Genomic DNA, 56937 nt, shown 5'->3' with positions numbered 1-56937 from the left:
AACCGACTACCGTTGAAAAGTTAGCGGATGACCTGTGGATCGGAGTGAAAGGCTAATCAAGCTCGGAGATAGCTGGTTCTCCTCGAAAGCTATTTAGGTAGCGCCTCATGTATCACTCCAGGGGGTAGAGCACTGTTTCGGCTAGGGGGTCATCCCGACTTACCAAACCGATGCAAACTCCGAATACCTGGAAGTGCCGAGCATGGGAGACACACGGCGGGTGCTAACGTCCGTCGTGAAAAGGGAAACAACCCAGACCGTCAGCTAAGGTCCCAAAGTCATGGTTAAGTGGGAAACGATGTGGGAAGGCTTAGACAGCTAGGAGGTTGGCTTAGAAGCAGCCACCCTTTAAAGAAAGCGTAATAGCTCACTAGTCGAGTCGGCCTGCGCGGAAGATGTAACGGGGCTCAAACCATGCACCGAAGCTACGGGTGTCATCTTTGATGACGCGGTAGAGGAGCGTTCTGTAAGCCTGTGAAGGTGAGTTGAGAAGCTTGCTGGAGGTATCAGAAGTGCGAATGCTGACATGAGTAACGACAATGCGAGTGAAAAACTCGCACGCCGAAAGACCAAGGTTTCCTGCGCAACGTTAATCGACGCAGGGTTAGTCGGTCCCTAAGGCGAGGCTGAAAAGCGTAGTCGATGGAAAACAGGTTAATATTCCTGTACTTCCAGTTATTGCGATGGAGGGACGGAGAAGGTTAGGCCAGCCTGGCGTTGGTTGTCCAGGTTTAAGGTGGTAGGCTGGAATCTTAGGCAAATCCGGGATTTCAAGGCCGAGAGCTGATGACGAGTTGCCTTTAGGCGACGAAGTGGTTGATACCATGCTTCCAAGAAAAGCTCCTAAGCTTCAGATAACTGGGAACCGTACCCCAAACCGACACAGGTGGTTAGGTAGAGAATACCAAGGCGCTTGAGAGAACTCGGGTGAAGGAACTAGGCAAAATGGCACCGTAACTTCGGGAGAAGGTGCGCCGGCGAGGGTGAAGGACTTGCTCCGTAAGCCCATGCCGGTCGAAGATACCAGGCCGCTGCGACTGTTTATTAAAAACACAGCACTCTGCAAACACGAAAGTGGACGTATAGGGTGTGACGCCTGCCCGGTGCCGGAAGGTTAATTGATGGGGTTAGCGCAAGCGAAGCTCTTGATCGAAGCCCCGGTAAACGGCGGCCGTAACTATAACGGTCCTAAGGTAGCGAAATTCCTTGTCGGGTAAGTTCCGACCTGCACGAATGGCGTAACGATGGCGGCGCTGTCTCCACCCGAGACTCAGTGAAATTGAAATCGCTGTGAAGATGCAGTGTATCCGCGGCTAGACGGAAAGACCCCGTGAACCTTTACTATAGCTTTGCACTGGACTTTGAATTTGCTTGTGTAGGATAGGTGGGAGGCTTTGAAGTGGGGACGCCAGTTCTCATGGAGCCATCCTTGAAATACCACCCTGGCAACTTTGAGGTTCTAACTCAGGTCCGTTATCCGGATCGAGGACAGTGTATGGTGGGTAGTTTGACTGGGGCGGTCTCCTCCCAAAGAGTAACGGAGGAGTACGAAGGTGCGCTCAGACCGGTCGGAAATCGGTCGTAGAGTATAAAGGCAAAAGCGCGCTTGACTGCGAGACAAACACGTCGAGCAGGTACGAAAGTAGGTCTTAGTGATCCGGTGGTTCTGTATGGAAGGGCCATCGCTCAACGGATAAAAGGTACTCCGGGGATAACAGGCTGATACCGCCCAAGAGTTCATATCGACGGCGGTGTTTGGCACCTCGATGTCGGCTCATCACATCCTGGGGCTGAAGCCGGTCCCAAGGGTATGGCTGTTCGCCATTTAAAGTGGTACGCGAGCTGGGTTTAGAACGTCGTGAGACAGTTCGGTCCCTATCTGCCGTGGACGTTTGAGATTTGAGAGGGGCTGCTCCTAGTACGAGAGGACCGGAGTGGACGAACCTCTGGTGTTCCGGTTGTCACGCCAGTGGCATTGCCGGGTAGCTATGTTCGGAAGAGATAACCGCTGAAAGCATCTAAGCGGGAAACTTGCCTCAAGATGAGATCTCACTGGAACCTTGAGTTCCCTGAAGGGCCGTCGAAGACTACGACGTTGATAGGTTGGGTGTGTAAGCGCTGTGAGGCGTTGAGCTAACCAATACTAATTGCCCGTGAGGCTTGACCATATAACACCCAAGCAATTTGCTGACGCAGATTGCGGTGGTGAAGATGATACGAACCGAAAGTTCGCAACGAACCACGAACATCACATATCCGAATTCGCTGGAGTGTCTACCAAGACCTTCTGGCAACAGAATTTCTTGACGACCATAGAGCATTGGAACCACCTGATCCCATCCCGAACTCAGCAGTGAAACGATGCATCGCCGATGGTAGTGTGGGGCTTCCCCATGTGAGAGTAGGTCATCGTCAAGATTCATTTCGCAAAACCCCTATCTGCGCATGCAGGTAGGGGTTTTGTCTTTGCGCTGGCAAAACAAGCGCGTCCCTGTAGGCGCGGCCTTGCGTCGCGATCGGCCGCGCAGCGGCCAACACCCTGCAACCCCGAACTACCCGGCAAACCGCGTCGCCTGTTTCGCGGCTGAAGCCGCTCCTACACTGTTCGCATGATATCGTTCCCCCTCAGCCACCAGCACCTTGCAGAGACCTGTCGATGCCCAGCACCACCCACCTTCACCCCGGCTTCATGATCGTCCATGGCAACCGCCTCGACGACCTGCGCAGTCTGGTGGTGAGTTGGATGCGCCGTTATCCCCTGGCACCGCTGGAAAACGAAATCGCCCTGGTACAAAGCAATGGCATCGCCCAATGGCTCAAACTGGCCCTGGCTGAAGATCCACTGGAAGATGACCTTGGCGGCTGCGGCATCGCTGCTGCCATCGACGTGCAACTACCAGGCAGCTTCATGTGGCAGCTGTACCGCAGCGTGCTGGGGCGCGACGAAATTCCCCAGGTTTCCCTGCTCGACAAGGCACCACTGACCTGGCGCCTGATGCGTCTGCTCCCGGCCTTGATCGAGCGCCCGCATTTCGAGCCTTTGCGGCGCTTCCTTACCGACGACAGTGACTTGCGCAAGCGCTATCAGCTCGCCGAGCGCCTGGCCGACCTGTTCGACCAGTACCAGGTGTACCGCGCTGACTGGCTCAAGGACTGGGCTGCCGGTGAACACATCCTCAACACCGCCCGTGGCGAGCGCAAACCACTGCCCCCGGGGAACCGCTGGCAAGCCGAACTATGGCGGGCATTGCTGGAAGATGTCGGCGAGCAGGGCATGGCGCAGAGCCGTGCCGGCGTCCATCAGCGTTTCATCGAACGCATCAGCAGCCTGGAACAGGCACCGCCGGGGCTACCGCCCCGGGTCATCGTGTTCGGCATTTCCTCGTTGCCAGCCCAGGCCCTGGAAGCACTCGCCGGCCTGGCACGCTTCAGCCAAGTGCTGCTGTGCGTGCACAACCCGTGTCGCCACCACTGGGCCGATATCGTTGCCGACAAGGACCTGCTGCGGCATCAGTACAAGCGCCAGCAGCGCAAGCAAGGCATGCCCCTGCAACTGGACGACCAGTCGCTGCATCAACATGCCCACCCGCTGCTGGCCGCCTGGGGCAAACAAGGCCGCGACTACATCAACCTGCTCGACAGTTACGATGACCCTGCCAGTTACCAAGGCGTGTTCAGCGATGGCCGCATCGACCTGTTCAGCGACGGCTCGCCTGCCACGTTGCTCAACCAGTTGCAGGACGACATCCTCGAACTGCGTCCGCTCGCCGAAACCCGCGAGCTGTGGCCGCCAGTTGACCCGACGCAGGATCGCTCGATCCGCTTCCACATTGCCCACAGCCCGCAGCGTGAAGTGGAGATACTGCATGACCAGTTGCTGGCCCGCTTCAGTGCCGACCCCAGCCTGCGCCCTCGTGACGTCATCGTCATGCTGCCGGCCATCGATACCTACGCACCGCATATCCGCGCCGTTTTCGGCCAGTTGCAGCGCAACGACCCGCGCTACATCCCGTTTACCCTGACCGACCAGGGCCAGCGCGGCCGCGAGCCGTTGCTGATTGCGCTCGAACACCTGCTCAAGCTGCCGGACAGCCGCTTCGCGGTCAGTGAAGTGCTGGACCTGCTGGACGTGCCGGCAGTGCGCGCCCGTTTCGGTATCCGCGAAAGCGACCTGCCCACGCTGCACCGCTGGATCGAGGGCGCCGGCATCCGCTGGGGCCTCGATGGCGAGCAGCGGGCCAGCCTCGGGTTACCCGCCGGGCTGGAACAGAACAGCTGGCGGTTCGGCCTGCGACGGATGTTGTTGGGATATGCAGTGGGTGTGGGCGAAGCCTGCGACGATATCGAACCCTACGATGAAATCGGCGGCCTGGATGCGGCTCTGATCGGCCCGCTGGCCGCCTTGCTGGAAGCTCTCGACGTGGCCTGCCAGGCCTTGTCCGAACCTGCCACGGTCAGTCAGTGGGGGGAGCGCCTGCATGCCTTGTTGCAGGTATTCTTCTTGGCTGAGGGCGAGCGTGACGAGTTTCTGCTGATGCAATTGCAGGATCTGCGCGACGGCTGGCTTGAGGTATGCGAGGCCGTTGGCCTGCAAGACCCGCTGCCGTTGACCGTCGTACGCGAAGCCTGGCTGTCGGGCCTTGACCAGGGCAAGTTGTCCCAGCGCTTCCTCGCCGGCTCGGTGAACTTCTGCACCCTGATGCCGATGCGCGCCATCCCGTTCCGGGTGGTCTGCCTGTTGGGCATGAACGATGGCGACTACCCGCGTGCCCAGCAACCGCTGGACTTTGACCTGATGGCCAGTGACTACCGCCCAGGTGACCGCTCGCGTCGCGAGGATGACCGTTACCTGCTGCTGGAGGCGCTGCTCTCGGCACGCGACCAGCTCTATGTCAGTTGGGTCGGGCGTAGTATCCGTGACAATAGCGAGCGCCCGGCCTCGGTACTGATCGGCCAGCTGCGTGACCACCTCGCGGCCGGCTGGCAGCTGGCCAATGCCCAGCAGGGGCAGCCAGCTGAGCCAGGCGAGCAACTGCTGCATGCCCTGACCCAGGAGCACCCGTTGCAACCGTTCAGCCCGCGCTACTTCGAAAAAGACAGCCCACTGTTCAGCTTTGCCCATGAATGGCAGGGGCTGCACCAGCAGGAGCAGGAAGACCAGCAGGACCACCCCGGGCTGCCGCCCTATCAGAACGATGAAGCGCTGAGCCTGCCCATGGTGGGTGACTTCCTGCGCCACCCGGTGCGGCATTTCTTCAGTCAGCGCTTGAAGGTGTACTTCGAAGCACTGGAGGCACCGACCCCGGACGAAGAACCCTTCGTTCTCGATGCCCTGCAACGCTACGGTGCCAGCGAAAGCCTGCTCGGTGCCGCGCTGGCCGAGCCGGACAATGCCGAACAGGCCCTGCAGGCGCAGGCCCGGCGCCTGCAAGCCTGTGGCCTGTTGCCACTGGCGGGCTTCGGCGAGTTGTTGCAGCGCGAGCTGATCGAGCCGCTGCCAGACCTGCTGCAACGCCACCGCCAGTTGTTGCAGCGTTGGCCGCACCTGGTCGAGGGCGCGTTACCGGTGCATTTCGAACATGGCCAGCATCGCCTCGAAGGCTGGCTGGGCCGGGTGTTCCAGGCGGATGACCAGAGCCTGCTGAGCATCTCGACCGTGCCCAATACCATCAGTGCGGGGCGCAATGCCCTCAAGTGGCACCGCCTGATCGTGCCCTGGGTCACCCACCTGGCAGCCTGCGCGGCGGGCTATCCCTATCACAGCGCACTGGTGGCCAGTGACTTGACCCTGCTGCTTGCGCCATTGCCGCAGGCGCAGGCGGCGCAACTGCTGGGTGACTTGCTGGTGGCCCGTCAGGCGGCGATGAACGCGCCGTTGCCGGTCGCGGCCAAGACCGCGTTCGCCTGGCTGGCCCAGGACGACAGCGACAAAGCCCTGGCCGCCGCAACCCGCGCCTACGAAGGCGACGGGCGCACCAGCTTCGGCGAACGCAGTGAAAGCGTCGCCCTGGCCCGCCAGTTCCGCGACTTTGCCGCGCTCACCGCCGATGAAACCTTCGAAGGCTGGTGCGAAACGTTGTACCGCCCGCTGTTCGATGCCCCTTGGCAGACCCTGGGCAACCCGGAGAAAGGCGCATGACCCAGGACCGTCCGCTGGCACTGAGTTTCCCCCTGCATGGCAGCCAGCTGATCGAGGCCAGCGCCGGCACGGGCAAGACCTTCACCATTTCGGCGCTGTACTTGCGCCTGATCCTCGGTCATGGCGGCGAGCAGGGCTTCGATCGCGAGCTGCTGCCACCGCAGATCCTGGTGGTGACCTTCACCGACGCCGCGACCAAAGAGCTGCGCGAGCGCATCCGCGCCCGCCTGGCGGAAGCCGCGCGGTTCTTCCGTGGTGAGCTGCAAGGCGCTGATCCGTTGTTGCATCAGCTGCGTGATGACTACCCGGAGGAGGCCTGGCCGCGCTGTGCCGGGCGCCTGGAAATCGCCGTGCAATGGATGGACGAGGCTGCCGTGTCGACCATCCACGGCTGGTGCCAGCGCATGCTCCGCGAGCACGCCTTCGACAGCGGCAGCCTGTTCACCCAGACCCTGGAAACCGACCACAGCGATTTGCTGGCGCAAGTGGTGCGCGATTACTGGCGACGCTTCTGCTATGGCATGCAGGGCGATGCGCTGGCCTGGGTGCGCAACCACTGGGGCAGCCCTGACGCCTTGCTGCCGCGCATCCGCCCGCTGTTCGGCCGGGTGCGCGCCCAGCAGGAAGGGCTGGAACCGGCGGCGCTGATCCAGGCGTCGCTGCAGCAGCGTGGCAAGCAGTTGGCCCGGCTCAAGGCGCCATGGGCGCAATGGGCGGAGGAGCTGCGGCAGATCTGCCATGCTGCGGTGGCTGCCAAGCAGGTCGATGGCCGCAAGATGCGTGCGCAGTATTTTGATTCCTGGTGCGACAAACTGGGCGCCTGGGCTGCTGACGAGCAGCTGGTCGAGCTGGAGCTGGGCAGCGGCTTCAGCCGCCTGACGCCGGCGGGCATGCTGGACGCGTGGAAGTCCGGTGAGCCACCCGTCCACCCGGCCCTCGATGCCATGCAGGCCCTGCAGCAACAGTTGCAAGCCCTGGACAGCCCGGAGGCGCCCTTGCTCGAGCACGCCGCCAGCTGGGTATCGGCACGCTTCGAAGTGGAAAAACGGCGGCGTGCCGAAATGGGCTTCGACGACATGCTCCTACGCCTGCAGCAGGCCCTGGCCAGCGACGCCGGCGAGCGCCTGGCCGGGCTGATCCGCGAACAGTTCCCGGTCGCCCTGATCGACGAATTCCAGGACACCGACCCGGTCCAGTACGGCATCTTCGAGCGTATCTACCGGATCAGCGAGAACCGTGCCCAGACCGGGCTATTCATGATCGGCGACCCCAAGCAGGCGATCTACGCCTTCCGTGGCGCCGACATCTACACCTACCTTGCTGCGCGCCGCGCCACCCGCGGCCGGCTGCACAGCCTGGACACCAACTACCGCTCCAGCAAGGCCATGGTTGCGGCGGTCAACCAGCTGTTCCTGCAGGCCGAGGCGCGTGAAACGGGGCGCGGGGCATTCCTGTTCCGCGAGGCTGATGACAACCCGCTGCCGTTCATCGAGGTTCGTGCCAAAGGCCGGGGCGAGCAACTCCTGATTGACGGTGGGCCCTGTGCAGCCCTGCAATGTTGGCAGTTGGAAAGCGATGAGCCGGTCTCCAGCGCCGCCTACCGCCAGCAACTCGCCGCCAGTTGCGCCAGCCACATCGTCGCCCTGCTCAATGGCGGCCAGCAGGGCAGCGCAGGTTTCCGCAATGCCGAGGGCGAATTGCGCCCGTGCCTGCCTTCCGACATTGCCATCCTGGTCCGTGATGGGCACGAGGCGCAAATGGTCCGTGCCGAGCTGGCCGCGCGCGAAGTGCGCAGCGTCTACCTGTCCGACAAGGACTCGGTATTCGCCGCCCAGGAAGCGCACGACCTGCTGGCCTGGCTGAAAGCCTGCGCCGAGCCCGATTCGGAACGCCTGCTCAAGGCCGCCCTGGCCAGCCTGACCCTCAACCTGTCGCTGGCGGCGCTGGACCGGCTGAACCAGGACGAGCGCGTCTGGGAAGACTGGGTCATGCGTTTTCGCCGTTACCGCGATATCTGGCAGCGCCAGGGCGTGCTGCCAATGCTGCGGCACCTGCTGCATGACTTCCAGCTACCGCGAATGCTGATCCGCCGCAGTGATGGCGAGCGGGTGCTGACCAACCTGCTGCACCTGGCCGAGCTGCTGCAGCAGGCCGCTGGCGAACTGGACGGCGAACAGGCGCTTATCCGCCATCTGGCCGAGCACCTGGCCAGTTCCGGCCAGGCCGGCGAGGAGCAGATCCTGCGCCTGGAGAGCGACGAGCAACTGGTCAAGGTGGTGACCATTCACAAGTCCAAGGGACTGGAATACCCGTTGGTCTACCTGCCGTTCATCTGCACCAGCAAACCGGTCGACGGCAGCCGTCTGCCGCTGGCCTGGCATGACAGCCTGGGTAACGCTCATCTCACCCTCACACCGGACCCGGACCAGATCGAGCGCGCCGATGACGAGCGCCTGGCCGAGGACCTGCGCCTGCTCTACGTGGCCCTGACCCGTGCCCAGCATGCCTGCTGGCTGGGTGTTGCCGACCTCAAGCGCGGTAACCAGAAGAGCTCGCAGTTGCACCGTTCGGCGTTCGGCTACCTGCTCGGTGGCGGCCTCGCCTTGCCGGGCTCGGAACAACTGGGGAACTGGTTGCAGGCCCTGGCGGCAAGCAGCCCGCACATCAGCTGCCCAGGCCTGCCGCAGGCGGACCAGCAGCTGTATCGCATGCCGCATGCCGCGCGGGAGCTGCTGCCGGCCCGCAAGCCGCGCCGCGCGGCGGCCGAGCACTGGTGGATCGCTTCGTACAGCGCCCTGCGCATCGGTGAGCAGGCGCTCGGCGCCGACAGTTCGCAGGCGCAGCAGTTGTTCGACGATGAAAGGGCTGATACGCAGATCTTGCGCGAGGTCCCGGCCGACAGTGGCGATATCCACCGCTTCCCGCGTGGGCCCAACCCCGGCACCTTCCTCCACGGCTTGCTGGAATGGGCAGGCCGTGAGGGCTTCGAACAGGTGAGTGGCAACCCGCAGCTGATCAAGGAAACCGTCGGCCAGCGCTGCAACCGGCGTGACTGGACCGGCTGGATCACCACCCTCAGCCAATGGCTGCAACGCCTGCTGGGCGAGGCGCTGCCGTTGGCAGGCAAGGACATGAGCGTGACCCTTGGGCAGTTGCGCCACTATCAGGTTGAAATGGAGTTCTGGTTCGCCAGCCGTCAGGTCGATGCCGAACAGCTCGACCGCCTGGTGGCTCGGCATACCCACCCCGGGCTGGCGCGCCCGGCGGCGCAACCAACCTTGCTCAACGGCATGTTCAAAGGCTTCATTGACTTGGCGTTCGAGCAGGATGGGCGCTACTACGTGGCCGATTACAAGTCCAACTGGCTGGGCCCGGACATCCAGGCCTACGATGGCCCGGCCATGGAAAAAGCCATTCTCGAACACCGTTACGACCTGCAGTACGTGTTGTACGTGCTGGCCCTGCATCGCCAGTTGCGCGCACGCCTGCCCGATTATGACTACGACCGCCATGTCGGCGGCGCCCTGTTCATCTTCCTGCGCGGTGCCAGCAGCAGCGGCCACGGCGTGTATCACAGCAAGCCGCCGCGTGAGCTGATCGAAAGCCTCGATGCGCTGTTCCGCGGCGAGCACCCACCCATGCAGCAGGACCTGTTTGCCGGAGCCATGATATGAGCCGCAGCCTCGTCGACCTGTTGCCAACCCCTCTGCAGGCTGAGCATTTGCTGGCCCTGAAGCCACGACACGACAGCGCTGACCTGCTACAACTGCTCGACCGTTGGGTGGAGCGCGGCTGGTTGCGGGCCCTGGACCGCGCATTCGTGTCGTTCCTGGAAGAACGCGCCCCCGGCAGCGATCCCTTGCTGTTGCTGGCTGCCGCCCTGGCCAGCCACCAGCTGGGCCATGGCCATGTCTGCCTCGACCTGCAGCAAACCTTGGCAGAGCCTGACTTTGCGCTGTCGTTGCCGCCCGAAGGCGATGCCTTGACCGGCCCCTTGCTGCTGCCCTCGCAATTGTTGGCCAACCTCGACCTGCACGCCTGGCGCCAACGGATTGCCGCCAGCGCGCTGGTGGCTGCCGGCGATACCCCAGGGCAGCAAGCGCGACCGCTGGTGCTCAGCGGCGAGCGCCTGTACCTGCGCCGCTACTGGCATTACGAGCGGCGCATCGACCATATCCTGCGCCAGCGCCTGACCCAGGCTGAAGCTGCACCGGCCGACCTGCCCGGCCGCCTGGCGCAACTGTTCGATGGGGGCGCGCCGGCAGGCCAGGTCGACTGGCAGAAACTCGCCTGCGCCCTGGCCACCCGCGCCGGCTTCAGCATCATCACCGGCGGCCCCGGTACCGGCAAGACGACCACCGTGGTACGCCTGTTGGCCTTGCTGCAGGCGCCGGCGGTGGAGCAGGGCAGGCCACTGCGCATTCGCCTGGCCGCGCCGACCGGCAAGGCGGCCGCGCGCCTGACCGAATCCATCGGCCAGCAAGTCGAGCGCCTGCAGGTCAGCGCCGAGGTGCGCGGGCAGATCCCTACCGAGGTCAGCACCGTGCACCGCCTGCTCGGCAGCCGACCCGGCTCGCGACACTTCCGTCACCATTCCGGCAACCCGTTGCCGTTGGACGTGCTGGTGGTCGACGAAGCCTCGATGATCGACCTGGAAATGATGGCCAACCTGCTCGATGCCCTGCCGCCACGGGCGCGCCTGGTGCTGCTGGGTGACAAGGACCAGCTGGCCTCGGTCGAAGCCGGCGCGGTACTCGGCGACCTGTGCCGTGACGCCGAAGACGGCTGTTACTCGCCGGCGACCCAGGCATGGTTGGAGCAGGTCGGTGGCGAGTCGCTGGCCGGCAGCGGCCTCAACACCGGTGACGAGCAGCGCCACCCGCTGGCCCAGCAAGTGGTGATGTTGCGCTTCTCGCGGCGTTTCGGCGAGGGCAGCGGCATTGGCCAGCTGGCGCGGCTGGTCAACCGCCAGGAGGCGTACGCGGCGCGTAACCTGCTGGCCACGCCGCCACCTGACGTGCACAGCCTGGCCCTGAAGCAAGAGCACGACCGCGCCTTCGACCGCCTGCTGCTCGATGGCCTCGACCGTGGCAGCGATGGCCCGCAAGGTTACCGCAGCTACCTGCGCACCCTCGGGCGTTACCGTCCGGCGCTGGATACCGCCTTTGATGACCCTGCATGGGAGCAATGGGCAGGCCGAGTGCTGCACAGCTTCGAGGACTTCCAGCTACTGTGCGCGGTGCGCCGCGGGGCCTGGGGTGTCGAAGGCCTCAACGAGCGGGTGGCGCGGGTGCTGCACAATGCCGGGTTGATCGACAGCCAGCAGCCCTGGTACGAAGGGCGCCCGGTGCTGGTGACGCGCAACGATTACGGCCTGGGCCTGATGAACGGTGACATCGGTATTGCGCTGCGCCTGCCCGACGAGCGCGGCGAGCCCCTGCTGCGCGTGGCCTTCCCGCGTAACGACGGCAGTGGCGGGGTACGCTTCGTCCTGCCCAGCCGGTTGAACGAGGTGGAGACGGTATTCGCCATGACCGTGCACAAGTCGCAGGGCTCGGAGTTCGGTCATACCGCCCTGGTGCTGCCGGATGCGCTGAACCCGGTGCTGACCAAGGAACTGGTATACACCGGTATCACCCGTGCCAAGCACTGCTTCAGCCTGGTCGAACCCCGCCAGGGCATTTTCGAAGAAGCGGTGGCGCGCAAGGTACGGCGTATTTCCGGGTTGATGCTGGAACAGGTCTGAAACCTTACGCGTTCCCCTGTAGGAGCGGCCTCGTGTCGCGAAAGGGCCGCAAAGCGGCCCCCGCTTTCGGCAGCGCCAGAGCTATCGCGGGGGCGGCTTTGCCGCCCTTTCGCGACACAAGGCCGCTCCTACACAGGATGCGGCCATATGCTATCGTTGCGCCGTAATCCGATAGGATCCTGAGAGATTTCCCGCATGAAGCTGGCCGCAAGGCGAGTGACAAGCTGTGTGCTTTCGCTATTGCTGGCCGCCCTGTTCCTTGCAGCAGGTCCTGCCCGGGCGGACACCGCAACAACCGTCGCCCAGGCGCAGCAACGCGCCAAAGCCGTCACCCAGGTCGTGCTCGGCATCTTCAGCTATGCCCGCTGGCCCGTGGAGCCGTCACCCTTGCGGCTGTGCCTGCTCGGCCCGACCGAGTACGCCGATGACCTGATCAAAGGCCACGCCCAGGAATCTGGCCAGCCGCTGCTGGTGCGGCGCCTGCTGGCGACGGACAGCCAGGTTGCCCAGGCCTGCGATGCCATCTATATCGGCAAGCTCGACCAGGGCCAGCGTGACCGCCTGTTCGAGCGCGTCAGCGGCCACCCGGTACTGAGCATCAGCGAAGCGGACGACCCGTGCACGGTCGGCAGCCTGTTCTGCCTGCGGGTCAGCGACCGGCAAGTGGCCTTCGAGGTCAACCTCGACTCGGTGGCACGTTCCGGCGTGCGCATTCATCCCAGCGTGCTGCAGTTATCGCAGCGCCGGGCGGTGCAGCCATGAAGCGGCTACACCAGCGCGGCGCACGCCCGACCCTGCGCTCGGTACTCGGCCGTGGCCACCTGAGCGTCGCCTTGCTTGCTGTAGGCCTGGCAGGTATTTCCCTGACCCTGCTGGGCGTGCTCGCCCTGCGCGTGTACGCCAACCACAACCTGCACCTGATCGCCCGCTCGATCAGCTACACCGTGGAAGCGGCAGTGGTGTTCGACGACGGCGCTGCGGCCAACGAAGCGCTGGCGCTGATTGCCAGCGCCGAGGAAGTGGCCGAAGCCAAGGTATTCGACAACGAAGGCCAGCAACTGGCGCATTGGCAGCGCAGCGATAGCGGCTTGCTCGCGCAGCTGGAAGGGCAGGTTGCCAGCGCCTTGCTGGATGAACCGGTCAACCTGCCGATCACCCACCAGCAGCGGCAGGTCGGGCGCATCGAGCTGGTCGGCCAGGGGCGTAGCCTGTTGCTGTTCCTGCTCAGTGGGTTGGCCGGCATCCTGTTCTGTACGCTGCTCAGCGCCTTGGCTGCGCAACACCTGTCGCGGCGTTTGCTCGGTGATATCGTCCGCCCGTTGCGCGGCCTGGCCAGTGTCGCCCATGCCGCCCGCCGCGAGCGCAGCTTCGATCGGCGTGTACCGGAAGCCGCGATTGCCGAGCTCAATGAACTGGGCAATGACTTCAACGCCCTGCTCGACGAACTGGAGGTGTGGCACAGCCACCTGCAGAACGAAAACCAGACGCTGGCCCACCAGGCCAGCCATGACAGCTTGACCGGCCTGCCCAACCGCGCCTTTTTCGAGGGGCGCCTGACCCGCAGCCTGCGCAATGCCGAGCGGCAGCAGGAGCACCTGGCGCTGCTGTTTCTCGACAGTGACCACTTCAAGCAGATCAACGATACCCTCGGCCATGCCGTGGGCGATGAAGTGCTGATCAGCGTGGCCGACCGTGTGCGCGCCCAGTTGCGTGAGCACGACCTGGTGGCGCGCCTGGGCGGCGACGAGTTCGCCGTGCTGCTGACGCCTTTGCATTCGCGCCAGGATGCCGAGCGCGTTGCCGAGAAGATCGTTGCCAGCATGAAGCTGCCGGTGCAACTGGACAGCGGCCGCAGTATCGCCACCTCGTTGAGTGTCGGTATCGCCTATTACCCGGATGACGGCAGCGATCCCGCCAGCCTTCTGAATGCCGCTGACGCGGCGATGTACCAGGCCAAGCGCAATCGCCGCGGGCACTGGCAGGTAGCACAGATGGAAATCAACAACAGGAGTTGAACCCGTGAAGCAGGCTTTGCGTTTCCCCCTATGGGCCTTGGTGCTGGCGCTGCTGGCCTTGGCTGGCTGCCAGAGCGCGCCGCCCAAAGGCCTGAGCGCCGAACAGATCGCTGTGCTCAAGCGCGAAGGCTTTACCCCTACCGATGAAGGGTGGGCCTATGACTTGTCGGGCAAGGTGCTGTTCGGCAGCGACCTGGACAGCCTCAACAGCCAGAGCCAGGCGATTGTCGAACGTATCGGCAAGGCATTGCTCGGCGTTGGCATCCAGGGCGTGCGGGTGGACGGGCATGCCGACGCGTCGGGCAAGGCAGCATACAACCAGCAGTTGTCCGAGCGGCGTGCGCAAAGCGTGGCCCAAGCGTTGGTCGCGGTAGGCATGCCGGCGCAGGATATCCACAGCCGCGGCTTGGGCAGCAGCCAGCCGGTGGCGGACAACCGCACCAGCGCCGGGCGTACCGAGAACCGGCGGGTGTCTATCGTCGTGGCTTCCTACTGATTCCCGCCCTGCGGTTACAGACCTGCTTGCGAGAGCGGGCTACAGGGTGCCTGGCACCGGCTTCGCCGTTGTTCGCGGGCAAGCCTGCTCCCACACTATCGATGATGCGCCCAAGCATGCTCACTCCTGAGCAAAGCGCATCTCGCGTGTCTCGCCCATCAACAACGGCGCATTCGCCTCGGTTACCCCGCGGATGTAATCCCACAGCAGGGTAATCCGCTTCAACTTGCGCAAATCCTCCCGGCAGTACATCCAGAATTGCCGTGTCACCTCGATTTCTTCCGGCAGTACCGTCACCAGCCGTGGATCCTGCGCGGCCAGGAAGCAGGGCAATATCGCCAGCCCTCGCCCTTGCAGCGCCGCCGTGTACTGGGCAATCACGCTGGTACTGCGCAAATGCGCGCTGGCGCTGGGTATCAGGTTGGCCAGGTACAGCAGCTCCGAACTGAACGCCAGGTCGTCCACGTAGCTGATGAACGGGTGCCTGGCCAGGTCTGCGATCTGGCGGATGGGGGCGTGGTTGTCGAGGTATTCCCGGGTGGCGTACAGCCGCAAGCGGTAGTCGCACAGCTTGCAGCACACGTACGGCCCATGCTCCGGGCGCTCCAGGGCAATGACGATGTCCGCCTCGCGCTTGGACAGGCTGATGAAGTGCGGCAGCGGCAGTATGTCCACCGAGATTGCCGGGTAGGCATCGACGAAGTGGCTCAGCTGCGGGGTGACGAAGAAACTGCCGAAACCTTCGGTGCAGCCCATGCGCACATGCCCGGACAACGCCACGCCCGACCCGGATACCTGTTCGCAGGCCATGTGCAGCGTGCTCTCGATCGACTCGGCATAGCCCAGCAGGCGCTGGCCTTCGGCGGTGAGGACAAAGCCGTTGGTCCGCGACTTCTCGAACAGCAGGGTGCCGAGCGCCCCCTCCAGCGAGCTGATGCGCCGCGACACCGTGGTGTAGTCGACGCTCAGGCGCTTGGCGGCGCTACTGGCCTTGCGGGTACGGGCCACTTCGAGGAAGAACTTCAGGTCGTCCCAGTTGAGCGCGCTCAGGGATGTGAGGTCTTTTTGCATGATGATCCGGTTTTTTTGTGCGTTCTTGTTGGATGTTTGCACATCTATACTCGAAACAAGCCTCAGGACGCCACCTCGCGTTTGCTCGGCGCTGGCGATCTCGTCCCGACAATAATTCCAAGGAGAACGCAGATGAACGCACCGCAATCCCCTAACCAGACCAGAATCGACCAGGTCAAGCTGCTGATCGACGGCCAGTGGGTCGAGTCCAAGACCTCTGAATGGCGCGATATCGTCAACCCGGCCACCCAGGAAGTGCTGGCGCGCGTACCGTTCGCCACCGCCGAGGAAGTGGACGCCGCCGTGGCCGCTGCCCAGCGTGCCTTCAAGACCTGGCGCGATACCCCGATTGGCGCACGCATGCGCATCATGCTCAAGCTGCAGGCGCTGATCCGCGAACACACCAAGCGTATCGCCCAGGTGCTCAGTGCCGAACAAGGCAAGACCCTGGCCGATGCCGAAGGCGATATCTTCCGCGGCCTGGAAGTGGTCGAGCATGCCGCCTCGATCGGTACCCTGCAGATGGGTGAATTCGCCGAAAACGTCGCTGGCGGCGTCGATACCTATACCTTGCGCCAGCCCATCGGTGTATGCGCCGGTATCACCCCGTTCAACTTCCCGGCCATGATCCCGCTGTGGATGTTCCCGATGGCCATCGTCTGCGGCAACACCTTCGTGCTCAAGCCGTCCGAGCAGGACCCGCTGTCGACCATGCTGTTGGTCGAGCTGGCGCTGGAAGCCGGCGTACCGGCTGGCGTGCTCAACGTGGTGCACGGTGGCAAGCAAGTGGTGGATGCCATCTGCACCCACCCGGACATCAAGGCGATTTCCTTCGTCGGCTCCACCGAAGTGGGCACCCACGTGTACAACCTGGGCAGCCAGCACGGCAAGCGCGTGCAGTCGATGATGGGCGCCAAGAACCACGCGGTGGTGCTGCCCGATGCCAACCGTACCCAAACCATCAACGCCCTGGTCGGTGCCGCCTTCGGCGCGGCGGGCCAGCGCTGCATGGCCACCTCGGTGGCGGTCCTGGTCGGCAAGGCGCGCGAATGGCTGCCGGACATCAAGGAAGCGGCCAGCAAGCTCAAGGTCAATGCCGGTTGCGAGCCAGGCACCGATGTCGGCCCGGTGGTTTCCAAGCGTGCCAAGGAGCGTGTGCTGGGCCTGATCGAAAGCGGCATCAAGGAAGGTGCCAAGCTGGAACTCGACGGCCGCGACGTCAAGGTGCCGGGTTATGAGCAAGGCAACTTCGTCGGCCCGACCCTGTTCTCGGGGGTGAAGACCGACATGCAGATCTACACCCAGGAAATCTTCGGCCCGGTGCTGGTGACCCTGGAGGTCGACACCCTCGACGAGGCCATCGCCCTGGTCAACGCCAACCCGTTCGGCAACGGCACCGGCCTGTTCACCCAGAGCGGCGCAGCCGCGCGCAAGTTCCAGAGCGAAATCGACATTGGCCAGGTGGGTATCAACATTCCGATCCCGGTACCGGTGCCGTTCTTCAGCTTCACCGGCTCCCGTGGCTCCAAGCTCGGCGACCTCGGCCCGTACGGCAAGCAAGTGGTGCAGTTCTACACTCAGACCAAGACCGTCACCGCCCGCTGGTTCGATGACGACAGCCTCAACGACGGTGTGAACACCACCATCAGCCTGCGTTAAGGAGAGCGTCATGCGTATCGCATTCATCGGCCTCGGCAACATGGGCGCACCGATGGCCCGCAACCTGATCAAGGCTGGCCACCAACTGAACCTGTTCGACCTGAACAAGGCCGTGCTGGCCGAGCTCGCCGAACTGGGCGGGCAGGTCAGCCCTTCGCCCAAGGACGCGGCGGCCAATAGCGAGCTGGTGATCACCATGCTACCGGCCGCTGCCCATGTACGCAGCGTGTACCTGAACGAAGACGGCGTGCTGGCCGGTATCCGTCCTGGCACGCCAACCGTGGACTGCAGCACCATCGACCCGCAAACCGCACGCGATGTATCCAAGGCGGCTGCAGCCAAGGGCGTGGACATGGGCGATGCGCCGGTATCCGGCGGCACCGGTGGCGCGGCGGCAGGCACCCTGACCTTCATGGTCGGTGCCAGCGCCGAGCTGTTCGCCACCCTCAAGCCGGTACTGGAGCAGATGGGCCGCAACATCGTGCATTGCGGTGAAGTCGGCACCGGGCAGATCGCCAAGATCTGCAACAACCTGCTGCTGGGCATCTCGATGGTCGGTGTGTCCGAAGCCATGGCGCTGGGCAATGCGCTGGGCATCGACACCAAGGTGCTGGCCGGCATCATCAACAGTTCGACCGGGCGTTGCTGGAGCTCGGACACTTACAACCCATGGCCCGGCATCATCGAAACCGCGCCGGCATCGCGGGGCTATACCGGTGGTTTTGGCGCCGAGCTGATGCTCAAGGACCTGGGGCTGGCCACCGAAGCGGCGCGCCAGGCGCACCAGCCGGTGATCCTCGGGGCCGTGGCCCAGCAGCTGTATCAGGCCATGAGCCTGCGCGGTGAAGGGGGCAAGGATTTCTCGGCCATCGTCGAGAGTTACCGCAAGAAAGATTGACCAGCGAGGTGGACTTCATCGCGGGCCAGGTGGCCTTCCCTCTGTAACTGCGCACCAGAGGGAAGGGCGCCTGATCCGCGATTTTTTTTTGCCCGTCCCGGCCCAATCGTCGGCTTGCGGCGATTGGGCCCGGACAGTTTACCAATCAGGCGAAGACGAAATACTTGCGCACAGTTTCGACCACTTCCCAGGTGCCTTTCATCCCCGGTTCGATCACGAACACGTCACCTGCCTTGAGGTGCTTCGGCTCTTCGCCTTCCGGGGTGATGATGCAGTAGCCGTCGAGGAAGTGGCAGAACTCCCACTTTTCGTAGTTGACCTCGAACTTGCCCGGGGTGCAGATCCAGGTGCCCATGATCTTGCTGCCGTCGGCCGACAGGTAGGCGTTGAGGTTGACGGTGTGCGGATCGCCGCCGATGCGCTTCCACTTGGTGGCGTCCACGACCGGTGTCGGGCAGGTTTCGCGCAGGACGGTGATGAAATCGGACATGGCACAACTCCTGGTGACTGGCTGAATGACTCGTCACCATAGGGCCATCGGCCGAGCCGCAGTTGCCTGGGCTCGACGTCCAGCTGTCTGGTCGCGCTATGCCAGGCGGTTGACCTCGACGGTGACATGCGCCAGTTCCTCGTGCACGCCCAACGCCTGGCGCACGCTGTCGGCGCTGAGTTCGCAAGTTGCGGCGAGGCCGAGGATGCAAGCGTACTGGTCCTTGCCGACCCGCCACACGTGCAGGTCGGTAATGCTGGCCGGCACCGGCAGTTGTGCCACCACTTCGCGTATTTCCGCCACCAACGGTGCGTCCATCTCCGCGTCCAGCAGTACCCGGCTGGTGTCGCGCAACAACCCCCGGGCCCACAGCGCCACCAGCAGCGCACCCAGCAGGCCCATGACCGGGTCGAGCCAGCCGGCGCCCCAGAACTTGCCAGCCAGCAGGGCGACGATGGCCAGCACCGAGGTGGCGGCATCGGCGATCACATGCAGGTAGGCCGAGCGCAGGTTCAGGTCGTGGTGATGATGACCGTGGTCGTGCTGATGATCGTGGCCATGGTGATGATCATGATGATGGTGATCGTCCCGCAGCAGCCAGGCGCAGATCAGGTTGACCGCCAGGCCCACGGCGGCGATGAAGATCGCCTGGTCATAATGGATCGGCCCCGGTGCCAGCAGGCGCTCGACCGACTGGAAGGCCATCAGCCCCGCCACCCCAAGCAGCAGCAGGGCGCTGGAGTAGCCGCCGAGAATCTCGATTTTCCAGGTGCCGAAGGCAAAGCGCCGATCGCCGGCATAGCGCCGGGCAGCGGCGTAGGCCAGCAACGACAGGCCCAGGGCCAGCGCATGGGAACTCATGTGCCAGCCGTCGGCCAGCAATGCCATGGAGTTGAAGAACCAGCCGCCGGCAATTTCCGCCACCATCATCACGGCGGTCAGCCACACGGCCAGGCGGGTCTTGCGCTCGGCACCCAGGTTACTGGTATGGAACTGGTGGCTGTGCTGCCAACGGTCTGAGGTTTGTGTCGCCATGGTTTATCATGCTTCCGGAATGTCGAGAAATATACTATACCCCAGTATACCTAGCATGGTGTAAAACCCTATGGCACATACCCTGAAGAGCAAGAAGCAACTGCTGACCCGGGTGCGCAAGATCAAAGGCCAGGCCGCCGCCCTGGAGACGGCGCTGGAGCAGGACAAGGACTGCCTGGCGATCCTGCAGCAGATCGCCGCCGTGCGCGGCGCGGTGAACGGGCTGATGGCCGAAGTGATGGAAGGGCATATCCGCGAACACCTGGTGGCGGATGGGCTGAGCACCGAGGAGCGGCAGGACGAGGCCGACAAGGTGGCGGCGTTGTTGCGTTCGTACCTGAAGTGACTACGCCGGCGTGGCACGACCCTTTGTAGGAGCGGCCTTGTGTCGCGATGGGGCGCGTAGCGGCCCCCGGTTTCAGCTTCGCCGCGAATATTACCGGGGCCGCTTTGCAGCCCTTTCGCGACACAAGGCCGCTCCACAAGATTGCGTATACCCCTGGGGGGTATGGTTACGCCCACCAATAGCGCACAAAGTGGAAGAACACCGGCGCGGCAAAGCACACCGAGTCCATGCGGTCGAGCATGCCACCGTGGCCTTCGATCATGTGCCCCCAGTCTTTCACCCCGCGGTCGCGCTTGATCGCCGACATCACCAGCCCGCCGAAGAAGCCCATGGCGTTCACTGCCAACGCCATCAGCGCGGCCTGCCAGAAAGTGAACGGCGTGATCCAGCACAGCAGGGCACCGGTCAGGGTAGCCAGCGCCACGCCACCGGCCAGGCCTTCGACAGTTTTCGACGGCGACAGGTTGGGCGCCACCTTGTGCTTGCCGAACAGCTTGCCGCACACGTACTGCAGCACGTCGCTGATCTGCACCACCAAGATCAGCCAGGCGATCAGCAGCAGGTTGCGGCCTTCGTAGCCGGGGATGTCGAGGGTCATCAGTGCCGGCACCGACGACACGCAGTAGACCGCGATCATCAACCCCCACTGCACCTTCGAGGCTCGTTCGAGAAAGCGTGTGGTGTCGCCACCGAAGCTGGCCAGGATCGGCAACAACAGGAACAGGTACACCGGGATGAAGATACTGAACAGCCCGTACCAGTCCATGGCGATCAGCACGTACTGCACCGGCAGCGCCACGTAGAATGCCGCCACCAGCGCCGGGTAGTCGCTGCGCCGGGTCGGGGTGAGGGTCATGAACTCACGCAGGGCATAGAACGACACCCCGTAGAACAGCACGATCACGCCGTACTTGCCGAACAGGAAGGCGATGCCGATCACCAGCACCATGACCCACCAGGCATTGATGCGGGCGTTGAGGTTGTCGATCACCGCGTGTGGTGCCGGGCCGGCGCGCCATTTCAGCAGGCGGCCGATCACACTGGCGAGCAGCAGCAGGGCGCCGATGCCGGCGAACAGCGAAAGGGTGTTGTGGTCCATGTCAGGCATCCTTGGGGGCCAGGTTCAGCAGGGCCTTGCTGGCCCGTTCGAGGAACGCCTGTTTGCTTTCATCAGCCTCCAGGTGCAGCGGTTCGCCAAAGCTCAGCGTGCACAGCAACGGCAGAGGCAAGGCGCGGCCCTTGGGCATCACCCGGTTGAGGTTGGCGATCCATACCGGTACCAGCTCGACGTCGGGATTCGCCGCAGCCAGATGGTACAGCCCGCTCCTGAACGGCATCAGCGGCTCATCACCAAGGTTGCGCGTGCCCTCCGGGAAGAAGATCAGCGAGTCGCCCTGGGCCACGGCTTCGAGAATCGGCTGCAGCGGGCTGCCCTGGCCTTCACTGCGTTGGCGGTTGATCAGCACGCCATTGAACACCTTGCGAATCAGGAAGTCGCGGATACCTGGCCTGGCCCAGTAGTCGGCGCCGGCCACCGGCCGGGTGTGCTTGCGTAGCGGCGCTGGCAATGAGGCCCACAGCAACACGAAATCGCCGTGGCTGCTGTGGTTGGCAAAATACAGGCGCTGCACCGGCAGCGGTGTGCAGCCCAGCCACAGGGCGCGGGCGCCTGTGATCAGGCGGGCGGCGGAGGTAATGAGGTAGGCGGTCAGGCTGGCGAGCATGGGGTTGTCGTTATCCCTTCAAAGGCAGTGTCAGCAGGGTAGTCAAGGCCAGTGCCAACTGCAGGCCCAGGCATACGGCCTGGCGGCGCAGCAGGGCCAGTGCAGCCTGGCTGCGGGCAGGCCAGGCGCGCGAATCGGCGGCGTGCGGTTTGAGTTTCAGTTCGAACAAGGCGCGGTCCAGGGCCTGGGTGTCTGCCGGCAGGTCGGAGCTCTTGGCCAGGCGGGCAAACAGGTCGGCATCTACCGCCACGCGGATGGCCCAGTACTTGTGAAGTACGCCCAGTACCAACAATACGCTGCACAGCAGGCTGGCCAGTGCTGGCAACGGCGCATTCAGCAATGGCGCCAAGCCGTAGGCGAGCGCCAGCAAGGTGAGGCCGTCGGACAGCCGCTCCAGCTGTTTGCCACGGCCCAGCAGGCTGGCCACCACCAGCAGGTTCATGGTTGTGCTCCCAGTTGTTGCAGGGCCTGGTGGTGTGCGTGACGCAAGACCACCCCTGGGCGAGCTTTGCCAATCAGCGCTTCGGCCTGCCGGGCGTCGCTGCAGCGGCCGCTGAGCACCAGCCAGGCGGCCACGGCACTGGCGCTGCGCGAGTAGCCCAGGGCACAGCAGACCAGCACCGGGCCTTGGGCGCGCAGGCGTTCGATGGCGTCGGCGGCCTGTTGCAGCAAGGGGCTATCCGGGGCGATCAGGTCCAAGGTAGGAAAACATACGTAGTCAACGGCGGACGCGACCTTTGTAGGAACGGCCTTGTGTCGCGAAAGGGCCGCGAAGCGGCCCCAGCAATATCTGCTGCGAAGCTGAAAATCTGGGGCCGCTTCGCAGCCCTTTCGCGACACAAGGCCGCTCCTACAAGGGGCCGCGCTGTCCTGAACATGACACGGTAGCTCCGCGCACAAATCGACCACCGCAGCGAACTGCGCGCGACGCCCTGGAATCCGCCCCAGATAGACGCCATCACACACTTCATCCGCCTGCGGGTGCCGCCAGGTCCACAACCGTGAATTAGCCCATGCCCCCAGCAGATAAGGCGCCAGTAGCCAGCGGGCAGCATTCGACAAGCGTCCATCGGCACCTTTCTGGAACCCGCCAGCGCCGAACAGGCCGTAATTCAACGCCACCAAAGCCAGCGACACGGCCGGCCAGGCCAGCCACAGCCAGGCGCCACCCAAACCCATGGCAAACACGGCGCACAACAGCGCGCCCGCGGCATAGCTCAAGGCCAAGCGCCAGCGCTTGGCATCCTGCGCAAGGTGCGCCTGCTGCCAGGGCAGCCGGCCCTGGTGTGGCCACAGCCAGACACACAAGAACCCCGCCAACGCGCCGGTCGGCACGTCGATGAAATGGTGCTGCCAAGTGGTCAGCACCGATACCCCGATCAGCGCCATCCAGCCATGCATCAGCCAACGCCAGGGCTGGCGCTGCACATGCCGGGCAAACATCGTCCAGATGATCACCAGCAAAGCGATATGCAGCGACGGCGCCTGGTTGAACGGCTTGTCGAACCCCATCAGCACATCGAACATCCAGCCGTACACGCCACCCAGTTCCGGCCGCGCAAAGGTGAAGCGCAGCGGCCAGAGCAGGAAGCAGCTGACGCTGATCACTTGTGCTGTCAGCAGGGCCAGGGCATGCCGGTCCATTTCCTGGCGCGTGCGCGGCAGCAGGAAGGACAGCCCGTAGAGCAGGTCGATCGACCAGTATGGGATGATCGTCCACGGCCACAACGGCATGCGGCTTTCCCAGCCGAACACCAGGCTGCCGACATCATTGCGCCCCATCGTGTGGCTGTTGGCCAACCCGTAGCTGAGGAAAAACAGTGGCCCCAGCAGCAATAGCCAGAATACGCCCCGGCGGACCAGCCCGGGCTCGCGCGATGGGTTCATTCAGCGCACCCGTTGGGCCAGGCTGACACTGAAAATACCCCACTCATCGATGCGCTGGGCCAGCTTGCGGAAGCCCGCGGCCTCGACCAACTGATCCATCTCGGCCTGGCTGCGCCGGCGCATCACCCAGGCCTCGCCACCGCGGTGGCTGGTGAGGGCGCGGGCGATCATCTCCAATTGTGGGTGCCACGGTTGGCCGGTGTAGACCAGGTAGCCGCCATCCTCCACCGCGTCGGCCAGGCCGGCCAGCGAATTGCCCACCAGCTGGTTGCTGGCGAACAGTTCGTACAGGCCGGAGACCACGGCCAAGGTTGGCGGCTGTTCCAGCGTCGCCAGGCTCTGGCGGTCGAAGGCATCGCCCTGGACGAAGCGGGCGATCTCAGCCAGGCCTTTTTCCGCGATCAGCGCGCTGCCTTGCTGCACGTTCAGCTCGCTGTAATCGCGTAGCAGGATCGAGTCCGGCAGTTGCTCCAGCTCCTGCAGGGCCTCGAGGATGTAGCGGCCATGGCCGGCCGCGATATCGACGATGTGCACCGGCCGTTGCTGTTCGCGCAGGCGGGCGATGGCCAGGCGCAGCAACTCTTCGACGTGCAGCTTGCGTTGGCGGATGCCACGCCAGCCGATGGCATCGAGATAGTTGCGATCGACCAGGCGGCCCAGTTTGCCCTTGCCGGTCGGCTGGTTGCGGTACACGTAGTCAAGGGTACTGCCCGAGTCGAAACCGGTGTCGAAGCCTAGCTTGACGCCTTCCGAAAGGCCCTTGCCCAGGCGCAGCCCGGCGCGGGTGGCGCGCCAGTAGAGGTCGCGGGGCGAGTTGTGCGGCAATGGCGCAGCCAGGCTTTCCGCCTCGGCGCAACTGGCGCCGACCTTGTCGGCATCGAGCAGCGATGGCAGCGGCGCAGGGCTGGCGAAGCAGTGCTCGACGAACCGCTCGATGCGCCGCAGGGCATGGGCCCGGTCACGCTCGCCCAGGGTATCGTGGAAGAACCCCGGCAGGATGTGCATTTCCTTGCGCGCACTGCCCAGGCGCTCGAAGAAGCGTTGCTGCGGCTGGCGCTCGACCACGAAGTCGGCACCGGATACCAGCAGCTGGGTCGGCACCTGGATGGCTTGGGCATCCGCCACCACGCGGTCGGCGGCTTCGTACAGGCCTAGCAGCATGGTCACCGAAATCGGCCGGCTGATCAGCGGGTCGGCCAGGTACGACATGACCCGTTCGGGGTCGTGGGTGAGCAGGCGTGGCTTGACGTAGCTGTTGACGAAGAAGTTGCCGCGCAAGGCCTTCAGCAGTTTCAGGCCGGGGCGGGCGAACGGTACATACAGCTTGACCTTGAACGCCGGCGACGCCAGCACCAGGCAGCGCACCTTGGGGGCATAGTCGTGAGCCCAGGTGGCGACCAGCACGGCACCGACACTCTGCGCCAGCACCACCAGGTCCTGCTCGGCGATACCGTGGCGGGCCTGGACATGCTCGATGAAGGTCTGCACATCGCGCACGCTGGTGGCGAACCCCGGGCTGTCGCCGCGTGCACCGGGCGACTGGCCGTGACCACGGGCGTCCCAGGCAAAGAAGTCATAGCCCGGCATGTCCAGCTCATCGGCCAGGTGGGCCATGCGCCCGCCATGTTCGTGGCCGCGGTGGAACATCACCACAGCCCGGCGGGGCTGGTGTTCGTTACGGGTGGCGGGCCAGTGACGGTAATGCAGCTCGACGCCGTCATGGGTGGTGAAATGCAGTGCTTGCGCTTGGCGCATGGTCAACATCCTTTTACGACGGCAGTAGGCTCAACGGGTTTCGGCCAGCCCCTGGCGAACCCGGTTGTAGAGGGTATAGAGCGAGAGTGCGAGGATCACCAGCAACAAGCCGTTGATCCAGGCGCCGGCCAACAGGCCGAAGGCCACGCCGGTGCCCAGTACGCCGAAGGCAAAGGCCCGGTCGCTCTTGCCCATGGGCCCGTCGTAGCGCCGCGAGGCACCGGCCAGCGGGCCCATGACCCCGGCGTACTCGCTGAAGGTGGCAGTGAGCACCACGAGCACGACCAGGGCTGGCGATACCCCCGGCAGCAGGGCGAAGGGCAGGTACAGGGCGGCATCGGCGATCACGTCGCAGAGTTCGTTGAGGTAGGCGCCGAGGGTGGATTGCTGGCCGAACTCCCGGGCGAGCATGCCATCGATGGCGTTCAGGGCCATGCGCAGCAGCATCCATAGCGGCAGCAGGATGAACAGCCAGGTGACATGCGCCAGGTTGGCCAGCAACAGGCCCAGCAGCACTGACACCAGGGCAGCGGCGAGCGTGACCTGGTTGGCGGTGACGCCGCGCTCGTGAAGGCGTCGCACCGTCGGCCGGAGCAGGGCCTGGAAGCGCGGTTTGAGCTGGTAGATCGAGGCCACCGTGAAGTCCTTTTCGTTGGGCATTGGGGCGCTATTTTGGGTGAGTCTGCGTTGCGGGTAAAGCCGGACGCCTGATAGTTCGGTATTGGTCTGATGAAAATGTCGGAAGCTTCTGATTTAGGGCTTGCGGCATCTAGAGCTTTTCCCTGGGTGTTAGGTTTTCAGTCCTGATTATCTGGGCAAGGAGCTTCAGGATGCGCGTCAATCTTGAAGGAAGAGGGCAGGCAGTCGATGGTGATGTCACCACTACGGGTGCTGTCTGTATTGCGACGAACGCCGGCTATCTCGCCGAGGGGCGAATGGTGCTTCGCGAAGGTGACCGCACCACGCCATGCCCGCTCTGCGGGCAGGTGGGCACTGTCGCCGAAGGCGTGGACCATTTTATTTCCGGCGGCCAGCGGGTGGCCGTGGACGGTGCGCTGGTGCTCTGTGGCTGCCCGCCGGGCAGTAATCGGGTTGTCGCACCGTTGCACGAGGCGCCACCATCTACGCAGCCTGTTATGGGCCGGGCCAATACCCACTTTGCCGAGCCGTCAAACGCCTTGTACCCCGAACACTTCTCCCAACCGGTAGTGGGGGCGTTGCCCGGTACGCTGGAGCCTGGGTTCTATGTAGTGCCACGGCGTATGTCATTCGCGCAGGTGCTGCTGCAATTGGCCGAGCACGATGCCACCTTGCCAATCTCGCGGCTGCAGCGGCTCAACCCGACGTTCGAACACGGCTTCAAGGCGGGGGAAATCTTCGTCATCGGTGACCCTGACAACGGTGATGCCTGCACCCGCGAGGAAGGCCAGCTGATGGCGGCGGCCGAGCATGCACGCCGTGCGCTGGCAGTGCTCGATTTCGCCGAAGCGGACTTCATGATGGAGCATCAGGCTGAAATTGCGGGCTTGCTCAGTAATGCCAGCCAGTCCATGGGCGTGGGCAAGGACATGCTGGAACAAGGGTTAAAGCAGGTCAGTAATACGCTGACCAATATCGAGCTATTGCACCAGCGCGAGTTCATGCAGCACGGCCATCTGAACAGCCCGAGCTTCTTTGCCGAGCGGCGAAATTTGCTACAGCAACTGGATGGTCAGTTGAAGGCGGCGCTGCTTAACAAACAGCTGAACCTGGGCAGCTATGAGCGGCTGAAGAAGAGCTTGAATATTTCGACCAGAAGCCTTGTACACCACTGGTCGAAGGCTGGCGGGCCAGGGCAGATTCCAGGATATGCAACACACCTGGACAAGGTGGCAAGGCTCAGCAAGTACCTTGAATATGGCGGGTATGCTGCAATTGGGTTAGGGGGAACTTCGTCTTACCTGAAGATACAAGAGGTTTGTCGGAGCGAAGATGTAGAAGCATGTGCAAGGATTCGATTTGTTGAAGCCGGATCGTTCAGTATGGGGGTTGGAGGTGCGACGGCGGCGGCTGCGTTATCCAGTGCTGCGGTAGGTACAATATGTGCCGTATTTACTGTAGGTACTGCGGGCCTAGGTCTTCCAGTCTGTGGTCTGGTGGTTGTGGGAGCAGGCAGCCTGGCAGGGGGGAAAGCAGGAGAAGTGTTGGGCGGGGCTACCGGGGAATTTATATATGAGGTTTCCAATGATAGGTTTTGAAACCTGGCCTGTGATTCTTAAGCTGTTATTTTTAATCTTCCCATTTGCTGTTGCTTTGCTAGGGGCCTCGATTACCCTTCACATCACGCTAACACGGGATTTTCACGTCGTTTGCTCCGCGATCACAAGTAATCCATACATTGAGCAGTTAAAAGTTTGTTGGGGGACATCGAGCCTGAAGTGGCGATGGATGCTGATCTGCAGTATTGGCGGTCTTGTCACATTGCCTTGCCTGGCTTTGCGTTTCGGCAAGCTCGATGTTGAAGAGTTGAAGGCATTTCCTTCACCGCTTAAGCGGAAGCTTAAAATTTCGGTGTGGCTGTCAATTATTGGATGTAGTGGAATTGCTGTAGCGGTTGCGATAGTCGAGTTTTCCAAATCCTAGTAGACTTATCGAGGCTTCAAGAGATGAGCTTTGAAAGCTGGTCCGTCGCTATGAAACTGCTATTTGCACTCACGCCTTTTGTCATTTCCTTGTCAGGTGCGGCCATTAGCCTTTACGTCACCCTGACCCGCGACTTTCACATCGCCTGCTCAGCAATTACCAGTAATCCCTATATCGAACAGATGAAGATAATCTGGGGAACCTCAAGCCTGAAGTGGCGCTGGATGCTAATTTGCAACATCAGTGGCCTCGTTACATTTCCATGTCTAGCGTTGCGTTTTGGCAAGCTGGATATCAATGAGTTGAGGGCTTTCCCGCCGAAGCTAAAGCGAAAGCTTGCGCTTTCAGTATGGCTATCAATTATTGGGTTTAGTGGGATTGCCCTGGTGGCTGCGATAATCGAGCTTTCCAAAGCCCAATAGACTCAAGCCGCAGCGAGGTTGCGGGTAATTAAAGGCGCTTGTCACCCTGCATCACAGCTACCAAACCCGCCGCATACCCCGGCAATGCCGCAAAATCCCGCGCGCACACCAGCAGCCGGCGGTTGGCCCATGGCTCCGCCAGCGCCACCCAGTGCAAGGGCAACATACCCTGCCAGCGCCGCACCGCTGCCAGCGGCACCACCCCCACGCCGGCACCGCCGGCGACCATGCGAATCACCCCATCAAACCCTTCGGCCCGCACGCGTACCTGCATCCGTCGCCCCTCGCGCAGGGCTTGCTCTTCAAGGTACAACGCCAACGCACTGCCGGCGCCGAGGCCGACATAGCCGTGCGCCAGGCTATCGCTGAAGCTGGGCGCGAGCGCACTGGCCAACGGATGGCCCGGCGGCGTCACCAGCACCAGCGGGTCGTCGCGAAAGGGGCGGGTCTGCAGGTGCTCGCAAGGGGCTGCGGTAGAAATGATGCCCAAGTCGGCCATGCCTTGGGTAATCGCCTGCACGATGCGCAGGCTCGGCAGCTCCTGCACATCGACGCTGATCCCGGGATTGTCAGCCAGGTAGCTCGCCAGCAGTTCCGGCAGGTATTCGGTGAGCGCCGCCGTGTTGCACAGCAGGCGCACCTGGCCTTGCTGCCCTTGCGCATACTGGCCGAGGTCGAACTGCAGGCGTTCGACCTGCTGCGCTATCAGCCGGGCATGCTGCAGCAGGGCCTGGCCGGCTGGCGTCGGCTGCACGCCCCGGCGATTGCGTACCAGCAGGGGGATGCCCAACGATGCTTCCATGGCGCGGATGCGCGCACTGGCTGCTGGCAGCGACAGGTGGCTGCGGCTGGCGCCGGCGGTGATGTTGCCGCACTCCAGGGTGTGCTGGAACAGCCTGAGGTCGATCAGGTCGAAATGCATCTGGCTCTGTCCTGGCAAGAGTCTGCCTGAGTATATGACAGATTTTCAGCCAGGCCGGCGCGCGCCATCATCGGCTGATGAATACCGTGTTCGCTTTCTATCAGGACCTGGGCCCGGCCCTCGCATCGCTGGTGGTCATGACCTTTCTGCTGGCCGGTACGGTGAAAGGGGTGATTGGCCTCGGCTTGCCGACCATCGCCATGGGCCTGTTGGGCCTGGCTATGCCTCCGGCGCAGGCTGCCGCGCTGCTGATCGTGCCTTCGACCTTCACCAACCTTTGGCAGCTGGCCAGTGGCGGGCATCTGCGGGCGTTGCTGGTACGTCTGGGGCCGATGCTGGCAATGCTCTTCATCGGTACCTTGCTGGGCAGCGCCTGGTTGGGGATCAACAGCGGCCCGTGGGCCAAACAGGCACTGGGCGCGGCCCTGCTGGCCTATGCACTGTACGGTTTGGTCGGGGCGGGCCTGTGCCTGGCGTCGAGGCGCGAGCGTTGGCTGGGGCCGGCCTGCGGCCTGGTGACCGGCGTGGTCACCGCAGCGACAGGGGTATTCGTGATACCGGCGGTACCCTACCTGCAGAGCCTGGCCCTGAACCGTGAGCAGATGGTCCAGGCCCTGGGCCTGTCGTTCACGGTGTCGACGCTGGCCCTGGCCGTTGGCCTGGCCGGGCAGGATGCCCTGGGTGGCCAGGCCCTGGGGGCCTCGCTGCTGATGCTGGCGCCGGCCCTGCTCGGCATGCTGGCCGGGCAATGGCTGCGCCAGCGCATCAGCGCACTGTTGTTCAAGCGTTGCTTCTTCATTGGCCTGGCCGCACTGGGCGGCCATTTGCTGATCAGCGGCTAGCGGACGAGGCGCTGAGCATGTCGATCATCTGGATGTCGAAATCGCGCTCCAGGTAGTCCATGCGCTTTTCGAAGAACGCGGTCATGTGCGGCAGGGCCGAGTGCACATCCAGCGCGGCCTTGTCGGCCCAGACCTCGAAGAACACGAACAGGCTTGGGTCCTGCTTGTCGCGCAGCATGTGGTACTCGATGCAGCCCGGTTCCTGGCGGCTTGGCTCGACGTAGGCGCGGAACAGGGTTTCGAATGCCTCGGCCATTTCCGGACGGGTCTTGGCTTTGAGGATGAAGGCGTACTGCTCAGTCATGGGTCGCTACTCGTTGACGGAAGGTAAGGCGATTCTACGGCAATAATGTGCCAGCCATTCGTGACTTGTGAGCAATTGTATTTTGCCCCCGCGCCACTGTATCCCCTGCCCGCGAGCCCCTAACCTGCCGACCTGAATTTTTCGCGAGGCTCACATGAAAAAGATCCTTCTGCTCAACGGCGGTAAACAGTTCGCTCACTCCGATGGCCGTCTCAACACCACCCTGCACGAAGCGGCCATGGCTCACCTGGACCGCGCCGGTTTCGATGTGCGCCAGACCTTCATCGATGGCGGTTATGACGTTCAGGAAGAGGTGCAGAAATTCCTCTGGGCCGATGTAGTGATCTACCAGATGCCAGGCTGGTGGATGGGCGCGCCATGGACCGTGAAGAAATACATCGACGAGGTGTTCACCGCAGGCCATGGCAGCCTGTATGCCAACGATGGTCGTACCCGTTCGGACCACTCGCAGAAATATGGCAGCGGTGGCCTGGTACACGGCAAGCAGTACATGCTGTCGTTGACCTGGAATGCACCGCAGCAGGCATTCGACGACCCCAGCGATTTCTTCGAGGGCAAGGGTGTGGATGCGGTGTACTTTCCGTTCCACAAGGCCAACCAGTTCCTTGGCATGACTGGCTTGCCGACCTTCCTGGCGGTGGATGTGATGAAGCGCCCGGATGTGCCGGCGGCGCTGGCGGTCTATGCGGAGCACCTGGACAAGGTATTCGGCAAGGCGCAGTAAGTGTTCGACTGTGCCTGCCTCTTCGCGGGCTTGCCCGCTCCCACAGGTACTCCACAAGCCTTCAGGCCTGTCTGATCCCTGTGGGAGCGGGCGCGCCCGCGAAAGGGCCGGTACAGGCAGCGCTGGACTTGGCCTCGACAAGCGGCTATCTAGTCCCTGCAGAGACCAACCACAGGCTCCGATGTGAAAACCCGATCCGAAGAACTCCAGGTATTCGTCACCGTCATCGACTGCGGCTCGATTTCCGCTGCTGCCGAGCAGATGGGCCAGACGCCGTCCGCCGTCAGCCGCACCCTGTCACGCCTGGAAGGCAAGCTGGGCACCACCCTGGTCAACCGCACCACCCGGCGCATGGACCTGACCGAAGAGGGCCGCTTTTTCCTTGAACGCTCGCGCCTGATCCTGGAACAGATGGACGAGATGGAAGAGCGCCTGTCGATGAACCGCCAGACCCCGACCGGGCGTCTGCGCATCAACGCCGCTGCGCCGTTCATGCTGCATGCCATCCTGCCCTGGATCGGCGAGTTCCGCCGCCAGTACCCTGGCATCGAACTGGAGCTCAACACCGACGACCTGATCATCGACCTGCTGGAGCAGAGTACCGATGTGGCCATTCGCATCGGCGAACTGGCCGACTCCAGCCTGCACGCGCGCAGCCTGGGGTGCAGCCCGGTGCAGGTGCTGGCCAGCCCGGCGTACCTCGAACAGCATGGCACGCCGCTGCGGGTCGAGGACCTGGCCAACCACTGCCTGCTCGGCTTCAGCCAGCCCGAGTCGCTCAATCACTGGCCGCTGCGCCATGCCCAGGGTGACCGCTGGAGCATCCGCCCGGCGCTGATCGCCTCCAGCGGCGAGACCTTGCGCCAGCTGGCGCTGGCGGGCGAGGGCATCGTCAGCCTGTCGCACTTCATGACCCACGAAGACATCCGCAGTGGGCGCCTGCAAGTGTTGCTCAGCGAAGCCAACAACGGCTATCGCCAGCCGATCCATGCGGTGTACTACCGCAATACCCAGCTGGCACTGCGCATCCAGTGCTTCCTCGATTTCATCCAGCGCAAGTTGGCGATGTACGCCTGCTGAGTTGCCTGAACGCGACATAGCCTGCCCACAGGCGGCGAAACTTCCTGCTATTGATTGCGCAGTGGACACGCTTCGGCCTTACTGACTGCTCAACAAAAACAACACCAAGGAAGTGTCATGCGTATGGTTCCGTTCCAGTACTTGGCTCTCGCAGCCGCGATCCTGAGCTGTTCCTCGGTTCATGCCGCCACCCTGGAGGGCGGCGCAGTGGCCGCGCCCGATCAATATGGTGCACAGGTGGCCGCCGATATCCTCAAGAAGGGCGGCAACGCGGTGGATGCGGCAGTGGCCACGGCGTTCACCCTGGCGGTGACTTACCCCGAGGCGGGCAACATTGGCGGCGGCGGGTTCATGACCCTGTTCGTCGACGGCAAGCCCTATTTCCTCGACTACCGTGAAGTGGCGCCCAAGGCCGCCACGCGCAACATGTACCTGGACGACAAGGGTGAGGTCATCGAGAACCTCAGCCTGGTCGGGGCCCGCGCTGCTGGCGTACCCGGCACGGTAATAGGCTTGTGGGAGGCGCACCAGAAGTTCGGCAAGCTGCCCTGGAGCGAGCTGCTGACCCCGGCCATCGGCTACGCGAAAAACGGTTTCAAGGTGGCAGAAAAGCAGTACCAGTACCGCAACGATGCCCAGGGCATGTTCAAGACCGCGACCAATTTCAACGATTACTTCGGCAACATGAAAGTCGGCCAGCTGTTCAAGCAGCCCGAGATGGCGCAGACCCTGGAGCGCATCGCCGACAAGGGCGTGAGCGAGTTCTACCAGGGCAAGACCGCCGACCTGCTGGTGGCGCAGATGCAGGCCGACAAGGGCCTGATCACCAAGCAGGACCTGCAGGACTACAAGGCGGTATGGCGTGAACCGATGGCTGTAAGCTGGCGTGGCAATGTGGTCTATACCGCGCCTCCGCCAAGCTCCGGCGGCGTCGCCCTGGCCCAGCTGCTGGGCATCAAGGAAGACCGCGCCGCAGACTTCAAGGGCGTGGCGCACAACTCGGCGCAGTACATCCACCTGCTGGCCGAGATCGAAAAGCGGGTGTTCGCCGACCGCGCCGACTACCTTGGCGACCCAGCCTTCACCCAGGTGCCGGTGGCGCAGCTGGTAGCCAAGGACTACTTGGCCAAGCGTGCCGCGCAGGTCAACCCAAAGGCCATTTCCGCGACCGACAAGGTCAAGCCGGGCCTGGAGCCGCACCAGACCACGCACTTCTCGATCGTCGACAAGCAGGGCAATGCGGTCAGCAATACCTACACCCTGAACCTTGATTACGGCAGTGGCGTGGTGGTGAAAGGTGCCGGCTTCCTGTTGAACGACGAAATGGATGACTTCAGTGCCAAGCCGGGGGCGGCCAACGCGTTCGGCGTGGTAGGCGGGGATGCCAATGCCATCGCACCGGGCAAGCGCATGCTGTCGTCGATGAGCCCCAGCCTGATGACCCGCGATGGCAAGGTCGAGCTGGTCATTGGTACGCCAGGCGGCTCGCGGATCTTCACCTCGATCTTCCAGGTCATGAACAACCTGTACGACTACGGCATGCCGCTGGACAAGGCGGTGGCGGCGCAGCGTGTGCACCATCAGTTGCTGCCCAAGGACACCATCTACTTTGACAGCTACGCGCCGTTGACCGGGCCGGTGGCTGACGAGCTGAAGAAGATGGGCTATGTGCTGGAGGACCAGGGCTGGGAGATGGGCGATATCCAGGCGATCCGGGTGAACGGTGCGAAGCTGGAGACTGCTTCGGACCCACGCGGGCGTGGGGTCGGGATGATCGTCAAGTAATACCTGTTCCATCGCCGGGAGGGCTTTGCCCTCCATCGCGACACGAGGCCGCTCCTACAGAGATTGCAGGAACGGCCTTGTGCCGCGACGGGCCGCGAATTGCAGGATCAGACGCGGAACTGGCTGACCAACGTCTGCAATTGCCCGCCCAGCCGCGCCAGCTCCACGCTGGATGCGGCCGTCTCGTCACTGGCCGCAGCCGTCTGCTCCGACACATCGCGCACATTGAGGATGCTGCGGCTGATCTCTTCCGCCACCGCACTCTGTTGTTCCGCCGCCGCGGCAATCTGCTGGTTCATCGACTGGATGCTCGACACCGTGCTGGTGATGCTCTCCAGCGAGGCCCCGGCCTTGCGCGCCAGCTCGACGCTGCTGTCGGTCAGGGTACGGCTACCGTGCATGGCTGCCGCCACTTGCTGGGTCCCGTGCTGCAGGCTGGCGATCAGTTCCTCGATTTCTTCGGTGGATTTCTGCGTGCGCTGGGCCAGCCCGCGCACTTCATCGGCGACCACGGCAAAGCCACGCCCGGCCTCGCCGGCACGCGCCGCTTCGATCGCAGCGTTCAGTGCCAGCAGGTTGGTCTGTTCGGCCACCGACTTGATCACGTCCATCACGCTGCCGATCTTCTGGCTTTCCTGCTGCAACAGGTTCATGGCCTCGGTGGAGCGGTGCATGTCTTCGGCCAGGCGCTCGATCTGGCCAATCGCCTCGCCCACCACGCGGTCACCGGCACGGGCTTCGTCATCGGCACCGGTGGCTGCATGGGATGCCTGTTCGGCATTGCGCGCCACTTCCTGAACGGTAGCGGCCATTTCGTGCATGGCGGTGGCCACCTGGTCGGTCTCGACCTTCTGGCTGTTGGCACCGGCGCTGGTCTGCTCGGTCACCGCTGACAGTTCCTCGGCGGCGCTGGCGATCTGGGTAACGCCGTCGCGGATACCGCTGATCAGCTCGCGCAGGGTGGTGCCCATGCGCGCGATGCCTTGCTGCAGCACGCCCAGTTCATCGCGGCGGGTAACCCGCAGTTGCTGGGTAAGGTCGCCGCTGGCGATCTTTTCCACCGCCACCAGCGTGTCGCGCAGAGGGCGGGTGATCTGCCGGGTGATGAGTACCGCCGCCAGCACGCCGACCAGCAGCGCCAGCAAGGTGGCGATAGCCTGCAGGGTGCGGGCCTGGGCGCTCTCGATGTCGCGGCGTTCCAGCTGGATCTGGTACAGCGCGTCGCTGCGCTTGACTATGTCGGCACCTTGCCCGGTCATTTCGGCACGCGCGGTGGTGATATTGGCGACCGCATCACGGAACTGGCGCACGGCGTCACGGTAGGCCAGCACCGAACCTTCGAACTGTTGCAGGCGCGTGTCTTCGCCGGGCAGCTGGCGCTTGAGGCTGTCGATGCCGGCCAGGGCGGCATCCAGCTGGCGCAGGGCAGCCTGTTCGTTGGCGGCGCTGTTGTCGGCGATGTAGCCGCGCACGTCGATGCGTACCTGCAGCAGTTGCTGGCGGGCCTTGCTGATCAACTGATACTGGGCCAGGCGCACGCTGTCGGCTTCGGTGCGGGCGGTGACTTCCTGGCTGAGCGCGTCCATGGCCTGGTCGGCCTTGCTGGCCGAGCTTTCCATGGCCGCACGCGCGGTGCGGGTGGCGTCGTAGCCTTGGCGCATCTTGTTCAGCGATACCTTGTAGGCGCTGATGGTCTCGCCCAGCTCACCCAGCAGCTTGACGTTATCCGGGCTCTTGAACGTGCTGGCCAGATACGCTTGCTGCTTGCTGAAGGCATCCAGCTTGGCCTGGGTGTTGGCGGCGGCGGCATCGTCACCGTTGGCGATCATGTACTGCAGGCGGGCAATGCGCAGGTCGGTCAGGTCCTTGTTCAGCTGGCCGATATCGCCCATCCAGTTGCTGCGATCGATCAGGCTGCCCAGGCTGGTCCAGCCGGTCAGGGCCAGCAGGCCGGTGAGGATCAGTACCAGACCGAAGCCCAGGCCCAGTTTGAGGTTGACGCTGATGTTGGCGAACCAGCTGTTCATGCACGCTCTCCAGAAGTTGTTTTCGCTCGATTTGTCTTCGATCGCCAGGCGTTGTTGTTCTGGATGCCTGCTGATTCGTGCAGGGGTTATCGGCCGTGATGGGCGAAGCTGAAACGCTTTTTCAGCAAAATATGCACAAGTGCTTTTGGGGTAGGAGCGGCCTTGTGTCGCGAAAGGGCCGCAAAGCGGCCCCTGCAATAGTCGCGTCAACGCTGAAATCCTGGGGCCGCTTTGCGGCCCTTTCGCGACACAAGGCCGCTCCTACAGCGTTTGCGCGGGCCTGGCGAGAGGTGTCAGAGGTTACGCGCGCTGAAGGTATCGCAACTGTTCACTTCACCTTCGGCGAACCCGGCCTTGAACCAGCGTACCCGCTGTGCCGAGGTACCGTGGGTGAACGAGTCCGGCACTACCCGTCCACGGCCCTGCTGCTGCAGGCGGTCATCGCCAATGGCATTGGCGGCGTTCAGGGCTTCCTCGACGTCACCCGGCTCCAGCCAGTTCAGGCGCTTTTGCGCCTGGTAGGCCCACACCCCGGCCAGGCAGTCGGCCTGCAGCTCCTGGCGCACCAGCAAGCCGTTGTCACCTTCCAGGCGTTGGCCGCTGCGGCGTGCGGCGTCGACCTTGGCCGACACACCCAGCAGGGTTTGCACGTGGTGGCCGATTTCATGAGCGATCACGTAGGCCTGGGCAAAGTCGCCGGCGGCCGCGAAACGGGTTTCCATCTCGCGGAAGAACGACATGTCCAGGTACACCCGCTGGTCGGCGGGGCAGTAGAACGGCCCCACTGCCGCCGAAGCAAAGCCACAGGCCGAATTGACCTGGCCGCTGAACAGCACCAGCTTGGGGTCGCGGTATTGCTTGCCAGCCTCGGCGAACAGGGCTTTCCAGGTGTCTTCGGTGTCGCCCAGGATCGAGGCGACGAACTCGGCCTGCTGGTCGTTGGCCGGCGGCGCCTTGCCGCCCACGCTGCTGGGCGCCTGCCGTTGCTGCTGCTCCATCTGGCCAGTGAGCTGGCCAAGAATCTGCAGCGGGTCCTGCCCGGTGAGCCAGCCGATACCGACAATCAGCAGTACCGCGCCAAGCCCCAGCCCCTTGCCGCCGCCGAACCGCATGCCGCCGCCACCGCCAGCTTCGCCGCGGGCATCCACCACATTGTCGCTGCGTCGGCCTTTTCGCCATTCCATGAAATGCTCCCCGGAGCGTGAAACAAGAAGACAAAGATTAGTTCACCACTGCGGCCGGTGTCAGGCCAAGGTGTTCACTCATAACCATTTGGTTATGTCTTAGGCGGCTGATTTCAATATTCACCGCGCGCAGCTTGCCCGAAACTGCAAGTCCGCCTGCCACGCCCAGGCGTTCACATAATTCCAAGAGAGGAAACCGGCATGCCCGCCCAGGACACCAGCCGCTTCGTGATCCGTGATCGCAACTGGCACCCGAAAGCCCTTACGCCTGACTACAAGACGTCCATTGCCCGCTCGCCGCGCCAGGCGCTGGTCAGTATTCCGCAGTCGATCAGCGAAACCACCGGCCCGGATTTTTCCCATTTGGGCTTCGGTGCCCACGACCATGACCTGCTGCTGAACTTCAACAACGGTGGCCTGCCGATCGGTGAGCGCATCATCGTCGCCGGGCGCATCGTCGACCAGTACGGCAAGCCTGTGCCGAATACCTTGGTGGAAATGTGGCAGGCCAACGCCGGTGGCCGCTACCGGCACAAGAATGACCGTTACCTGGCACCGCTGGACCCGAACTTCGGGGGTGTCGGCCGCTGCCTGACCGACCGTGACGGCTACTACAGCTTCCGCACCATCAAGCCGGGCCCGTACCCCTGGCGCAACGGGCCGAACGACTGGCGTCCGGCGCACATCCACTTCGCCATCAGCGGCCCTTCGATCGCCACCAAGCTGATCACCCAGTTGTACTTCGAGGGTGATCCGCTGATTCCGATGTGCCCGATCGTCAAGTCGATCGCCAACCCGCAAGCGGTGCAGCAACTGATCGCCAAGCTCGACATGAGCAACGCCAACCCGATGGATTGCCTGGCCTACCGCTTCGACATCGTGCTGCGCGGCCAGCGCAAGACCCACTTCGAAAACTGCTGAGGACCCCGCCATGCCAATCGAACTGCTGCCGGAAACCCCTTCGCAGACTGCCGGCCCCTACGTGCACATCGGCCTGGCCCTGGAAGCGGCCGGCAACCCGACCCGCGACCAGGAAATCTGGAACCGCCTGGCCAAGCCTGATGCGCCCGGCGAGCATATCCTGCTGATCGGCCATGTGTATGACGGCAATGGCCACCTGGTGCGGGACTCGTTCCTGGAGCTGTGGCAAGCCGATGCCAATGGTGAATACCAGGATGCCTACAACCTGGAAAATGCCTTCAATAGCTTTGGCCGCACGGCTACCACCTTCGACGCTGGCGAGTGGACGGCACATACGGTGAAGCCAGGCGTGGTGAAAAACGCTGCCGGCGTGCCAATGGCCCCGCACATCAACATCAGCCTGCTTGCCCGGGGGATCAACATCCACCTGCACACGCGCCTGTATTTCGATGATGAAGCGCAGGCCAATGCCAAGTGCCCGGTGCTCAACCTGATCGAGCAGCCGCAGCGGCGCGAGACCCTGGTGGCGAAGCGCTGCGAGGTGGACGGGAAGACGGCGTATCGCTTCGATATCCGCATTCAGGGGGAAGGGGAGACGGTGTTCTTCGACTTCTGAGTGAGGCCTGGGGCCGCTTTGCGGCCCATCGCGACGCAAGGCCACTCCTACAGGGGTGAGGTGCGTCCCATCTGTTGGACAAAAAATCCAACCTCAGGGGCGCAGGTCAGGGGAACGCTATCCCCTGTTGGAGCGGCCTTGCGTCGCGATGGGCTGCAAAGCAGCCCCGGCTATCTGCAGGTCAGCGCCGAACCAGCAGAACCCCACTTTCCATGTGGTGGGTATACGGGAACTGATCAAACAACGCACAACGCTCGATGCGGTGGGTGTCGTGCAACTGGGCAATGTTCGCCGCCAGCGTCTCCGGGTTGCAGGAGATGTACAGGATCCGCTCGAAACGCCGGGTCAGCTCGCAGGTGTCCGGGTCCATCCCCGCGCGCGGCGGGTCGACGAATACCGTGCCGAAGTCATAGCCCTTCAGGTCGATGCCTTCCAGCCGGCGGAACGGCCGCACCTCATTCAGTGCCTGGGTCAGTTCTTCCGCCGACAGGCGCACCAGCCGCACGTTATCCACAGCGTTCTCGTCGAGGTTGCTCAGGGCGGCATTGACCGAGGTCTTGCTGATTTCGGTGGCCAGCACCTGGCGCACGCGGGTAGCCAGCGGCAGGGTGAAGTTGCCGTTGCCGCAATACAGCTCCAGCAGGTCGTCTTCGCGCTCGCCGATGGCCTCGTAGGCCCAGCTCAGCATTTTCTGGTTCACCGCGCCGTTCGGTTGGGTGAATGCGCCTTCCGGCTGGCGGTAGCTGAACACGCGGCCTGCCACGTCGAGTTTTTCCACCGCGTAGTCGCGGCCGATCACCAGGCGTTTGCCCTTGGAACGGCCGATCACGCTTACCCCCAGTTCGCCAGCCAGCTGCCGTGCAGCCACTTCCCAGGCCTCGTCCAGCGGGCGGTGATAGCACAAGGTGACCATGGCGTCGCCCGCCAGGGTGGTGAGGAACTCTACCTGGAACAGCCGGTTGCCGAGTTCTTCACTGGCCTGCCAGGCCGCCTTGAGGCGCGGCATCAGCTCGTTGATCCGCTGGCTGGCAATCGGGAAGTCGTCTATCAGGATCGCCTTGTGCTTCTCGCCCGGGGCGAACATGGCGTAGTGACGCTGGCCGTCTTCGCGCCACAGGCGGAACTCGGCGCGCAGGCGGTAGTGCTCGCGCGGCGAGTCGAAGACAGCCGGCTCCGGCGCAGCGAACGGCGCCAGCAGCTCGCGCAGCCGGGCCACCTTGGCCTGCAGCTGGGTGGTGTAGGAGGAGGGGTCGAAAGCAGCACTCATGCGTTGAACCAGCCCAGCTTGATGACGAACAGGATGGAAAGGATCACCAGGGCCGGGTTCAGGTCGCGGTGGCGACCGGAGATCAGCTTGACGGCGGTCCAGGCGATGAAGCCGAAGGCGATGCCGTTGGCGATCGAGTAGGTCAGCGGCATGGCCAGGGCAGTCACCACCACCGGCGCGGCTTCGGTGACGTCGTCCCAGTTTATTTCCGCCAGGCCCGAAGCCATCAGCACCGCGACGAACAGCAGCGCCGGGGCGGTGGCGAAGGCCGGCACGCTACCGGCCAGCGGAGCGAAGAACAGCGCCAGCAAGAACAGCACGGCGACCACGATTGCGGTCAGGCCGGTGCGGCCACCGGCGCTCACCCCGGCGGCGGATTCGATGTAGCTGGTGGTGGTCGAGGTGCCCAGCAACGAACCGGCCATGGCTGCGGTACTGTCGGCGATCAGTGCACGGCCCATCTTCGGCATGTGCCCGTCCTTGCCCATCAGCCCGGCGCGCTTGGCCACGCCGATCAGGGTGCCGGAGTTGTCGAACAGGTCGACGAACAGGAAAGCGAAGATAACGCTGACCAGGCCCACGTCCAGCGCACCGGCGATGTCCAGCTGGAGGAAGGTCGGGGCCAGCGACGGTGGCATGGAAACGATGCCGCCGAACGGCGTCACGCCCATCACGATCGAGGCGATGGTCACCGCAAGAATGCCGATCAGCACCGCGCCGCGCACTTTCAGCGACTCCAGGCCGACAATCAGGAAGAAGCCCAGGGTGGCGAGGATCGGTGCCGGCTGCTTGAGGTCGCCCAGGCCCACCAGGGTGGCCGGGTTATCGACGACGATGCCGGCGTTATGCAGGGCGATCAGTGCCAGGAACAGGCCGATACCCGCGGCGATGGCCGAACGCAGTGGCAGCGGGATGCTGTTCACGATCCACTCGCGGATGCGGAAGATCGACAACAGGAAGAACATCACCGCCGACAGGAACACCGCGCCCAGTGCCACCTGCCAGGTGTGGCCCATGTGCAGCACCACGGTGTAGGTGAAGAATGCGTTCAGGCCCATGCCCGGTGCCAGGGCGATCGGGTAGTTGGCGATCAGGCCCATGGTCACCGAACCGATGGCCGCGGCCAGGCAGGTGGCGACGAAGACCGCGCCCTTGTCCATGCCGGTCTCGCCGAGGATGCTCGGGTTGACGAACAGGATGTAGGCCATGGCCAGGAAGGTGGTGACGCCCGCGAGAATCTCGGTGCGCACATTGGTGTTGTGTGCTCTTAGTTGAAACAGCCTTTCCAGCATGCCCGCTCCCCGAGGCGCCCCAGGCGCCATCAATCTATCGACCCCAACAGCAAAGCACAGACCGTACCGGTTGCCGTGGTTTTGTGCGGGGCGGAAAAAAGCCGCGCATCATACCAGCATGCTCGGCGGGGGCCTATGGCTGTTGGGGAATGGGTGCTGTATGGCCTGTACCGGCCCCTTCGCGGGCACAGGCGGTATCTCAACCGTTATGCAACCGATCCCGACTGGCCAGTGTCGGGAACAGTTTTATCCACACCCCGGTTACCAGCAGGGTGCCGACGCCGCCCATCACCACCGCTGGCACTGTGCCAAACCAGTGCGCCGTAACCCCCGATTCGAACTCGCCGAGCTGATTCGAGGCACCAATGAACAGGCCGTTCACCGCACTCACCCGGCCGCGCATTTCATCCGGTGTTTCCAGCTGCACGAAGGCGCCGCGGATGACCATGCTGATCATGTCCGCTGCACCCAGCACCACCAGTACTGCGAGCGAGAACCAGAACGAGGTCGACAGGCCAAAGGCAATGGTCGCCACGCCAAACACGCCGACCGCGGTGAACATGGTCCGCCCGACGTTGCGCTCGAACGGGAACCGCGCCAACCACAGCGACATCAGCAGCGCCCCCACTGCCGGCGCCGAGCGCAGCAGGCCCAGGCCCAGTGGCCCAGTCAGCAGGATATCCTTGGCGAACACTGGCAAGAGCGCGGTGGCGCCGCCCAGCAATACGGCAAACAGGTCCAGCGAGATGGCGCCGAGGATGTCCGGCCGGCTGCGGATGAAGCGGATGCCGGCCAGCAGCGATTCGAGGCTGGCACGCCCACGCTGGGCCACCTGGCCGCGTGCCTGCAGGCTCAAGGTCAATACACAGGCAATGGCGTACAGGGCCACGGTCGGGCCGTATACCCAGAGGCTGCCGAAGGCATACAGGAAGCCGCCCAGCGCCGGCGCCACGATGGTCGCCGATTGGGTGGCCGACGCCGATGCCGCCACGGCCCGTGGAAACAGCCCGGCCGGCACCACGTTGGGCAGCAGCGCCTGGGTCGCCGGCATCTCGAAGGAACGCGTGGCGCCGAGCAGGAAGGCCAGGGCGAAGATCAGTTCGCGGGTAACGTGGTCAGTGGCGCTGCCCACTGCCAGCGCCAACGCAATCAGCCCTTGCAGGGTCTGGCACAGGGCGGCGACCTTGCGCCGGTCGTAGCGGTCGGCGACATGCCCGGTATGCAACATGAACAGCACACGTGGGGCGAATTCGACCAGGCCGACCAAGCCCAGGTCCAGCACGTTGCCAGTCAGCTGGTAGAGGTGCCAGCCAATGGCCACGGTGAGCATCTGGAAACCGCTGGCGGTGAATACGCGGGCCAGCCAGAAGGCCAGGAAAGGGCGGTGGTGACGCAGCAACTGCGGAGCGGAATCGGGCATCGGAAACCTGGAGCGTCGGCGCGGTAGAGGGCCTCGCAGCGTATCATCTGTTTGTAACAAATGGTTGCTGTTTGCCCGGATCGGCACTTTTCCAGGCCTTTTGAAAGAGGGTGGGGCAACCGGTCACGCGGCAATCAACCGCACGGCCCGGCGCGCCATTCAGGACTATGCTTTCTAGCATTCGTTGATCTGGATCAATCGTTGCTTTTGCAACGGCTGGCCGACGACGTGGCCCTCTGGGCCGGAATCCCTGCGATCGAACAGAACAATTCCAACACGCCGCACTCGATAACCGTGGGGGCAGTGGGCGACGGGGCCAGCGGCCCGGACGCCGGATTATCTGAAGAGGAAGCACCATGTTCGGAATAGAGGCCCTAGAGCTCGCCCGAATGCAGTTTGCCTTTACCGTTTCGTTCCACATCCTGTTCCCGGCCATCACCATCGGCCTGGCCAGCTACCTGGCAGTCCTTGAAGGCCTCTGGTTGCGGACCGACAAGCAGGTCTACCGTGACCTCTACCATTTCTGGTCGAAGATCTTTGCCGTCAACTTCGGCATGGGCGTGGTTTCCGGGCTGGTCATGGCCTACCAGTTCGGCACCAACTGGAGCCGCTTCTCCGACTTTGCCGGTGCCATCACCGGCCCCTTGCTCACCTACGAGGTACTGACCGCATTCTTCCTCGAGGCAGGCTTCCTCGGCGTCATGTTGTTCGGCTGGAACCGCGTCGGCCGCGGCCTGCATTTCTTTTCCACGGTGATGGTAGCGCTCGGTACGCTGGTCTCGACCTTCTGGATTCTCGCCTCCAACAGCTGGATGCAAACCCCGCAGGGTCACGAGATCATCGATGGCCGGGTGGTGCCGGTGGACTGGCTGGCGGTGGTGTTCAACCCTTCGTTCCCCTACCGCCTGATGCATATGGCCACCGCCGCGTTCGTTGCCACGGCGTTCTTCGTCGGTGCCTCGGCGGCCTGGCACCTGCTGCGCGGGCGTGACAACCCGGCGGTGCGCAAGATGCTGTCGATGGCCATGTGGATGGCGCTGATCGTGGCGCCGATCCAGGCAGTGATCGGTGACTTCCACGGCCTCAACACGCTCAAGCACCAGCCGGTGAAGATCGCCGCGATCGAAGGCCACTGGGAGAACGTGCCCGGCGAGCCGACCCCGCTGATCCTGTTCGGCATTCCTGACATGCAGGCCGAGACCACCCGCTTCAAGCTCGAAATCCCGGCGCTCGGCAGCCTGATCCTGACCCACAGCCTGGACAAGCAAGTGCCGGCGATGAAGGAGTTCCCGGCGGAAGACCGGCCCAACTCGACCATCGTTTTCTGGTCGTTCCGGATCATGGTCGGGCTGGGGCTGTTGATGATTTTCGTTGGCCTGTGGAGCCTCTGGCTGCGCAAGCGCGGCACGCTCTATACCTCGCGCCCGTTCCTGCACCTGGCCTTGTGGATGGGCCCGTCCGGGCTGATCGCCTTGCTGGCCGGCTGGTTCACCACCGAAATCGGCCGCCAGCCGTGGGTGGTGTACGGCCTGATGCGTACGGCGGACGGTGTGTCCAACCACAGCTACGCCCAGCTCGGCTTCACCCTGGTGGCCTTCGTGGTGGTGTATTTCGCCCTGTTCGGTACCGGCCTTGGCTACATGATGCGCCTGGTGCGCAAAGGCCCGCAGACCGGCGAAGGTGATGAGCACAGCAGTGGTGGCCCCGGCACCAAACGCACGCCGGCGCGGCCGCTGTCCGCCGCCGATGATGGCCGTGAGGCCAACTCCGCCAGCCTGAGCAAGGAAATCTGAGCCATGGGTATCGACCTTTCGCTGATCTGGGCCGTGATCATCATCTTCGGCGTGATGATGTACGTGGTGATGGATGGTTTCGACCTGGGAATCGGCATGCTCTTCCCGTTCGTCAAGGGCGAGCGTGACCGCGATGTGATGATGAACACCGTCGCCCCCGTCTGGGACGGTAACGAAACCTGGCTGGTCCTCGGTGGTGCCGGGCTGTTCGGCGCGTTCCCGATGGCCTACTCGGTGGTGCTGGAGGCGCTGTACCTGCCGTTGATCCTGATGCTGATCGGCCTGATCTTCCGCGGCGTGGCCTTCGAGTTCCGCTTCAAGGCCAAGGACGACAAGCGCCATATCTGGGACAAGGCGTTCATCTGGGGCTCGCTGGTGGCCACTTTCTTCCAGGGCGTGGCCCTGGGCGCGTTCCTGGAGGGCTTCAAGGTGGTCGACCGGCATTTCGCCGGTGGTACGCTCGACTGGCTCACCCCGTTCAGCCTGTTCTGCGGCCTGGGGCTGATCGTTGCCTACACCCTGTTGGGCTGCACCTGGCTGATCATGAAGACCGAAGGGGCGCTGCAGCAGAAGATGCACGACATTGCCCGCCCTCTGGCGCTGGTGTTGTTGGCGGTGATCGGCATTGTCAGCCTGTGGACACCAATCGCCTACCCGCAAATCGCCGACCGCTGGTTCAGCATGCCTAACCTGGTCTGGTTCATGCCGGTGCCGATCCTGGTGCTGGTTACCTTCTACGGCTTGCTCAAGGCGGTGGCGCGCAATGCCCACTACACGCCGTTCCTGCTCACCCTGGTGCTGATATTCCTCGGCTACAGCGGCCTGGGCATCAGCCTGTGGCCGAACATCATCCCGCCGTCGATCTCGATCTGGGATGCTGCGGCGCCGCCGCAGAGCCAGGGCTTCATGCTGGTGGGCACCCTGTTCATCCTGCCGTTCATCCTCATGTACACCTTCTGGAGCTATTACGTGTTCCGCGGCAAGGTTACTCACGAAGACGGCTATCACTAGGAGGGCCGCATGATGGCCGGCAAGCATGGCTTGGAAGAGAAAAAGCCCCTGTGGCAGCGGCTGGGCTGGCTGTTGCTGATCTGGGCGATGAGCGTGGCAGCGCTGGGTGTGGCGGCCTGGGTCATGCGCCTGTTCATGGGGGCAGCGGGGTTGACCACCCATTGAACCAATGGGGGCGCTGTGCGCCCCTTTCGCGACACAAGGCCGTTCCTGCAGAGATGCGCGACTATCTGAATGATCGCGATTCCCTGGAGGAGCGGCCTTGTGTCGCGATGGGCTGCAAAGCAGCCCCAAACGCCTACTTACGGGCCTTCAGGATGACGAACTTGGGCGTAGCTGCCACCTGCTCCACGCCCCGGAACAACCGCGCCAGCTTGCTGTGATAACCCAGGTGCCGGTTGCCCACGATATACAGCGCCCCGCCCACCACCAATGCCTCACGCGCCTGCTGGAACATGCGCCAGGCAAGGAAATCGCCCACTACCTGCTGCTGGTGGAACGGCGGGTTGCAGAGCACCACGTCCAGCGATTGTTTTGCTACCCCGGCCAAGCCGTCGGCTGCTTCGAACCGCGCCGGGCGCTCGCCCAGCGCGGCCTGCCAGTTTTCCCGCGCCGACTGCACTGCCATGTACGACTCGTCAACCAGCGTGTACTCGGCCTCGGGGTTGGCCAGGGCGCTGGCAATCGCCAGCACACCGTTGCCGCAACCCAGGTCCGCCACGCGGGCACGGCCGAGGTCGCGTGGCAGGTGCGGCAGGAAGGCGCGGGTGCCTATGTCCAGGCCTTCACGGCAGAACACGTTGGCGTGGTTGACCAGTTCCAGTGCCGGCGCGTCGAGGTGGTAGCGGCTGGGGTAGGGCGAACGCGCGGCAGGCCGGGTGGCCACTGTCGCGGTCAGCAAGCGGGCCTTCTTCTGCGCCAGCGAGGCCTGCACCGGGCCGATGTATTTCTCCATCAGGTCACCGGCAGCCCTGGGCAGATGCTTGATCATCGCCCCGGCAATCACCTGTGCCCCGGGCGCCAGGTGGCCTTGCAGGCGGATCAGTTGCTCTTCGAGCAGGGCCAGGGTCTTGGGCACCCGCAGCAGCACTCGATCGAACGCGCCTTGCCAGTGTTCGCTGGCCGGTACGAAGGGCACGCTGTCGAACGGCAGGCCATTGCGTGCCAGGTTTTTCTCCAGGGCCAGGTGCGCCAGGTGCGAGTCGCCACTACTGACCACGTGCAGCTTGCCTGCCAGGCTGGCAGCCAGGGCACCGAAGCTGTCATTGAGCACCAGCACCCGGCAATCGGCCGCTGGGGCCTGTTCATGCAACTGCACAAGCAGGTATTCGTCCGCGGCATCGAAAGCCTGCAAGGGGTCGTTGGCCTGTTCCGGCTGGCGGATCAGGTCGAGTTCGGCGTATGGGGTGGTCAACAGGGGCATGGCGTCTGGCTCGGGAACGAATCTGCCCGTTGCGGTTCGCCCCGGGCTTTGCCGGGCGATTCTACAGGGCTTTGCCGGAGGTCGCAGGTTTGCCGGTCAGATCCAGCCGCGCAGGGCGGCAATGGCGATGGCGCCGGCCTTGTTGGCGGCGTTGGTCTTGGTGATCACGCTGCGGATATGGAAATTCACCGTGCTTTGCGACAGTGACAGGATGCAGGCGACGTCGGCAGCAGTCTTGCCGGCGGCTGACCATTTCAGTACTTCCAGCTCCCGCTCGCTCATCTTCGGCTGCTGCGGGCACAGTGCATTCAGGTGGTGTTCGCCAAGCACCGCATGCAGGGTGTGGCACAGCCACTGGACACTACCGGCCTTGCCATACAGTTCGGCCGTGTCGATGCTACCGGTGGGCCTGGCCACGCTGATCTGGCTCTCATTGTGCTGCAAGTCGTGCAGTGACTGTGTCCAGCCATGGCGCAGGCCATACTGGCAGGCCGTTTCACGAAACTGCGGGGCCTCGCAGTACAGTTCCTCGGTCCAGAGCACGGGCATGGTCGAGTTGTGGCTCGCGTTGGCAGCGGGGTCCTGCCTATACAACTCGTCGTGCTGGTACCGCTCGATCCACTTGTTCGGGTAATTGCTGTACAGGTACAGCCGCGGCGTTTGTGTAGCGACCTGGATGCGAATGTTCAGCCCGAGGTATTCCATGCCCAGGTTCTGAGCCAGGTGCACAGCGATATCGAATAGCTTCCTGGGGCTGCGCTCACAGACAAATGCTTGAAGATGTTCGGGTTTCCAGTGATGCCTCTGAAACACTCCCTTCGATGCCGTATCCAATCCGTTTGAGCACCCGATTGATTGTAGGAAAAGACCTAGCGAAGCGTTGGGATTTTTTTGTTATAGCGAGCAGGATTTTCCGTAACTTCGTCATCATCGTGCTTGATGAGGCCCTACAAAGCAGTGGTTTTTATCCGCGCCACTTTGCGCGACACTGTGCACACGCCAAACCTGGAGCCCGATATGACCGCTAGCGCCGAAAAATTCACCCGCCAGACCCTGCTCGATGTTCAGCCGCTCACGCCGAACCTCTTCAGCCTGCGGGTTACGCGCGATGCGGGGTTTCGCTTCCGTTCCGGCCAGTTCGCCCGCCTGGGCGTGACCAAGGCTGATGGCAGTGTGGTCTGGCGCGCCTATTCGATGGTCAGTGCCCCCCATGACGAGTACCTCGATTTCTTCTCCATCGTGGTACCAGGGGGCGAATTCACCAGCGAGCTGAGCCGGCTGGAGGCGGGCGATAGCTTGTTGATCGACCGCCAGGCCTTCGGTTTCCTCACTCTCGACCGCTTCGTCGGTGGCCGCGACTTGTGGTTGCTGGCCACCGGTACCGGCATTGCGCCGTTCATGTCGATCCTGCAGGACTTCGAGGCCTGGGAGCGTTTCGACAACATCAAGCTGGTGTACTCGGTGCGCGAAGCGAAAGAGCTGGCCTATGTTGAAGAAATCGCCGGGCTGGAGCAGCGCGACTACCTGGCCGAATTCGCCGGCAAATTGCAGTTCATTCCGGTAGTGACCCGCGAGCAGCACCCGGGGGCCTTGAATGCACGCATCACCACGCTGATCGAAAATGGCGAGTTGGAGAAGGCGGCGGGGCTGGAGCTGTCAGCGGAACATTCTCGGGTAATGCTATGTGGTAACCCGGAGATGGTCGACGAAACCCGCAAGGTGCTGAAGGCGCGGGACTTGCAGCTGAGCCTGAGCAAGCGGCCGGGGCAGGTGGCGGTGGAAGCCTACTGGTAAGGCGATTGGGGCTGCAAGGCAGCCCCCGGCGATCTCAGGGCAGGCGGTTCTGGTTCTGCGCCTTGAGCAGATCGCGAATTTCGGTCAGCAGGGTCTCTTCGGCACTCGGTACTGGTGGTGCAGTCGGCGCCACGGCCTCTTCACGCTTGAGCCGGTTGATTGCCTTCACCCCCATGAAGATGGCAAACGCCACGATCAGGAAGTCGATGACGGTCTGGATGAACTTGCCATAGGCCAGTACCACAGCCGGTGCATCACCTTCGGCAGCCTTCAGGGTAATGGCCAGGTCGCTGAAGTCGACGCCACCGATCAACAGGCCTAGTGGCGGCATGACCACGTCACCAACGAAGGACGAGACGATCTTGCCGAAGGCTGCGCCGATGATGATACCGACCGCCATGTCGACGACATTGCCTTTGACCGCGAAGGCCTTGAACTCACTGATCATGCCCATGTCTGGTTCCTTGTAACAAAAGGTAAGGTATACGCAGTGTAAGCCACTCGAACGCTTCATGCGTTATGTTCAGGGCTTGCGACTGCGGTTAGAACGAATAGTTTTGTCGCATCTCGAGGCGTTCGAGACACGTCCAGCTCGGCTATCATGGCGGTTTTTTCCAGGAGACCCCAGCCATGGCCAAGGCCAAGCGCTTGTATGGCTGCACCGAGTGCGGTGCGACCTTCCCCAAATGGGCCGGCCAGTGTGGCGAATGCGGGGCCTGGAACACCCTGGTCGAAACCATGATCGAAAGCGCCGGTGCCGCCGCGCCCGGCAACGGCCGCACCGGCTGGGCCGGGCAGCAGGCGCAGATCAAGACCCTGGCCGAAGTCAGCGTCGAGGAAATCCCGCGTTTCACCACCAGCAGTACCGAACTGGACCGCGTGCTGGGCGGGGGGCTGGTGGATGGCTCGGTGGTGCTGATCGGTGGCGACCCCGGTATCGGCAAGTCGACCATCCTGTTGCAGACCTTGTGCAACATCGCCGTAGGCATGCCGGCACTGTACGTGACCGGCGAGGAATCGCAGCAGCAGGTGGCAATGCGCTCGCGGCGCCTGGGCCTGCCGCAGGACCAGCTCAAGGTGATGACCGAAACCTGCATCGAAACCATCATCGCCACGGCGCGCCAGGAAAAGCCGCGGGTGATGGTCATCGACTCGATCCAGACCATTTTTACCGAGCAGCTGCAATCGGCACCTGGCGGCGTGGCCCAGGTACGCGAAAGTACGGCGTTGCTGGTGCGCTATGCCAAGCAGAGTGGTACGGCAATCTTCCTGGTCGGCCACGTGACCAAGGAAGGCTCGCTGGCGGGCCCACGGGTTCTCGAGCACATGGTTGACACCGTGCTGTATTTCGAAGGCGAGTCCGATGGTCGCCTGCGCCTGCTGCGGGCGGTGAAGAACCGCTTCGGTGCTGTCAACGAACTGGGCGTGTTCGGCATGACCGACCGCGGCCTGAAAGAAGTATCCAACCCGTCGGCGATCTTCCTCAACCGCGCCCAGGAAGAAGTACCGGGTAGCGTGGTGATGGCGACCTGGGAGGGCACCCGGCCGATGCTGGTGGAAGTGCAGGCGCTGGTCGACGACAGCCACTTGGCCAACCCACGGCGGGTGACCCTGGGCCTGGACCAGAACCGCCTGGCCATGTTGCTGGCGGTGTTGCACCGGCATGGTGGCATCCCAACCCATGACCAGGACGTGTTCCTCAACGTGGTGGGCGGGGTGAAGGTGCTGGAAACCGCCTCCGACCTGGCGTTGCTGGCGGCGGTGATGTCGAGCCTGCGCAACCGGCCACTGGCCCATGGCTTGCTGGTGTTTGGCGAGATCGGCCTGTCCGGCGAAGTGCGGCCGGTGCCCAGTGGCCAGGAACGCTTGAAGGAAGCGGCCAAGCATGGCTTCAAGCGGGCCATCGTGCCCAAGGGCAACGCGCCGAAAGAGGCCCCGGCGGGGCTGCAGGTGATCGCCGTTACCCGGCTGGAGCAGGCCCTGGATGCGCTGTTCGAGTAACCCGTAGCCGGTCCTGCCGACAGGGCTGGGGCAAGCAGACAAAAAAGGGGCCGACGATGCGCATCGGCCCCCCACCTCACCGCTCAGTCAACGGTCAATGTTCGGCGACCGGCGTGCGCCTGACCGTCTCATTGCCATGCTCATCCAGTTCCAGCATCGGCACTTCATTACCCTCGGCATCGAACAGCTTGCCATCCTTGAAGTAGTCGCCATCACGCAGCGCTGAAATGTCCGAGTACTGGATGGTGCGCTCGTAGGCTGCCGCGAACACCGACTGGTTTTCCGAGTTGCCGGCGGTGAAGTGGTTGAAGATCAGGTTCAGCAGGATGGCCATGATTGCCGCCGAGCTGATGCCGGAGTGGAAAATGGTCTCGAACCAGTTCGGGAAGTGGTGGTAGAAGGTCGGTGCGGCAATCGGGATCATGCCAAAGCCCAGCGACGCGGCGACGATGATCAGGTTGACGTTGTTCTTGTAGTTGACCTTGGACAGGGTGCGGATACCGCTGGCGGCCACGGTGCCGAACAGCACGATGCCGGCGCCCCCTAGTACCGGCGTCGGCACGGCAGCAATCACCCGGCCCATGATCGGCAGCAGGCCGAGCACCACCAGGATCACGCCACCGGTGGCCACCACGTAGCGGCTCTTGACCCCGGTCACCGCCACCAGGCCCACGTTCTGGGCGAACGCGCTCTGGGTGAACGAGCCGAAGATCGGCGCCAGGATACTCGACGCCATGTCGGCGCGCAGGCCGTTGCCCAGGCGCTTGGAGTCGACCTTGGTGTCGATGATCTCACCTACGGCGAGGATGTCGGCCGAGGTTTCCACCAGGGTCACCATGATCACGATGCACATCGACAGGATCGCGGCAATGTGGAATTCCGGCATGCCGAAGTGGAACGGCGTGGGGAAGGCGAACACCGGGCCCTCGGTGACCTTGCTGAAGTCGGTCATGCCCAGTGCCCAGGCAATCAGGGTGCCGACCACCATCGCCAGCAGGATCGACAGGCGCGAGATGGTCGCACTGCCGAGCTTGCTCAGCAGCAGCACGATGGCGAAGGTCAGCGCTGCCAGGCCGATGTTGGCCACGCTGCCGAACTCTGGCGAGGCGCTATTGCCGCCCATCACCCAGCGGGCGGCCACCGGCATCAGGGTCAGGCCGATGGTGGTGATGACGATACCGGTTACCAGCGGCGGAAAGAACTTGGTAATGCGCGAGAACACCGGGGTGATGAGAAAGCCGATCAGCGACGCGGCCATGACTGCGCCGAGTACGCCTGGCAGGCCACCGCCGCCTTCGCTGCTGAGGATCGCCCCCATGGTCGCCACGCCAGCGAACGACACGCCCTGCACCAGCGGTAGCTGGCAACCGAAGAATGGCAGGCCCAGTGTCTGCAGCAGGGTGGCCAGGCCACCGGCAAACAGCGAAGCGGCGATCAGCATGCCGATTTCGGCGCCGTTCAGGCCCGCGGCCTGCCCCAGGATCAGGGGTACCGCGACGATCCCCCCATACATGGTCAGCACATGCTGCAGACCATAGGCCAGGTTGGCCCCAAGGCCGAGGTTTTCGTCCTCGGGGCGCTTGGCGGGAGACGTGCTAGGGGACGTAGTCATGGAGCAGGCTCTCTGTTTATTGTTGTGTCGCTACTGTAGACATTTCCGACAAATGAATGCCACAAGAATTGTATACAATTTTTTGATCCGAGCGCGCACACGGGCGCTGGCGCTAGGCACCAGAACCCGATGCAGGAGGCGTACCATGTTGGAAAAGGCTGGGTTAGAGAGGTGTGTACAATACGTCGCGACCCAGGCTTAAAGCTGTCTGGGTAGACAGGAAACACAAGATGCGGATTTTCTTAGCTTGCTAAGAGATCCCATTATTCGATCAGTTCACGCAGTTCGCGCATCATTTCGGTGCTGTCGGCGAGGTTCAGTTCCACAAGACGGTGCAAGTGGGACATCGACTCGACATCGATGTACAGGCAGATGAAGCCCAGGCGGGTGGGCTCCTCATGGCGCAGTTCCACCTGCATCTGCACGCGCACATCGCGGTCCAGGTGGATGACTGCATCGAAGTCCTGGGTAAGGTCGGCATCCCACGGCTCGGGGCGCTTGACCAGCAGGCCCTTCAGCGACACATCCAGCAGTTTTACCGGCCAGCGGCGGTCGCCCTGGCGCAGTTCGGTGGGGGCATCGAAGTCGATGCGGCGGAAGCGCCGACGCTCGTCGTGATCGCTCATGGGAAGGCCCTCGGATGACATCCTGACTATAGTTAGTTTGATCTGTGCATCAGGTACCGCAATCTGGCCGCAGAGGCTCTAGGCCAAAGCAAGTGTGGCAATGCGCGATGACACGCCCTAGACTCGATGGGCGGTCTTTTCCAATCCACCAGCTGGAAGCAAACCATGAACAACAATAATAGCCTGCTACGCCACATTCCGTGGCTGGCGCTGGCAGTCATAGGAGCCTGCGCGCTGGGTGTGGTCGCCCTGCGTCGCGGCGAGGCGATCAATGCCTTGTGGATCGTGGTCGCGGCAGTGGCCATCTACCTGGTCGCCTATCGTTACTACAGCCTGTTCATCGCCACCAAGGTGATGCAACTCGATCCGCGCCGTGCCACCCCGGCGGTGCTCAACAACGACGGCCTGGACTACGTCCCGACCAACAAACACATCCTCTTCGGTCACCACTTCGCCGCTATCGCCGGTGCAGGCCCGTTGGTCGGGCCGGTACTCGCCGCGCAGATGGGTTACCTGCCCGGCACGCTGTGGCTGATCGCCGGCGTGGTGCTGGCCGGTGCGGTGCAGGACTTCATGGTCCTGTTCCTGTCTACCCGCCGCAACGGCCGCTCGCTGGGCGACATGGTGCGCGAGGAGATGGGCCGCATTCCCGGCACCATCGCCCTGTTCGGCTGCTTCCTGATCATGATCATCATCCTTGCGGTGCTGGCGCTGATCGTGGTCAAGGCCCTGGCCGAGAGCCCATGGGGCATGTTCACGGTGATGGCGACCATCCCGATCGCGATGTTCATGGGCGTCTACATGCGCTACATCCGCCCGGGCCGCATCGGCGAAATCTCGGTGGTCGGCGTGGTCCTGCTGCTGGCCTCGATCTGGCTGGGGGGCCAGATTGCCGCAGATCCGGTGTGGGGCCCGGCGTTCACCTTCACTGGCGTGCAGATCACCTGGATGCTGGTGGGCTACGGCTTCGTCGCCGCCGTGCTGCCGGTATGGCTGGTGCTGGCGCCGCGTGACTACCTGTCGACCTTCCTCAAGATCGGCACCATCGTCGGCCTGGCCATCGGTATCCTGATCATCGCGCCCGAGCTGAAAATGCCGGCGCTGACCCAGTTCACCGACGGTACCGGGCCGGTGTGGAAGGGCACCCTGTTCCCGTTCCTGTTCATCACCATTGCCTGTGGTGCGGTGTCCGGCTTCCACGCGCTGATCTCTTCGGGGACCACGCCCAAGCTGCTCGACAACGAAACCAACGCCCGCTACATCGGCTATGGCGGCATGCTGATGGAATCGTTCGTCGCCATCATGGCCATGGTCGCTGCCTCGGTGATCGAGCCAGGCGTGTACTTCGGCATGAACAGCCCGGCCGCCGTGGTCGGTGCCGACGTGGCTTCGGTGGCGCAAACGGTCAGCAGCTGGGGCTTCCTGATCACCCCGGAACAGCTCGAGGCCACCGCCCGCGACATCGGCGAGCACACTATCCTGGCGCGTGCCGGTGGTGCACCGACCCTGGCGGTGGGGATCGCGCAGATCCTGCACCAGGTGCTGCCGGGTGAGAACACCATGGCCTTCTGGTACCACTTCGCGATCCTGTTCGAGGCGCTGTTCATCCTCACCGCGGTCGACGCCGGTACCCGTGCCGGGCGCTTCATGCTGCAAGACCTGCTGGGCAGCTTCGTGCCGGCGCTCAAGCGCACCGAGTCGTGGACTGCCAACCTGATCGGCACCGCCGGCTGCGTGGCGCTGTGGGGCTACCTGCTGTACCAGGGGGTGATCGACCCGCTGGGTGGCATCAACACGCTGTGGCCGCTGTTCGGTATCTCCAACCAGATGCTGGCCGGTATCGCCCTGATGCTCGGCACCGTGGTGCTGATCAAGATGAAGCGCCAGCGCTATGTCTGGGTCACGCTGCTGCCAGCCGTGTGGCTGCTGATCTGCACCACTACCGCAGGCCTGATCAAGCTGTTCGACCCGAACCCGGCGGTGGGCTTCCTGGCCCTGGCCAAGAAGTACAGCACCGCGCTGGAAGCCGGCCAGGTACTGGCCCCGGCCAAGGATATCGGGCAGATGCAGCACGTGATCTTCAACGCCTACACCAACGCCGGCCTGACCGTGCTGTTCCTGGTGGTGGTGTTCAGTGTGCTGTTCTTTGCCGTCAAGGTCGGTTTCGCCGCCCTCGGCCGCAAGGAGCGTACCGACAAGGAAACCCCGTTCCAGGCCCTGCCTGACGCTTGAGAGGACTGCTGCGATGTTCAACGACCTGGGTCGACTGGGTAAATACCTGGGGCAGGCAGCCCGCCTGATGGTCGGCATGCCCGACTACGACAACTATGTCGAGCACATGCAGAAGACGCACCCGGACCAGCCGGTGATGAGCTACGAGGCGTTCTTCCGGGAACGCCAGGAAGCGCGTTACGGCGGCAAGTCCGGGCCCAAGTGCTGCTAAGTTCAGGCTAGCGCAGTACTGTGCAGGAGCGGCCTTGTGCCGCGATCGGGCCGCAACGCGGCCCCGGCAATTTTGGCTGCGAAGCTGAAAACCCGGGGCCGCGTTGCGGCCCGATCGCGACACAAGGCCGCTCCTGCATGGACCGCGTTACCCCCGTCCATTCCACTGCACAGGAGATGTTCTGCGTGCAGACGCCTATTCCCGTAACCGTACTCACCGGCTTCCTCGGCGCTGGCAAGACCACCTTGCTCAAGTACATGCTCAAGGCCGAGCATGGCTTGAAGATCGCCGTGATCGAGAACGAATTCAGCGAGGCCGGCATCGACAGCCAGCTGCTCGGCGACGAGCCGGTACAGGTGATGACCCTGGCCAACGGCTGCGTGTGCTGCAGCATCCATGGCGACCTGACTCGCGCCCTGTACCTGCTGCTGGAACGCCTGGATGCAGGCGAGATCGCCTTCGACCGCCTGGTGATCGAATGCACCGGCCTGGCCGACCCGGCGCCAGTGGCGCAAACCTTCTTCATCGATGAAGAGCTGCGTGAGCGCTATATCCTCGATGGCATCATCACCCTGGTCGATGCCGCCCATGCCGAGCTGCACCTGACCCAGGCCATCGCCCAGGCCCAGGTCGGCTTTGCCGATCGCCTGCTACTGAGCAAGACCGACCTGGTCGAGCCGGCTGTGGCCGAGGCGCTGGGCGAACGCCTGGCACGTATCAATGGCCGGGCCGAGATCCGCGTGGTCGAGCATGGCCGCATCGACCTGGCGCAACTGCTGGATGTGCGTGGGTTCAACCTCAACCCCGATCTGGGTGCGAACCTGAAGCCAGCGCTACGCCCGCTGCTCAAGCCCGCTACCCCGGACCGCATCGCTACCTTGGTGCTGCGCACGCAAACCGCTTTGGACATCGACCGCCTCAGCGACTTCATGAACGAGTTGCTGGAAACCCACGGCAAGCAGCTGTTGCGCTACAAAGGCGTGCTGAACATTGCCGGCGAGGCGCGCAAGCTGGTGTTCCAGGGCGTGCTCAAGCTCTACGGCTTCGATTGGGATGCCGAATGGGCGGAAGGGGAAACCCGCGAAAGCGTGATGGTATTCATCGCCGACGAACTGCCCGAAGCTACGATTCGGGCTGGGTTCGAGGCGCTGGCTGCGGGCTGAGCTGGCGCGGCGTCTGCGCCTGAAACCATTGCGGCCATGAGCTGCGGTGGCGGGTCTCGACCTCGATGCATGGGATCAAGCGCTCGCTCAGCACCGCGGTCTGCCGTACCGCTTTGGCCGTGCGGTACTTGACGCTGTGAATGCATTCGCGATCGCCGAACTCGCAACGGTTCAGCGCAGTACCGCCGCAAGGGCCGTTGGCCAGGCCCTTGGGGCAGGTTTCCGGGCAGATATACAGGGTGTCTTCCAGGCGGCAACGGCCACAGGTATCACAGCCTACCAGCGGCTGCTTCACCGCGCGTTCCACCGTGTGCAGTACCTGCGCGCCAAGACGCGTGGCCCACAACGGCTGGCGCACCGC

The 56937-nt window shown here is 63.5% G+C and carries 48 protein-coding genes and 2 rRNA genes (2 of these 50 running past the window's edge); 28 read left to right on the top strand and 22 right to left on the bottom strand.

Features of this window, described 5'->3' with window-relative positions:
* The 8 genes from ACJA3S_RS21985 to ACJA3S_RS21950 all read left to right on the top strand — a co-directional run.
* Positions 1–2168, top strand: a 23S ribosomal RNA gene (locus ACJA3S_RS21985); it begins 724 nt to the left of the window's first position.
* Between the two features lie 134 nt (positions 2169–2302).
* Positions 2303–2418: ribosomal RNA gene (gene rrf / locus ACJA3S_RS21980) — 5S ribosomal RNA — on the top strand.
* Positions 2419–2656: 238 nt separating this feature from the next.
* Complete coding sequence (gene recC, locus ACJA3S_RS21975) at positions 2657–6139, top strand: exodeoxyribonuclease V subunit gamma (protein WP_406819992.1); 3483 nt, start codon at positions 2657–2659, stop codon at positions 6137–6139.
* Positions 6136–9813, top strand: coding sequence for an exodeoxyribonuclease V subunit beta (gene recB, locus ACJA3S_RS21970; protein ID WP_406819991.1), 3678 nt, complete (start codon positions 6136–6138; stop codon positions 9811–9813). Before recC ends, recB begins: the two co-directional genes overlap by 4 nt.
* Positions 9810–11885 (top strand): exodeoxyribonuclease V subunit alpha, encoded by a 2076-nt coding sequence (gene recD / locus ACJA3S_RS21965; RefSeq protein WP_406819990.1) that lies wholly within the window; start codon positions 9810–9812, stop codon positions 11883–11885. Before recB ends, recD begins: the two co-directional genes overlap by 4 nt.
* A gap of 195 nt (positions 11886–12080) precedes the next feature.
* On the top strand, positions 12081–12647 hold the full coding sequence (locus tag ACJA3S_RS21960) for a YfiR family protein (protein ID WP_406819989.1): 567 nt from the start codon (positions 12081–12083) through the stop codon (positions 12645–12647).
* Entirely contained in the window at positions 12644–13900 is a 1257-nt protein-coding gene (locus ACJA3S_RS21955; protein ID WP_406819988.1) for a diguanylate cyclase domain-containing protein, read from the top strand. Before ACJA3S_RS21960 ends, ACJA3S_RS21955 begins: the two co-directional genes overlap by 4 nt.
* 4 nt (positions 13901–13904) lie before the next feature.
* Entirely contained in the window at positions 13905–14396 is a 492-nt protein-coding gene (locus ACJA3S_RS21950) for an OmpA family protein (protein ID WP_406819987.1), read from the top strand.
* A 120-nt stretch (positions 14397–14516) separates the two neighbouring features.
* Here ACJA3S_RS21950 and ACJA3S_RS21945 read toward each other — a convergent pair whose 3' ends face one another.
* Positions 14517–15467: a LysR family transcriptional regulator gene (locus tag ACJA3S_RS21945; protein WP_170032673.1), complete on the bottom strand. Its 951-nt coding sequence runs from the start codon at positions 15465–15467 to the stop codon at positions 14517–14519.
* A 132-nt stretch (positions 15468–15599) separates the two neighbouring features.
* Between ACJA3S_RS21945 and ACJA3S_RS21940 the strand changes: the two genes are divergently transcribed.
* Entirely contained in the window at positions 15600–17126 is a 1527-nt protein-coding gene (locus ACJA3S_RS21940) for a CoA-acylating methylmalonate-semialdehyde dehydrogenase (RefSeq protein ID WP_406819986.1), read from the top strand.
* A 10-nt stretch (positions 17127–17136) separates the two neighbouring features.
* Positions 17137–18024: a 3-hydroxyisobutyrate dehydrogenase gene (gene mmsB, locus ACJA3S_RS21935; RefSeq protein WP_406819985.1), complete on the top strand. Its 888-nt coding sequence runs from the start codon at positions 17137–17139 to the stop codon at positions 18022–18024.
* 145 nt (positions 18025–18169) lie between these two features.
* Here the strand turns inward: mmsB and ACJA3S_RS21930 are convergent, their stop codons facing one another.
* Together ACJA3S_RS21930 and dmeF are read right to left on the bottom strand one after the other, a co-directional pair.
* A complete protein-coding gene (locus ACJA3S_RS21930) occupies positions 18170–18514 on the bottom strand; it encodes a cupin domain-containing protein (protein ID WP_003258412.1) in 345 nt (114 codons plus the stop codon).
* 96 nt (positions 18515–18610) lie between these two features.
* A complete protein-coding gene (gene dmeF, locus ACJA3S_RS21925) occupies positions 18611–19549 on the bottom strand; it encodes a CDF family Co(II)/Ni(II) efflux transporter DmeF (protein WP_406819984.1) in 939 nt (312 codons plus the stop codon).
* 70 nt (positions 19550–19619) lie between these two features.
* On the opposite strand from dmeF, the gene ACJA3S_RS21920 reads away from it, so the two are divergent.
* Positions 19620–19895, top strand: coding sequence for a metal/formaldehyde-sensitive transcriptional repressor (locus tag ACJA3S_RS21920; RefSeq protein WP_225779277.1), 276 nt, complete (start codon positions 19620–19622; stop codon positions 19893–19895).
* 166 nt (positions 19896–20061) lie between these two features.
* On the opposite strand, the gene ACJA3S_RS21915 is transcribed toward ACJA3S_RS21920, so the two are convergent.
* Genes ACJA3S_RS21915 through ACJA3S_RS21890 form a run of 6 tightly spaced genes read right to left on the bottom strand, consistent with a single transcriptional unit; the run spans position 20062 to position 25897 of the window.
* Positions 20062–20994 carry a phosphatidate cytidylyltransferase gene (locus ACJA3S_RS21915; RefSeq protein ID WP_170032663.1) on the bottom strand — a complete coding sequence of 311 codons (933 nt, stop codon included), beginning with the start codon at positions 20992–20994 and terminating at the stop codon, positions 20062–20064.
* Position 20995: 1 nt separating this feature from the next.
* On the bottom strand, positions 20996–21619 hold the full coding sequence (locus tag ACJA3S_RS21910; RefSeq protein WP_170032661.1) for a lysophospholipid acyltransferase family protein: 624 nt from the start codon (positions 21617–21619) through the stop codon (positions 20996–20998).
* Between the two features lie 10 nt (positions 21620–21629).
* The gene (locus ACJA3S_RS21905) at positions 21630–22061 is read right to left on the bottom strand and encodes a hypothetical protein (RefSeq protein WP_406819983.1); all 432 of its coding nucleotides are present in this window, start codon (positions 22059–22061) and stop codon (positions 21630–21632) included.
* A complete protein-coding gene (locus ACJA3S_RS21900; protein WP_406819982.1) occupies positions 22058–23506 on the bottom strand; it encodes a phosphatase PAP2/dual specificity phosphatase family protein in 1449 nt (482 codons plus the stop codon). The genes ACJA3S_RS21905 and ACJA3S_RS21900 overlap by 4 nt, the downstream gene beginning before the upstream one ends.
* Complete coding sequence (locus tag ACJA3S_RS21895; protein ID WP_406819981.1) at positions 23507–25261, bottom strand: bifunctional alpha/beta hydrolase/class I SAM-dependent methyltransferase; 1755 nt, start codon at positions 25259–25261, stop codon at positions 23507–23509.
* 30 nt (positions 25262–25291) lie between these two features.
* Complete coding sequence (locus ACJA3S_RS21890; protein WP_406822291.1) at positions 25292–25897, bottom strand: CDP-alcohol phosphatidyltransferase family protein; 606 nt, start codon at positions 25895–25897, stop codon at positions 25292–25294.
* 194 nt (positions 25898–26091) lie between these two features.
* Between ACJA3S_RS21890 and ACJA3S_RS21885 the strand changes: the two genes are divergently transcribed.
* The 3 genes from ACJA3S_RS21885 to ACJA3S_RS21875 are packed head-to-tail and all read left to right on the top strand — an operon-like array spanning position 26092 to position 28305.
* The gene (locus tag ACJA3S_RS21885) at positions 26092–27498 is read left to right on the top strand and encodes a PAAR domain-containing protein (protein WP_406819980.1); all 1407 of its coding nucleotides are present in this window, start codon (positions 26092–26094) and stop codon (positions 27496–27498) included.
* Entirely contained in the window at positions 27485–27883 is a 399-nt protein-coding gene (locus ACJA3S_RS21880; RefSeq protein WP_406819979.1) for a hypothetical protein, read from the top strand. Before ACJA3S_RS21885 ends, ACJA3S_RS21880 begins: the two co-directional genes overlap by 14 nt.
* Positions 27884–27906: 23 nt before the next feature.
* Positions 27907–28305: a hypothetical protein gene (locus tag ACJA3S_RS21875; protein WP_406819978.1), complete on the top strand. Its 399-nt coding sequence runs from the start codon at positions 27907–27909 to the stop codon at positions 28303–28305.
* Positions 28306–28333: 28 nt separating this feature from the next.
* On the opposite strand, the gene ACJA3S_RS21870 is transcribed toward ACJA3S_RS21875, so the two are convergent.
* Positions 28334–29227, bottom strand: a complete 894-nt coding sequence (locus ACJA3S_RS21870) for a LysR family transcriptional regulator (protein ID WP_406819977.1) — start codon at positions 29225–29227, stop codon at positions 28334–28336.
* Between the two features lie 77 nt (positions 29228–29304).
* Here ACJA3S_RS21870 and ACJA3S_RS21865 point away from each other — a divergent pair, with 77 nt between their 5' ends.
* Complete coding sequence (locus tag ACJA3S_RS21865; RefSeq protein WP_406819976.1) at positions 29305–30069, top strand: sulfite exporter TauE/SafE family protein; 765 nt, start codon at positions 29305–29307, stop codon at positions 30067–30069.
* Here the strand turns inward: ACJA3S_RS21865 and ACJA3S_RS21860 are convergent.
* Complete coding sequence (locus ACJA3S_RS21860) at positions 30059–30373, bottom strand: putative quinol monooxygenase (RefSeq protein ID WP_225779269.1); 315 nt, start codon at positions 30371–30373, stop codon at positions 30059–30061. The genes ACJA3S_RS21865 and ACJA3S_RS21860 overlap by 11 nt on opposite strands.
* 154 nt (positions 30374–30527) lie before the next feature.
* Between ACJA3S_RS21860 and ACJA3S_RS21855 the strand changes: the two genes are divergently transcribed.
* The 3 genes from ACJA3S_RS21855 (at position 30528) to ggt (ending at position 33983) form a co-directional block, all read left to right on the top strand.
* On the top strand, positions 30528–31118 hold the full coding sequence (locus ACJA3S_RS21855) for an NAD(P)H-dependent oxidoreductase (protein WP_406819975.1): 591 nt from the start codon (positions 30528–30530) through the stop codon (positions 31116–31118).
* Positions 31119–31301: 183 nt separating this feature from the next.
* The gene (locus ACJA3S_RS21850) at positions 31302–32198 is read left to right on the top strand and encodes a LysR family transcriptional regulator (RefSeq protein ID WP_186685478.1); all 897 of its coding nucleotides are present in this window, start codon (positions 31302–31304) and stop codon (positions 32196–32198) included.
* A 117-nt stretch (positions 32199–32315) separates the two neighbouring features.
* A complete protein-coding gene (ggt, locus tag ACJA3S_RS21845; RefSeq protein ID WP_406819974.1) occupies positions 32316–33983 on the top strand; it encodes a gamma-glutamyltransferase in 1668 nt (555 codons plus the stop codon).
* 107 nt (positions 33984–34090) lie between these two features.
* Here the strand turns inward: ggt and ACJA3S_RS21840 are convergent, their stop codons facing one another.
* Entirely contained in the window at positions 34091–36010 is a 1920-nt protein-coding gene (locus tag ACJA3S_RS21840; protein WP_406819973.1) for a methyl-accepting chemotaxis protein, read from the bottom strand.
* 293 nt (positions 36011–36303) lie between these two features.
* Positions 36304–37194 (bottom strand): neutral zinc metallopeptidase, encoded by an 891-nt coding sequence (locus tag ACJA3S_RS21835; RefSeq protein WP_406819972.1) that lies wholly within the window; start codon positions 37192–37194, stop codon positions 36304–36306.
* A 201-nt stretch (positions 37195–37395) separates the two neighbouring features.
* On the opposite strand from ACJA3S_RS21835, the gene pcaH reads away from it, so the two are divergent.
* Positions 37396–38115 carry a protocatechuate 3,4-dioxygenase subunit beta gene (gene pcaH, locus ACJA3S_RS21830; protein WP_406819971.1) on the top strand — a complete coding sequence of 240 codons (720 nt, stop codon included), beginning with the start codon at positions 37396–37398 and terminating at the stop codon, positions 38113–38115.
* Positions 38116–38125: 10 nt separating this feature from the next.
* The gene (pcaG, locus tag ACJA3S_RS21825; RefSeq protein WP_406819970.1) at positions 38126–38731 is read left to right on the top strand and encodes a protocatechuate 3,4-dioxygenase subunit alpha; all 606 of its coding nucleotides are present in this window, start codon (positions 38126–38128) and stop codon (positions 38729–38731) included.
* A gap of 181 nt (positions 38732–38912) precedes the next feature.
* On the opposite strand, the gene trmA is transcribed toward pcaG, so the two are convergent.
* The 3 genes from trmA to ACJA3S_RS21810 form a co-directional block, all read right to left on the bottom strand.
* On the bottom strand, positions 38913–39998 hold the full coding sequence (gene trmA, locus ACJA3S_RS21820) for a tRNA (uridine(54)-C5)-methyltransferase TrmA (protein ID WP_406819969.1): 1086 nt from the start codon (positions 39996–39998) through the stop codon (positions 38913–38915).
* Complete coding sequence (locus ACJA3S_RS21815) at positions 39995–41290, bottom strand: NCS2 family permease (protein WP_406819968.1); 1296 nt, start codon at positions 41288–41290, stop codon at positions 39995–39997. Before ACJA3S_RS21815 ends, trmA begins: the two co-directional genes overlap by 4 nt.
* Positions 41291–41489: 199 nt before the next feature.
* On the bottom strand, positions 41490–42710 hold the full coding sequence (locus ACJA3S_RS21810; RefSeq protein ID WP_406819967.1) for an MFS transporter: 1221 nt from the start codon (positions 42708–42710) through the stop codon (positions 41490–41492).
* 356 nt (positions 42711–43066) lie between these two features.
* On the opposite strand from ACJA3S_RS21810, the gene ACJA3S_RS21805 reads away from it, so the two are divergent.
* From ACJA3S_RS21805 to ACJA3S_RS21795, 3 genes are read left to right on the top strand one after another with little or no spacing between them, the layout of a single operon-like run.
* Entirely contained in the window at positions 43067–44503 is a 1437-nt protein-coding gene (locus ACJA3S_RS21805; protein WP_406819966.1) for a cytochrome ubiquinol oxidase subunit I, read from the top strand.
* 3 nt (positions 44504–44506) lie between these two features.
* On the top strand, positions 44507–45514 hold the full coding sequence (gene cydB, locus ACJA3S_RS21800; RefSeq protein ID WP_170032629.1) for a cytochrome d ubiquinol oxidase subunit II: 1008 nt from the start codon (positions 44507–44509) through the stop codon (positions 45512–45514).
* 9 nt (positions 45515–45523) lie between these two features.
* A complete protein-coding gene (locus ACJA3S_RS21795) occupies positions 45524–45679 on the top strand; it encodes a DUF2474 domain-containing protein (protein WP_186685460.1) in 156 nt (51 codons plus the stop codon).
* 133 nt (positions 45680–45812) lie between these two features.
* Here ACJA3S_RS21795 and ACJA3S_RS21790 read toward each other — a convergent pair whose 3' ends face one another.
* Positions 45813–46937, bottom strand: coding sequence for a methyltransferase (locus ACJA3S_RS21790; protein ID WP_406819965.1), 1125 nt, complete (start codon positions 46935–46937; stop codon positions 45813–45815).
* A gap of 96 nt (positions 46938–47033) precedes the next feature.
* Positions 47034–47750 (bottom strand): autoinducer binding domain-containing protein, encoded by a 717-nt coding sequence (locus ACJA3S_RS21785; protein ID WP_406819964.1) that lies wholly within the window; start codon positions 47748–47750, stop codon positions 47034–47036.
* A gap of 204 nt (positions 47751–47954) precedes the next feature.
* Between ACJA3S_RS21785 and ACJA3S_RS21780 the strand changes: the two genes are divergently transcribed.
* Positions 47955–48731, top strand: coding sequence for a ferredoxin--NADP reductase (locus ACJA3S_RS21780; protein WP_406819963.1), 777 nt, complete (start codon positions 47955–47957; stop codon positions 48729–48731).
* A 34-nt stretch (positions 48732–48765) separates the two neighbouring features.
* Here the strand turns inward: ACJA3S_RS21780 and mscL are convergent, their stop codons facing one another.
* On the bottom strand, positions 48766–49185 hold the full coding sequence (gene mscL, locus ACJA3S_RS21775) for a large-conductance mechanosensitive channel protein MscL (RefSeq protein ID WP_289130874.1): 420 nt from the start codon (positions 49183–49185) through the stop codon (positions 48766–48768).
* Between the two features lie 176 nt (positions 49186–49361).
* Between mscL and radA the strand changes: the two genes are divergently transcribed.
* Complete coding sequence (radA, locus tag ACJA3S_RS21770; protein WP_225779254.1) at positions 49362–50732, top strand: DNA repair protein RadA; 1371 nt, start codon at positions 49362–49364, stop codon at positions 50730–50732.
* Between the two features lie 94 nt (positions 50733–50826).
* Here the strand turns inward: radA and ACJA3S_RS21765 are convergent, their stop codons facing one another.
* Positions 50827–52344 (bottom strand): nucleobase:cation symporter-2 family protein, encoded by a 1518-nt coding sequence (locus tag ACJA3S_RS21765; RefSeq protein WP_170032618.1) that lies wholly within the window; start codon positions 52342–52344, stop codon positions 50827–50829.
* A 263-nt stretch (positions 52345–52607) separates the two neighbouring features.
* A complete protein-coding gene (locus tag ACJA3S_RS21760) occupies positions 52608–52970 on the bottom strand; it encodes a PilZ domain-containing protein (protein ID WP_170032616.1) in 363 nt (120 codons plus the stop codon).
* A 165-nt stretch (positions 52971–53135) separates the two neighbouring features.
* On the opposite strand from ACJA3S_RS21760, the gene ACJA3S_RS21755 reads away from it, so the two are divergent.
* The 3 genes from ACJA3S_RS21755 to yjiA all read left to right on the top strand — a co-directional run bounded on the left by ACJA3S_RS21755 (position 53136) and on the right by yjiA (position 56576).
* Positions 53136–55202, top strand: a complete 2067-nt coding sequence (locus ACJA3S_RS21755; RefSeq protein ID WP_406819962.1) for a carbon starvation CstA family protein — start codon at positions 53136–53138, stop codon at positions 55200–55202.
* Positions 55203–55215: 13 nt separating this feature from the next.
* Positions 55216–55413: a YbdD/YjiX family protein gene (locus ACJA3S_RS21750; protein WP_029614786.1), complete on the top strand. Its 198-nt coding sequence runs from the start codon at positions 55216–55218 to the stop codon at positions 55411–55413.
* 185 nt (positions 55414–55598) lie between these two features.
* A complete protein-coding gene (gene yjiA / locus ACJA3S_RS21745) occupies positions 55599–56576 on the top strand; it encodes a GTPase (protein ID WP_406822290.1) in 978 nt (325 codons plus the stop codon).
* Here the strand turns inward: yjiA and ACJA3S_RS21740 are convergent.
* A protein-coding gene (locus ACJA3S_RS21740) for a methylenetetrahydrofolate reductase C-terminal domain-containing protein (protein WP_406819961.1) crosses the window boundary here: on the bottom strand, positions 56536–56937 show its final stretch. It continues 1086 nt past the right edge of the window; the window shows 402 of its 1488 coding nt (coding positions 1087–1488); the start codon falls outside the window, past its right edge; it ends in the stop codon at positions 56536–56538. The genes yjiA and ACJA3S_RS21740 overlap by 41 nt on opposite strands.

It is taken from the genome of Pseudomonas sp. KnCO4, assembly GCF_045344305.1.
GTDB classification, from domain to species: Bacteria; Pseudomonadota; Gammaproteobacteria; order Pseudomonadales; family Pseudomonadaceae; genus Aquipseudomonas; species Aquipseudomonas anuradhapurensis.
This window is presented reverse-complemented; position numbering and strand designations above follow the sequence as displayed.

Bases quoted from the DNA above. Each gene is read 5' to 3' on its own strand.
- ACJA3S_RS21930 (WP_003258412.1), bottom strand. From the start codon at position 18,514: ATGTCCGATTTCATCACCGTCCTGCGCGAAACCTGCCCGACACCGGTC.
- ACJA3S_RS21835 (WP_406819972.1), bottom strand. From the start codon at position 37,194: ATGGAATGGCGAAAAGGCCGACGCAGCGACAATGTGGTGGATGCCCGC.
- ACJA3S_RS21905 (WP_406819983.1), bottom strand. From the start codon at position 22,061: ATGAACCTGCTGGTGGTGGCCAGCCTGCTGGGCCGTGGCAAACAGCTG.
- ACJA3S_RS21960 (WP_406819989.1), top strand. From the start codon at position 12,081: ATGAAGCTGGCCGCAAGGCGAGTGACAAGCTGTGTGCTTTCGCTATTG.
- ACJA3S_RS21940 (WP_406819986.1), top strand. From the start codon at position 15,600: ATGAACGCACCGCAATCCCCTAACCAGACCAGAATCGACCAGGTCAAG.
- ACJA3S_RS21915 (WP_170032663.1), bottom strand. From the start codon at position 20,994: ATGGACCACAACACCCTTTCGCTGTTCGCCGGCATCGGCGCCCTGCTG.
- ACJA3S_RS21880 (WP_406819979.1), top strand. From the start codon at position 27,485: ATGATAGGTTTTGAAACCTGGCCTGTGATTCTTAAGCTGTTATTTTTA.
- ACJA3S_RS21805 (WP_406819966.1), top strand. From the start codon at position 43,067: ATGTTCGGAATAGAGGCCCTAGAGCTCGCCCGAATGCAGTTTGCCTTT.
- ACJA3S_RS21860 (WP_225779269.1), bottom strand. From the start codon at position 30,373: ATGACTGAGCAGTACGCCTTCATCCTCAAAGCCAAGACCCGTCCGGAA.
- ACJA3S_RS21765 (WP_170032618.1), bottom strand. From the start codon at position 52,344: ATGACTACGTCCCCTAGCACGTCTCCCGCCAAGCGCCCCGAGGACGAA.
- ACJA3S_RS21875 (WP_406819978.1), top strand. From the start codon at position 27,907: ATGAGCTTTGAAAGCTGGTCCGTCGCTATGAAACTGCTATTTGCACTC.
- ACJA3S_RS21815 (WP_406819968.1), bottom strand. From the start codon at position 41,290: ATGCTGGAAAGGCTGTTTCAACTAAGAGCACACAACACCAATGTGCGC.
- radA (WP_225779254.1), top strand. From the start codon at position 49,362: ATGGCCAAGGCCAAGCGCTTGTATGGCTGCACCGAGTGCGGTGCGACC.
- pcaH (WP_406819971.1), top strand. From the start codon at position 37,396: ATGCCCGCCCAGGACACCAGCCGCTTCGTGATCCGTGATCGCAACTGG.
- ACJA3S_RS21945 (WP_170032673.1), bottom strand. From the start codon at position 15,467: ATGCAAAAAGACCTCACATCCCTGAGCGCGCTCAACTGGGACGACCTG.
- ACJA3S_RS21760 (WP_170032616.1), bottom strand. From the start codon at position 52,970: ATGAGCGATCACGACGAGCGTCGGCGCTTCCGCCGCATCGACTTCGAT.
- mmsB (WP_406819985.1), top strand. From the start codon at position 17,137: ATGCGTATCGCATTCATCGGCCTCGGCAACATGGGCGCACCGATGGCC.
- ACJA3S_RS21795 (WP_186685460.1), top strand. From the start codon at position 45,524: ATGATGGCCGGCAAGCATGGCTTGGAAGAGAAAAAGCCCCTGTGGCAG.
- ACJA3S_RS21790 (WP_406819965.1), bottom strand. From the start codon at position 46,937: ATGCCCCTGTTGACCACCCCATACGCCGAACTCGACCTGATCCGCCAG.
- recB (WP_406819991.1), top strand. From the start codon at position 6,136: ATGACCCAGGACCGTCCGCTGGCACTGAGTTTCCCCCTGCATGGCAGC.
- ACJA3S_RS21810 (WP_406819967.1), bottom strand. From the start codon at position 42,710: ATGCCCGATTCCGCTCCGCAGTTGCTGCGTCACCACCGCCCTTTCCTG.
- recC (WP_406819992.1), top strand. From the start codon at position 2,657: ATGCCCAGCACCACCCACCTTCACCCCGGCTTCATGATCGTCCATGGC.
- ACJA3S_RS21870 (WP_406819977.1), bottom strand. From the start codon at position 29,227: ATGCATTTCGACCTGATCGACCTCAGGCTGTTCCAGCACACCCTGGAG.
- trmA (WP_406819969.1), bottom strand. From the start codon at position 39,998: ATGAGTGCTGCTTTCGACCCCTCCTCCTACACCACCCAGCTGCAGGCC.
- mscL (WP_289130874.1), bottom strand. From the start codon at position 49,185: ATGGGCATGATCAGTGAGTTCAAGGCCTTCGCGGTCAAAGGCAATGTC.
- ggt (WP_406819974.1), top strand. From the start codon at position 32,316: ATGCGTATGGTTCCGTTCCAGTACTTGGCTCTCGCAGCCGCGATCCTG.
- pcaG (WP_406819970.1), top strand. From the start codon at position 38,126: ATGCCAATCGAACTGCTGCCGGAAACCCCTTCGCAGACTGCCGGCCCC.
- ACJA3S_RS21885 (WP_406819980.1), top strand. From the start codon at position 26,092: ATGCGCGTCAATCTTGAAGGAAGAGGGCAGGCAGTCGATGGTGATGTC.
- ACJA3S_RS21900 (WP_406819982.1), bottom strand. From the start codon at position 23,506: ATGAACCCATCGCGCGAGCCCGGGCTGGTCCGCCGGGGCGTATTCTGG.
- ACJA3S_RS21855 (WP_406819975.1), top strand. From the start codon at position 30,528: ATGAAAAAGATCCTTCTGCTCAACGGCGGTAAACAGTTCGCTCACTCC.
- ACJA3S_RS21865 (WP_406819976.1), top strand. From the start codon at position 29,305: ATGAATACCGTGTTCGCTTTCTATCAGGACCTGGGCCCGGCCCTCGCA.
- ACJA3S_RS21755 (WP_406819962.1), top strand. From the start codon at position 53,136: ATGAACAACAATAATAGCCTGCTACGCCACATTCCGTGGCTGGCGCTG.
- ACJA3S_RS21750 (WP_029614786.1), top strand. From the start codon at position 55,216: ATGTTCAACGACCTGGGTCGACTGGGTAAATACCTGGGGCAGGCAGCC.
- dmeF (WP_406819984.1), bottom strand. From the start codon at position 19,549: ATGGCGACACAAACCTCAGACCGTTGGCAGCACAGCCACCAGTTCCAT.
- cydB (WP_170032629.1), top strand. From the start codon at position 44,507: ATGGGTATCGACCTTTCGCTGATCTGGGCCGTGATCATCATCTTCGGC.
- ACJA3S_RS21840 (WP_406819973.1), bottom strand. From the start codon at position 36,010: ATGAACAGCTGGTTCGCCAACATCAGCGTCAACCTCAAACTGGGCCTG.
- ACJA3S_RS21920 (WP_225779277.1), top strand. From the start codon at position 19,620: ATGGCACATACCCTGAAGAGCAAGAAGCAACTGCTGACCCGGGTGCGC.
- ACJA3S_RS21955 (WP_406819988.1), top strand. From the start codon at position 12,644: ATGAAGCGGCTACACCAGCGCGGCGCACGCCCGACCCTGCGCTCGGTA.
- ACJA3S_RS21895 (WP_406819981.1), bottom strand. From the start codon at position 25,261: ATGCGCCAAGCGCAAGCACTGCATTTCACCACCCATGACGGCGTCGAG.
- recD (WP_406819990.1), top strand. From the start codon at position 9,810: ATGAGCCGCAGCCTCGTCGACCTGTTGCCAACCCCTCTGCAGGCTGAG.
- ACJA3S_RS21910 (WP_170032661.1), bottom strand. From the start codon at position 21,619: ATGCTCGCCAGCCTGACCGCCTACCTCATTACCTCCGCCGCCCGCCTG.
- ACJA3S_RS21780 (WP_406819963.1), top strand. From the start codon at position 47,955: ATGACCGCTAGCGCCGAAAAATTCACCCGCCAGACCCTGCTCGATGTT.